Annotated in this window: 43 protein-coding genes, 1 tRNA gene and 5 pseudogenes (2 of these 49 running past the window's edge); 24 read left to right on the forward strand and 25 right to left on the reverse strand. The window is 42.6% G+C overall.

Going from position 1 to position 57671, the window contains the following annotated elements; translation table 11 throughout:
- The 3 genes from GN277_RS02205 to GN277_RS02215 form a co-directional block, all read left to right on the forward strand.
- Nucleotides 1-79: the 3' portion of a hydratase gene (locus tag GN277_RS02205; protein ID WP_159749439.1), read on the forward strand. Its footprint begins 2207 nt before the window's first position; the window shows 79 of its 2286 coding nt (coding positions 2208-2286); the start codon falls outside the window, past its left edge; its stop codon occupies nt 77-79.
- Between the two features lie 103 nt (nt 80-182).
- On the forward strand, nt 183-662 hold the full coding sequence (locus tag GN277_RS02210) for an RNA polymerase sigma factor (protein WP_159749441.1): 480 nt from the start codon (nt 183-185) through the stop codon (nt 660-662).
- A gap of 18 nt (nt 663-680) precedes the next feature.
- Complete coding sequence (locus GN277_RS02215) at nt 681-2672, forward strand: beta-propeller domain-containing protein (RefSeq protein ID WP_159749443.1); 1992 nt, start codon at nt 681-683, stop codon at nt 2670-2672.
- A gap of 435 nt (nt 2673-3107) precedes the next feature.
- Here the strand turns inward: GN277_RS02215 and GN277_RS02220 are convergent.
- From GN277_RS02220 to GN277_RS02295, 17 genes and pseudogenes are all read right to left on the reverse strand, one after another.
- Nucleotides 3108-4321: pseudogene (locus GN277_RS02220) on the reverse strand (IS256 family transposase).
- Nucleotides 4322-4405: 84 nt separating this feature from the next.
- Nucleotides 4406-6083: pseudogene (locus GN277_RS02225) on the reverse strand (AAA family ATPase).
- Between the two features lie 85 nt (nt 6084-6168).
- Nucleotides 6169-6830 (reverse strand): annotated as a pseudogene (locus tag GN277_RS32315) (ribulose-phosphate 3-epimerase).
- Nucleotides 6820-8169 carry a hypothetical protein gene (locus GN277_RS02235; RefSeq protein WP_159749445.1) on the reverse strand — a complete coding sequence of 450 codons (1350 nt, stop codon included), beginning with the start codon at nt 8167-8169 and terminating at the stop codon, nt 6820-6822. Before GN277_RS02235 ends, GN277_RS32315 begins: the two are co-directional and overlap by 11 nt.
- A 125-nt stretch (nt 8170-8294) precedes the next feature.
- Complete coding sequence (locus GN277_RS02240) at nt 8295-8660, reverse strand: hypothetical protein (RefSeq protein WP_159749447.1); 366 nt, start codon at nt 8658-8660, stop codon at nt 8295-8297.
- A gap of 7 nt (nt 8661-8667) precedes the next feature.
- Nucleotides 8668-9117, reverse strand: a complete 450-nt coding sequence (locus tag GN277_RS02245) for a hypothetical protein (RefSeq protein WP_159749449.1) — start codon at nt 9115-9117, stop codon at nt 8668-8670.
- Between the two features lie 858 nt (nt 9118-9975).
- Nucleotides 9976-11022, reverse strand: a complete 1047-nt coding sequence (locus tag GN277_RS02250; RefSeq protein WP_159749451.1) for an FkbM family methyltransferase — start codon at nt 11020-11022, stop codon at nt 9976-9978.
- 12 nt (nt 11023-11034) lie between these two features.
- Nucleotides 11035-11838, reverse strand: coding sequence for an aldo/keto reductase (locus tag GN277_RS02255; protein WP_159749453.1), 804 nt, complete (start codon nt 11836-11838; stop codon nt 11035-11037).
- A gap of 17 nt (nt 11839-11855) precedes the next feature.
- Entirely contained in the window at nt 11856-13055 is a 1200-nt protein-coding gene (locus tag GN277_RS02260; protein ID WP_159749455.1) for a radical SAM protein, read from the reverse strand.
- A gap of 82 nt (nt 13056-13137) precedes the next feature.
- Nucleotides 13138-13240: pseudogene (locus tag GN277_RS32320) on the reverse strand (DapH/DapD/GlmU-related protein); the annotation flags it as partial.
- Nucleotides 13241-13309: 69 nt separating this feature from the next.
- Nucleotides 13310-13606: pseudogene (locus GN277_RS32325) on the reverse strand (maltose acetyltransferase domain-containing protein); the annotation flags it as partial.
- A gap of 63 nt (nt 13607-13669) precedes the next feature.
- Nucleotides 13670-14980 carry a hypothetical protein gene (locus tag GN277_RS02270; protein WP_159749457.1) on the reverse strand — a complete coding sequence of 437 codons (1311 nt, stop codon included), beginning with the start codon at nt 14978-14980 and terminating at the stop codon, nt 13670-13672.
- Nucleotides 14970-15452 (reverse strand): hypothetical protein, encoded by a 483-nt coding sequence (locus tag GN277_RS02275; RefSeq protein WP_159749459.1) that lies wholly within the window; start codon nt 15450-15452, stop codon nt 14970-14972. Before GN277_RS02275 ends, GN277_RS02270 begins: the two co-directional genes overlap by 11 nt.
- Nucleotides 15445-16029, reverse strand: coding sequence for an SIS domain-containing protein (locus GN277_RS02280; protein ID WP_159749461.1), 585 nt, complete (start codon nt 16027-16029; stop codon nt 15445-15447). Before GN277_RS02280 ends, GN277_RS02275 begins: the two co-directional genes overlap by 8 nt.
- Nucleotides 16030-16073: 44 nt before the next feature.
- Entirely contained in the window at nt 16074-17591 is a 1518-nt protein-coding gene (locus GN277_RS02285; protein WP_159749463.1) for a sugar phosphate nucleotidyltransferase, read from the reverse strand.
- A 359-nt stretch (nt 17592-17950) separates the two neighbouring features.
- Complete coding sequence (locus tag GN277_RS02290) at nt 17951-19285, reverse strand: zinc ribbon domain-containing protein (RefSeq protein ID WP_159749465.1); 1335 nt, start codon at nt 19283-19285, stop codon at nt 17951-17953.
- Nucleotides 19286-19625: 340 nt separating this feature from the next.
- Entirely contained in the window at nt 19626-20219 is a 594-nt protein-coding gene (locus GN277_RS02295) for a biotin transporter BioY (protein ID WP_159749467.1), read from the reverse strand.
- Nucleotides 20220-21195: 976 nt separating this feature from the next.
- Between GN277_RS02295 and GN277_RS29725 the strand changes: the two genes are divergently transcribed.
- Nucleotides 21196-25308: a P-loop NTPase family protein gene (locus GN277_RS29725; RefSeq protein WP_159749469.1), complete on the forward strand. Its 4113-nt coding sequence runs from the start codon at nt 21196-21198 to the stop codon at nt 25306-25308.
- Between the two features lie 110 nt (nt 25309-25418).
- Nucleotides 25419-27329, forward strand: coding sequence for a 1,4-alpha-glucan branching protein GlgB (gene glgB / locus GN277_RS02305; protein WP_159749471.1), 1911 nt, complete (start codon nt 25419-25421; stop codon nt 27327-27329).
- An 85-nt stretch (nt 27330-27414) separates the two neighbouring features.
- Here glgB and GN277_RS02310 read toward each other — a convergent pair whose 3' ends face one another.
- The gene (locus GN277_RS02310; protein WP_159749473.1) at nt 27415-28737 is read right to left on the reverse strand and encodes a DUF1002 domain-containing protein; all 1323 of its coding nucleotides are present in this window, start codon (nt 28735-28737) and stop codon (nt 27415-27417) included.
- A gap of 103 nt (nt 28738-28840) precedes the next feature.
- Entirely contained in the window at nt 28841-29164 is a 324-nt protein-coding gene (locus GN277_RS02315) for a thioredoxin family protein (protein WP_159749475.1), read from the reverse strand.
- Between the two features lie 403 nt (nt 29165-29567).
- Here GN277_RS02315 and GN277_RS02320 point away from each other — a divergent pair, with 403 nt between their 5' ends.
- On the forward strand, nt 29568-32654 hold the full coding sequence (locus GN277_RS02320; RefSeq protein WP_159749477.1) for a flagellin N-terminal helical domain-containing protein: 3087 nt from the start codon (nt 29568-29570) through the stop codon (nt 32652-32654).
- A 70-nt stretch (nt 32655-32724) separates the two neighbouring features.
- On the opposite strand, the gene trmB is transcribed toward GN277_RS02320, so the two are convergent.
- The gene (trmB, locus tag GN277_RS02325) at nt 32725-33387 is read right to left on the reverse strand and encodes a tRNA (guanosine(46)-N7)-methyltransferase TrmB (protein WP_159749479.1); all 663 of its coding nucleotides are present in this window, start codon (nt 33385-33387) and stop codon (nt 32725-32727) included.
- A gap of 314 nt (nt 33388-33701) precedes the next feature.
- Between trmB and GN277_RS02330 the strand changes: the two genes are divergently transcribed.
- The 10 genes from GN277_RS02330 to GN277_RS02375 all read left to right on the forward strand — a co-directional run bounded on the left by GN277_RS02330 (nt 33702) and on the right by GN277_RS02375 (nt 42818).
- Nucleotides 33702-34013, forward strand: a complete 312-nt coding sequence (locus GN277_RS02330) for a hypothetical protein (RefSeq protein ID WP_159749481.1) — start codon at nt 33702-33704, stop codon at nt 34011-34013.
- A gap of 3 nt (nt 34014-34016) precedes the next feature.
- Nucleotides 34017-35063, forward strand: coding sequence for a V0D/AC39 family V-type ATPase subunit (locus tag GN277_RS02335; protein ID WP_159749483.1), 1047 nt, complete (start codon nt 34017-34019; stop codon nt 35061-35063).
- Nucleotides 35060-36994 carry a V-type ATP synthase subunit I gene (locus GN277_RS02340; protein WP_244324561.1) on the forward strand — a complete coding sequence of 645 codons (1935 nt, stop codon included), beginning with the start codon at nt 35060-35062 and terminating at the stop codon, nt 36992-36994. The genes GN277_RS02335 and GN277_RS02340 overlap by 4 nt, the downstream gene beginning before the upstream one ends.
- A gap of 20 nt (nt 36995-37014) precedes the next feature.
- A complete protein-coding gene (locus tag GN277_RS02345; protein ID WP_159749486.1) occupies nt 37015-37446 on the forward strand; it encodes an ATP synthase subunit C in 432 nt (143 codons plus the stop codon).
- A gap of 1 nt (nt 37447) precedes the next feature.
- Nucleotides 37448-37756, forward strand: a complete 309-nt coding sequence (locus GN277_RS02350; RefSeq protein WP_159749488.1) for a V-type ATP synthase subunit F — start codon at nt 37448-37450, stop codon at nt 37754-37756.
- Nucleotides 37757-37786: 30 nt separating this feature from the next.
- Nucleotides 37787-38374 carry a V-type ATP synthase subunit E gene (locus GN277_RS02355; protein WP_159749490.1) on the forward strand — a complete coding sequence of 196 codons (588 nt, stop codon included), beginning with the start codon at nt 37787-37789 and terminating at the stop codon, nt 38372-38374.
- Nucleotides 38328-40139 carry a V-type ATP synthase subunit A gene (locus GN277_RS02360; RefSeq protein ID WP_204162690.1) on the forward strand — a complete coding sequence of 604 codons (1812 nt, stop codon included), beginning with the start codon at nt 38328-38330 and terminating at the stop codon, nt 40137-40139. The genes GN277_RS02355 and GN277_RS02360 overlap by 47 nt, the downstream gene beginning before the upstream one ends.
- 15 nt (nt 40140-40154) lie before the next feature.
- Nucleotides 40155-41558: a V-type ATP synthase subunit B gene (locus GN277_RS02365; protein ID WP_159749494.1), complete on the forward strand. Its 1404-nt coding sequence runs from the start codon at nt 40155-40157 to the stop codon at nt 41556-41558.
- A gap of 62 nt (nt 41559-41620) precedes the next feature.
- Nucleotides 41621-42238, forward strand: a complete 618-nt coding sequence (locus GN277_RS02370; protein WP_159749496.1) for a V-type ATP synthase subunit D — start codon at nt 41621-41623, stop codon at nt 42236-42238.
- Between the two features lie 7 nt (nt 42239-42245).
- Nucleotides 42246-42818, forward strand: a complete 573-nt coding sequence (locus tag GN277_RS02375) for a hypothetical protein (protein ID WP_159749498.1) — start codon at nt 42246-42248, stop codon at nt 42816-42818.
- 46 nt (nt 42819-42864) lie between these two features.
- Here the strand turns inward: GN277_RS02375 and rbr are convergent, their stop codons facing one another.
- Complete coding sequence (gene rbr / locus GN277_RS02380) at nt 42865-43404, reverse strand: rubrerythrin (RefSeq protein ID WP_159749500.1); 540 nt, start codon at nt 43402-43404, stop codon at nt 42865-42867.
- A 173-nt stretch (nt 43405-43577) separates the two neighbouring features.
- On the opposite strand from rbr, the gene GN277_RS02385 reads away from it, so the two are divergent.
- Nucleotides 43578-45299 carry a glycoside hydrolase family 32 protein gene (locus GN277_RS02385; RefSeq protein WP_159749502.1) on the forward strand — a complete coding sequence of 574 codons (1722 nt, stop codon included), beginning with the start codon at nt 43578-43580 and terminating at the stop codon, nt 45297-45299.
- A gap of 32 nt (nt 45300-45331) precedes the next feature.
- Here the strand turns inward: GN277_RS02385 and GN277_RS31975 are convergent, their stop codons facing one another.
- Nucleotides 45332-45907 (reverse strand): DUF6512 family protein, encoded by a 576-nt coding sequence (locus GN277_RS31975; RefSeq protein ID WP_244324562.1) that lies wholly within the window; start codon nt 45905-45907, stop codon nt 45332-45334.
- Nucleotides 45908-46239: 332 nt separating this feature from the next.
- Between GN277_RS31975 and GN277_RS02390 the strand changes: the two genes are divergently transcribed.
- The 3 genes from GN277_RS02390 (at nt 46240) to GN277_RS02400 (ending at nt 49590) form a co-directional block, all read left to right on the forward strand.
- Entirely contained in the window at nt 46240-47967 is a 1728-nt protein-coding gene (locus tag GN277_RS02390) for a hypothetical protein (RefSeq protein WP_159749504.1), read from the forward strand.
- Between the two features lie 203 nt (nt 47968-48170).
- Nucleotides 48171-48243 (forward strand) — tRNA-Lys (locus GN277_RS02395).
- Nucleotides 48244-48348: 105 nt separating this feature from the next.
- Nucleotides 48349-49590, forward strand: a complete 1242-nt coding sequence (locus tag GN277_RS02400; RefSeq protein WP_159749506.1) for an aminopeptidase P N-terminal domain-containing protein — start codon at nt 48349-48351, stop codon at nt 49588-49590.
- Nucleotides 49591-49677: 87 nt separating this feature from the next.
- On the opposite strand, the gene GN277_RS02405 is transcribed toward GN277_RS02400, so the two are convergent.
- Nucleotides 49678-50925, reverse strand: coding sequence for an MFS transporter (locus tag GN277_RS02405; RefSeq protein ID WP_159749508.1), 1248 nt, complete (start codon nt 50923-50925; stop codon nt 49678-49680).
- A gap of 83 nt (nt 50926-51008) precedes the next feature.
- Nucleotides 51009-51686, reverse strand: a complete 678-nt coding sequence (locus tag GN277_RS02410; RefSeq protein ID WP_159749510.1) for a TetR/AcrR family transcriptional regulator — start codon at nt 51684-51686, stop codon at nt 51009-51011.
- A 308-nt stretch (nt 51687-51994) separates the two neighbouring features.
- On the opposite strand from GN277_RS02410, the gene GN277_RS02415 reads away from it, so the two are divergent.
- Nucleotides 51995-53869, forward strand: a complete 1875-nt coding sequence (locus GN277_RS02415) for a flagellinolysin (protein WP_159749512.1) — start codon at nt 51995-51997, stop codon at nt 53867-53869.
- 48 nt (nt 53870-53917) lie between these two features.
- Nucleotides 53918-54295 (forward strand): hypothetical protein, encoded by a 378-nt coding sequence (locus GN277_RS02420; protein ID WP_159749514.1) that lies wholly within the window; start codon nt 53918-53920, stop codon nt 54293-54295.
- Between the two features lie 82 nt (nt 54296-54377).
- Here the strand turns inward: GN277_RS02420 and GN277_RS02425 are convergent, their stop codons facing one another.
- The gene (locus tag GN277_RS02425) at nt 54378-56201 is read right to left on the reverse strand and encodes a LysM peptidoglycan-binding domain-containing protein (RefSeq protein WP_159749516.1); all 1824 of its coding nucleotides are present in this window, start codon (nt 56199-56201) and stop codon (nt 54378-54380) included.
- 191 nt (nt 56202-56392) lie between these two features.
- On the opposite strand from GN277_RS02425, the gene GN277_RS02430 reads away from it, so the two are divergent.
- Together GN277_RS02430 and GN277_RS02435 are read left to right on the forward strand one after the other, a co-directional pair.
- Entirely contained in the window at nt 56393-56950 is a 558-nt protein-coding gene (locus GN277_RS02430) for a helix-turn-helix domain-containing protein (RefSeq protein WP_159749518.1), read from the forward strand.
- 50 nt (nt 56951-57000) lie between these two features.
- Nucleotides 57001-57671 carry the 5' portion of an ABC transporter ATP-binding protein gene (locus tag GN277_RS02435; protein ID WP_159749520.1) on the forward strand. 769 nt of this gene lie beyond the right edge of the window, so only the first 671 of its 1440 coding nucleotides appear in the window; it begins with the start codon at nt 57001-57003; the stop codon falls past the right edge of the window.

A 57671-nucleotide genomic window follows, 5' to 3' on the forward strand; every position in this document is an offset into this window, starting at 1 on the left:
GCTGAAGCTTGGGGATATGACGGATGCTGAGCGTGAGATTATTGAAAAGGGCTGTTTGATTAATTATTATAAAGGATAATCAAATGAAAATTTTTGCGGGGAGGCTGCAACAGCAGCCCCCTTTTTTGACTCTTATATTATGAAAGGAATCATCGGGCGGTTTTAAACAGGGAGGAGAAGATATGAGATGCGACACAAAGACATTTGCGCAAATGTATGAGACGGTCTACAAAGACCTGTACCGGTTTGCCCTGTGTATGATGAGGAATCCGCAGGATGCGGAGGATGCAGTAAGTGAGGCGGTGGTGGCAGCATACGAGAATATTGGAAAGCTTAAGAAGGAGGATGCATTCAGGAGCTGGATATTCACAATTCTGTCCAACATCTGTAAAAAGAAATGGCGCAATGCGTCAAAAGAAAGCAGCCATGCCGCTGAGGGAGTATTGGATGAGGCTTCCGGTGAAGAAACGGATATAGGGCTTGCGTTGGACGTGCGGAAAGCATTTTTTCTTCTGGAAGAAGAAGAACAGACGATTGTAGGTATGTCTGTTTTTGGAGGATATAACAGCCAGGAGATTGGTGAGGCGCTGAAGCTGAACCCCAATACCGTACGGTCAAAAAGAAGCCGTGCGCTGCAGAAGATGGAATGTGTATTGAGATGAGTCAAAGGAGGCGGCTGTATGGATAAGAGAGAACAGGATGTATTAGAGCAGGTCAGGCAAAAGACGGAGGATATTAAAGTGCCAGAGAACCTTGAGCCGGAGAACATCCGGCAGATGCTAGAGGAGAAGGAATCCGCGGCGTCTTTGGGAAAGAGGCATAGAAGGTGGGGAGTTCGTCAGACAAGTGCGCTTGCGGCGGCTTGTTTGGCGGTGGTGGTCGGGTTTGCCGCGTGGAATGTGTCGAGGCCCGAAAAAGGGAGTAATGATAATGGGTCGAAAGAACGGCTGGAAATTAGCAGCAGTAAGACCATTGCACAGGCAGAAAGCTATGAGCAGGTATTTGAGTATTATGAAACTTACCAAAAGAAGCTGGAAGAAGAACAGGAGTCATACAAGATGGACGCCGGCGACATGGCAAGAAGCATGATTGCCGAGAGCGCCGAGGGAAGTGCGATGAACGGAAGCTCTGGCGGTGCGAAATCTTCGGGAGAGGAAATGGCAATCATAGAGGATGCGGCGGATACAGCAGACGCCACAACGGAGCATTCACAGACGAATGTAAGGCAGGAGGGTGTGGATGAGGCAGATATTGCGAAGACAGATGGAAGATATCTTTATGTCCTTGAGGACAATGAGCATGAGATTGCCGTTGTTGATACAATGGGACAGAGTATAAAGAAAGTGGCTTCCGTTGAGGTAGGTGACGATCGGTATATTCGGGAATTCTATATCATTCCGGATATGAAGAAGATGGTAGTCATCTGCGGGCTGCAAAGCGGCGGCGCTATATTGGATGACCCCTTCTATACCCAGGGCGCTATGGGGGACAATGGTGTGACAATGGCGGTTACCTATGATATTCAGGAGCCAGAGAAGCCTAAGGAGGAAGGAAATGTAACCCAGAGCGGAAATTACAGTTCGTCAAGGATGGTGAACGGTTATCTCTATCTGTTCAGCGAGGTTCATATCTGGGGCGAGGTGGTGCAAAACGAGCCCAGGACGTATGTGCCATTGATTAATGGCGAGCCTGTTTTGGAGAGAGATATTTACCTTCCGCCGGTCAAGCAGGCGAACATGTATGAGGTGATTACGTCTGTGGATATTAAGAAGCCGGATCAGACGAAGGACAGCAAGGCTATTTTCTCTAAGGGCGGTCAGGTCTATGTAAGTAATAAGAATATCTATTTCTATGAGACGGAATGGGGAAACTGGAGTGGATGTATTACGACGATTCGGAAGGTAGCGTACAAGGATGGAAAATTGGAAGCCAAAGCTCAGGGGAGTTTTGACGGTTATCTGAATGATTCATTTTCCATTGACGAGTATGAGGGGAATCTCAGAGTGGTTACCACAGACGACGATACCAATTCTGTGTATGTTTTGGATGAAGAATTGGAGGAAATTGGTGCGATTGAGAATCTAGCAAAGGATGAGAGGATATACTCAGCGCGGTTCATGGGAGATACGGGATATTTTGTAACGTTTCGGGAGACTGATCCCTTATTCAGCGTGGATTTTTCTGACCCGAAGAAGCCAAAGATTATCGGTGAGCTTAAGATACCAGGCTTCTCAGAGTACCTTCATTTCTATGGGGAGGACCGGCTCCTTGGGATTGGTATGAATGTGGATGAGGAGACTATGACTACGGATGGCGCTAAGATTACTATGTTTGATATCTCGGATAAGACGGATGTGAAGGAGAAGAATACGTATGTATTGAAGAATGTGTACAGTACGGATGTGGCTTATGATTATAAGGCGGCGTTGGTTGACTGGAAGAAAAATATTATCGGCTTCTCCGGTTATACGGAGGGCGGTCAGAGGTATTTTCTCTTTGAGTATGATGAGGATAAAGGGTTTATCTGCAATATGGAGGAGGATATTAACGGAAACGGGATGCGCATTCCAAGAGGTATCTATATAGGAGATACGCTGTATGTGATTCAGGGGAATATTATAGAGGCTTATAGCCTTAAAGATTATCAGAAGGTGGATGATTTGATTTTGTAGAGGATGGGAATGCGTTAAAGGAGGTTAAGAGAACGGCGGTCTGGATGAAAATTCAAAACCGCCGTTAATTTCGTTGGACTTAGCTGCCAATCAGTACAGTCTTTTTGCAAAAAGCGAGACTGTAAATAATCTTGTGTCTTTGGAGAAATAATCTTTACTGGTAGGAATCAGATATGTAGAAATCTGCTGTCGAATATCATTACTTTTATGTTGTCGAATTCTTTTTATGATAATAGTATTACCAGATAGTCAGGTTTTATACATATTTATTGATTTTTTGGCACACCAATCAGACATTAGCAGCAGAAACTCTTTCCGTGGGCTCTGCCCACACCCGGCCTCCGGAATAAGACCGGGAATTTCTGGCAATACTGCTAATGCCGATGAAATAAGGCCGGAACGTTTTGATGCGATATGTCGTTCCGGCTTTTCATTTTACAGGTACCGGGTAAGCCTCTCCCCGTACAGGACGATCAGCTGGTTCAGCACCTGGTCCCAGTTTCTGTAACGCTGTGTCCATTTTTGATCACATTTCCACTGGCAAGATAAAGCATCTTTTCCAACGCGCTGTCGCTGGGGAATACACTCTTTGTCTTTGTCACTTTCCGATACTGGCGGTTCAGTCCTTCTATGATATTTGTAGTATACATGATACGCCGGATATCATCTGAAAACTGAAAGAAGGAACTGATGTCTTCCCAGTTATTCTCCCAGTTACTTATCGCATAGGGGTATTTCCTTCCCCACTTTTCTTTGATCTTTTCCAGTTCTGAAAGAGCAGATGTTTCATTGGGGGCATTATATACTGCCTTGAAATCTGAGGAAAATTTCTTCAGGTCACTGTAATTGACATATTTGAAAGAATTGCGTAGCATATGGATGACACACCTCTGGATCTGGGCATCCGGATAGACTGCCCCTATCGCTTCCTTAAAACCGGGAAGCCCGTCCACGCAGAAGAACAGTACATCCTGTACACCGCGGTTTTTCAGATCATTTAACATGCCCAGCCAGAACTTGCTCGTTTCATTAGCTCCTACTGTGATGCTCAGGATATCTTTGTAACCATCTGCTGTGATGCCCAGCACGATATAAGCCGCCCGGCTTAAGATGCGCCCATCCTCCCTGACCTTGTAATGGATGCAGTCCATGAACACAAAAGGATAGATCGGATTCAACGGACGTGACTGCCATTCCTTTATTTCCGGCAGGACCCTGTCTGTGATCTTGCTGACCATTTCTGCTGACAGTTCCATCCCGTAAAGATCTTGTATCTGGTCATGGATGTCTCTTGTGCTCATGCCCCTTGCGTAGAGGGATATCACTTTTTCCTCTATCCCGGAAATATCCCGCTGGTATTTTGGGATCAGTTTTGGCTCAAATTCCCCTTCCCTGTCCCTTGGGACATCGATCTGGAACTCACCATACTGACTCTTCAATGTTTTAGGGGTATGTCCATTTCTCTTATTGGATGTAGGAGCCTCTCTTTTCTGATTCTTTTCATAACCGAGAGACGCATCCAATTCTGCCTCCATGAGTTCCTGAAGGATATCCTTGAAGCTGTCTCTGAGCAGGCTGTAGACATCAGCTACGCTGTTTAGGTTGTTATCTGCAATAATCTGTCGAATCTGTTCTTTTGTTGCTGGCATAAAAAATCCTCCTTTTCGATAAGAATTGTCATATCTTGATTCTTACCAAAAAAGAGGTATTTTTTTCCAAAGACACAAATTATTCTACACTACCCAAAAAGCAAAACCATATTTTCGTATCTTGTCCGGTAATATACCTTTTGAAACAAGGATTGAGGCATAATCTTTTTTGTCTATCTGCTCTAGGGCAGCTTTTACTGTATCGAAAAGCTCTGCCTCGTTTTCCGTATCCTGAACTTTAAATTCTAAAATCATAGCATCGTCTGTCGGTTTCTTAGGCTCTAGCATCACGTCATATCTTCCAAATCCACTTTCTCTGTTGGATGTAATTATATAGCGGTCTGCCAGTTCCACTATAAGGCCAAGAACAAATCCATGGTAGAAACGTTCTGGTTCCTGTATCGACGGTTTCTTCCCTGTATCGAAGTAGCTGAAAATTTCTGAGCTTACGCGGTTCATATAGACATTCATCGCTTTCAGATCATTCAGCAATAATGCCTTGATAAAATCATTATAGTCTGCCCTGCTCTCGGCAAACCATCCTTTTATTAGCTGGCCAAACATCCGCCGCACTTCAAGATTCGTCAAATCCAGTTCGTATTTTGCATCATCGAAATCATTTTCTATTTCCTCATAGCTTTCAAAGCTCACAACTTTTAAATAACCGCTGGCAAGCAGAAGACCCCAGATGGCCCATTCATTCGTGTCTAATTGGTCATATACAATTTGTTCATCTATTGGCGTAATCAGATGATGACCGTTAAGAAGACCTTCAAAGGCTTTTTTTACCTCTCTGTTTCCTTCTTGGAGAAGCTTTCCGATTAAACGGTTTGAACTGGTATTTGCCCAATATAAACCAGCCTTTTTCTTGCTCAAATAATTTATAATTGACCACGGGTTATAAATGTCTGTCAGCCTGCCAAAGGTAAATCCGTCATACCATAGCTTTACTTCCTGTGCTTTGTCGGTTAGTCCAAATTCGTCTAATGCTGCAAATACTTCTGCCTCTGTAAATCCAAATGCGTCCGCATATTCTTCTGATGTGGTGGTTATAACCTCAAGATTATTCAAATCAGAAAAAATTGATTCCTTACTGATTCTTGTAATACCAGTCATGATTGCACGTTCCAGATAAGGATTCTCCTTAAATGCAGAGTTAAATAAGTTTCTGATAAAACCGGCCAAATCATTCCAATATCCGTTTACGTAAGCCTCCTGCATTGGAGTATCATACTCGTCGAGAAGAATAATAACTTTTTTTCCATAATATTTTGACAAGTACAGCGATAACTGATAAATAGACAGCGTTGCAGTCACATCATCCATGTCAACAGTTACATCTTCAAAATATTTTTTCTCTTTTTATCTAAAATATTTTTTTCAAGCAGAAAATTATTTTTGAGTATATGTTTGATAAAATTTGACATATCTTTCTGCGCGCTGTTATATAGTTATCTTCTTTAATATTGGCGAAGGAAAGGCTGATAACCGGATAAGTTCCCTGTAACTGCCTGTAATTAGTATCTTTCCATATGACAAGGTCACTAAATAAGTCTCCCCTGTCAGCATAATTTGCAGAGAAGAATTGTTCAAGCATACTTATATTCAGAGTTTTACCAAATCTTCTTGGACGGGTAATCAGGCTTACTCTGTCTCCCCGTTCCCACCATTCTTTAATAAATCTGGTTTTATCTATATAAAAATATCTTCCCTTACGGATTGTTTCAAAATCCTGATGTCCAATTCCAACTGTTCTGGCCATAAAATCCCAACCTTCCTGGAACACACGATATCGTTTTTATATATCAATTATAACCGATTCATTAACCTCTGTATACTTCTTTGCATTAAAATTTCAATTCATGAATATCTTGTATCGTTTCCCCATATGGCTTGTCCTTTCCGAACAAAAGTGTTGTTCCGAGAACAAAACCCTGTACGCCTTTTGGTGCGAACTCAAGAATTTTATCTGAACTACAGGCACCGTCCCAATAAATCTCAAAATCCATATCTTCTTTCATCGAAAGTAGTTTTGTAATTTTCTTTCCTACATATGGAAGATACATTTGTCCTGCATTTCCTGGATTTACAGACACCACGAGAACTTTTTTCACAATGCGCAGCATCTCCATGACTGTCTCAACAGAGGTTCCAGGATTGATGGCAATCCCTGGTATCATTCCGGAATTAATGATAACCTGCAAAGTGGTAGACGGATGATACTCTGCTTCCGGATGAATATAGACCGTATCGCCTTTCCGAAGATTTCCAAGAAATAGATTGACATTGTTGATGGGATTTCAATCATTAGATGCACATCCAGCGGTTTAGTCGTTGCGCCGGCTATGTAGCGCAGATCATTTAATGACATTGCAAAGTTTGGAACATAACGTCCATCCATTATGTCTATATGGAAGGAGTCAATCCCTCCCTCATCCAGGTTTTTTACTTCTCTCTCCAGATTCTCATAGTCAGCGCACATCATAGATGCTGTCAGTTCAAAATACATCTTTTACAAATTCTCCTATCACTATATTTTTCCATCCTTTTAAGGCGTACATGTCTATTGCTTTCCATCTGGTATCACTATAATTATAGTCTGGGTAAAAGACTGTTTTTTTACATTGTGCATATTTTATTACATCACACAATCCACTACGGATACCAACAAATGTACCGGCGTATTCTACAATAGACTGCAGTTCTGCTATCTTAGGACTAATTCCGATGGTTCCCTTAAGCGGCGGTTCGTCTCCGGCTATATTTGTGAAACATTCATATCCTTTATTTCGGTATTGCAACACAACCCTTTCCCAAAAACTTTTTGGCAATGTAGTAATTGATTTCGCATATGGAGAAAAAATGATTGATTTTCCCTTCTTTATATGGCGTAGGTCAGGGGATATTTGAAGTCTCTCCTTCCTTGGTTTTACCGGTTCGGTATCTGCCGGAAGGCCGAAGACTCCACAACAGTAAATCTGTTCCAGCGGAATGCATTTTACATATAAAGCTTTATGCAAATTGATTACATATGGCCTGTCCTGATGGGAAATAAAAGAAGCGGTATCCTGTGTATAAAGACAGGCTTGTATCAATTCATCCATGTCCTGTTGTGAAAAAATTTCTATACTTAATCGTGGTTGATGATGTATTGTGGTTTTCTTTATTACGCAATGTCCCGAAGCTTGGTTGTATGATGAGGGAGAATCAGTCGAGTGTGGAACGGCTAAATTTTCTGAAACAGGGCGGAACAGTTCTGCAGTCTGCGCACATGCGATCCCAATCACTCCTACGATACAGTTTCCAATATTCTTTTTTTCCAGAAAATACGGCAGATAAGACATTGTCAAAAAAACATCTCCCAATGCCGAAAACGGACACAAAATTTTGAAATAACCGGGATATTTCTGTTCCAGACGCTGCTTTATTAGCATACCGCGCCGGACACGCACCTGCATACGTTTGATGGTGTTTTCTGACAGAGAATATTCTGCATAACTGTTATAATCCACAAGCTTTTTAATTTCATCTTGATATCCCAGATCTCTTAACTGTTTATTCATTGCCTCGTAAGCGCGTGCCGCTATATAGACGGCTGAATGTCCTGGCAGCTCATGCAGAATAGTTTGTGGCGGCACAACTGGAATGCTTCGATATGTACTGTTATGCTTTGCCATATTATTATCCAGAATAGCTTTGACAGAAATTCCGAGTTCTAAAAACAGATCTGCCAGTTTCTCTGTAGCATTGCAGTGTCCAAACAAGTAAATGGCTTTATCTTGAGTTAGATCTGCGACTAATAATTTATGAAAATTTGATACCATTTCTTTATAATGTGTTTGATCCATATAAACCGCCTTTTCATAAAAAAATAAAATTAACTTGTACAGATTGACATTATGTACAAGTTAATTTTTCCCCACAGAACATTGTTGAATAGAAAACAATACAAGCTTTGTTCGGCAAGGTAAGATTATTTGAGAAATGCATTTAAAGCTTCCTCTTTTGTCAGCAAACCATTAGTGACATAATTGACTAGACTGCCATATTGAATATTATCAGTGAGAACATGTATACATTCAGAAAACTCATACATATAATACAGATTTTTTATAAAGCAATATTCTTCACTTGATATTAGCTGAATATCAATTTTATATTTTTTCAGGCGAAATACGTCTGTTTTGTCCAGTCTCTGTCCCAACACAAGTGTCAAAATCTTTCTCTCCGTTTGTAGGGAAATAAGTCGGAAAAAAGATTCGCTTGTACAATCAATGTTTTCAAGTACAAATATTCTGTCATATTGACTTATGTAACCCTCTATCGTTTTTGCTTCCACGTCAATTTTAATTTTCCTTTACAGAAATATATCTTATGTATGATCCTATTGGAAATATCTCACTTTCTCCAAACAGCGCTTCCTTATTATGCAAAATTTGTTTTTCCATTTGTTTAAAAAAATTATTTGCAAAAGTTAAATGAAAAAATTCAACAGTATTTCCATTTTCATCATATACTTCAATACATTTAGAAAGATTATTCATGCAATACAATTTTCTATTTTTTGTCCAGGCACAAGATATTGCAATCTCCTCATTATTACCGCGTTCCTCATCATAATTCTTAACGGTTTGTATTTCTGTATTACTAGGTATAATTCTAAGCAACATATTTGCCCATAACGGAATAGCGAAAATACTATTTCCTATTTGTACTAAACTGGAAAATCCAATCACTTTCTTTATGGCAAACTGCTCTGGCATTCTGCCATAATCGATCATTTTATTTTTAGACACATCCCATAGTTTTAATTTTCCGCTTTTGCGTTCGGTCAGCAGTACATTTTTTTCAATCAGTGATATTCCAGAATAGGATTGTGGTATATTTCCGCTATATAAGACTTTATATCTTTTTGTTTCTACGTTAAAAGAAAAATTATATTGGCAATTGATGAGGCCAAAATCAATTCCTTATTTCTAATAATACAGTCCGACCAGAAAAACGAGTCGTTTTCCAGTATTTTATTTTTTATATCAAATAACCATTGAACATGATATACCTGTTCATATGTACATAAATTCATTTCGATAATAGCCGGATAACTTCTCGGAATCAAATATAACTTATCGTCTACTATTATAGAAGATATAAATTTAAGCCAGTCTACATAGAGGTTTGCGTTATATTGGACAGGCAGGGATAACGCTATTTCTTCAAATTTATTTTTTTAATATTAAAGACAGAAATGCATTTAGCTGCTCGCGGTGTTAAAAATAATTTCCCTTGGAAATATTTAATACTTGTATAAAGATATTTGGTAAATATATCCTCACTTGGTATAGAACTTATATAATATACCTTATGACTATTTATATCCATATTGCACAAAGCATTAAATTCATTGGCAAAAAACCATAATTTACCTTCAGCCTCACAACAGCTTTCAAAAGTTAAATTATTTGTTCCAAAGTGGAAGAAGTGTTGCATAAAATCACCTCAAATCACAGTCTAAAGCAGCATACAAAATTTTATCCCAAAAATATGCACTATGATGCCTTACAAATAGCTTATACTCAGGTACAAAACTTTTAATCATTAATGGTATTTCCCATAAATCTTCAATGTTATGATAAATACTTAAAGCTAATTTCGGCTTATTTTTTTAATAGTTTTTTCCGCCCCCATATAGCTGGTATATCGGCGCCTTCTAAATCGAATTTGATAAAAGACACTTTTTTATTTGATAAGAGATCATCCAGGCAGACAGTAGATACGCTTCCTGCTGATTCTATTTGTTCTGTAAGTCTGGATATTTGGCTGCCACAGGTACGAAATCCGATTCCGGCATTTCTGTCATATAGTCCAGCCTGATAAATTGTAAAATTGTTACTTTCTGCTATCTGTTTTCCATAGTCAATATTTATATCAGAATTATAATATTTTTGTAAATTATTACATGATCTTCTAAAATTTTCACAATCTGGCTCAAAACAATACGCTTTTTTTTTTAATAGTTTTCCTTCTTGCTTAAGTAATTCAGCAAATCTTATTGTGTCAGCACCATCAAAAGTACCTCCATCTACAAGAATTTCTTCATCTGAATATTTAAATATTCCATCTACAAAATAGTGTTCATAAACATCGTCTGAAATATCAGCATAATTATTTACATTGTATTTTAGCTTTTCTATATAGTTATCGAAAAGTTCAATCGATTTTTTGTCGCTTAGCATTTCGCGTACCTTTAAAATTTTATCCATATTGTCTTGAATGACTTTATATGTATTGAACTCGTGGTATTGCCGTTCACCTATTGAAACATATTTATTGAGACTTCCTAAATCAATGTATCTGGTCACCATGTTTGCAAATTGTAAAATAGCTGAGGGATAGCAATGTGTTACGTTCATTGTATTTAACTGTTGAAGAATACTTTTAATAGCAAAGTTATCCTTTGCCGTAATCAGGACTACATATTTATCAGGATTCTCGTAAAGTTTTTCTGGTGAACACACAGGGATACCAAAAATCTTTTTACCCACTTTTTCTTTATTATTATCACATATAAATGCGATATCCTCATTTGGATAATAATGAAAAATTATCTCTTGAGCTCCTTTTCCTGCTCCAAAAAGAACGAGTTCTCGTCCTTGATAGCTTGCTACATATTCCTTATAACTTTTATAAAATATACCATTCATTATACTATTCTCCTAAAAATTAAAATTATCTGGATCAGGCCCTATTCTATTGCCTGTATCCATCTGATTGATTTTTTCCATATCTTCGGTTTCGAGTTCAAAATCAAAAAGATTTATATTATCTTTTTGTCTTTCTTTGTTTGCAGACCTTGGTATAATCCATATATCCCTTTGTAGATGCCATTTAAGGATAATCTGTGCAGAAGTTTTTCTATATTTCCTTGAAATTGCCTTAAAGGAATCATCATCAACCAATTTACTATAAGATCCTCCCAAAGGACACCATGCCTGTGGCATAATTCCCCTGTCTTTACAATACTTTATCAGATTTGCATTTTGATAATATGGATGCGACTCAATCTGATTCAGTATTGGTATTATTCCTGAAACTTTTGCAAGTTTATCAAAATGAAGAGGAGTAAAATTGCAGACACCTATTTCCTTAATCTTTCCTTTTTCCTTTAGTATTGCCATTGTTTCCCATGCTCTTTCAAAACCAACAGCAGGCCAATGAATTAAATAAATATCTACATAATCGGTCTGAAGATTTCGTAAGCTTTCGTCAAATTCTTTTTGAATCTGATTTTGTCGGATATCTTCGGTCCACAATTTAGTTGATATAATAATATCCTCTCTACTTTTTCCACTTTTCTTTATTGCTTTTCCTACTTCTTTTTCATTCCCATACTGCCATGCTGTGTCTATAAGGGTATAGCCGCTTTGTATTGCATTACATATAGCGTCTGCTTTTAAATCAAAACTTCCTAGTCCAATCTGAGGTATTTTTAAACCTGTAGTTGTTTTAAAAAACTTCATTCTACCACACCCTCTTTTTAAATATATTCATCTATTTGCTTTGTACTTGCTTTCCATTCAGAATGAGGACCCCAGTGTTTCAAATCACAATAGCTGCAGAAAGGAACATATTTTGAACTGAATTCTGCAATTTCTTTCCAACTATCTATCTGATAAATATCAATAGAATCTCCTTCTAAAAGCTCTAAATTCTTCCCAAATTTGTCATTAAATATCTTACTGTGCGCTGCGACGGGACACATATATATACGTCCATCCTTTAGCACATTAAACTTATTATAATACAGACAGCTAACGCAATAAAATTTATCAATTGATTTATTTAAATCCAGGGTATGTTTATCAGATATTTTTGTACGTTTTGTTTCTCGTTCGGCATGGATATTAGATGACATTGTCAGCGATACTCCATATTCCTCCGCCTTTTTCTCTATAGCTTCATAATCAAAGTTTATTGGATAAACTGTTATCCATATTCCGATATCATATTTTTTGCAGGCATCCCACAAGTTTCCCTCAGGCATGCTTTCCCACTCCATCAATAATAGACCATTTGTCAATATATATAGATTAGTATTAGGAAAGGCTTCACGAGTCACTTTTAAAATCTTAATAATATCATGATTGAGCAAAGGCTCTCCACCAAGTAGAGTAATATAGAACAAATCATGGTCATATAGTTCACCCAATCTCTTGATATCCTTTTGATACTGTTCAAAGTTTAAAAAGCAAGGTTCTGAAAGTTGAGAATAATGATCGCACATCTGGCAAGACATGTTACAGTGGTCTGCCAGATTAACCTCAAATGCCATTTCCTCATGTTCTCTGGGCCTTACTTGGTTGGCAATTGCACGTTTATTAAACTCAGACATAATAAAATAGTCATGAAACTGGTTTTCTCTGAATCTTGGAATGATATCTTTATAATACCTGTCAGATAACGCCACAATGATACCTATTCCATCTTCTTTAATAACATCCTCCATCAATCTTATCGGCATCTCCCGATAAGAAAAACAAATTTCTGCAGGGTACCATGTTACAACATATCCCGTAATTTTTACATCGCACATATCAAAATATTTCAACAGCATTTCCTGATTGAATGAAGCTCCATAAATATATATTTTGGAGTATTTTTTGCAGAAGCCAATCATTTCTTCTAGCTCGTATATATGAGGCAGTTCATTAATTGTATGTAATTTTTTTGTACTCATTTAGATATCCTCCTTTTATCGTTTTCTGTGATAGCTCTAAGTATTTCGCAAGGACTTCCTACTGCAATCACATTTGCCGGAATACTTTTTGTCACAAGACTTTTCGCACCAATCACACTGTTATCACCTATCGCTACACCCGGTAAGATTGTGACGTCTGCACCAATCCAAACATTATCACCGATACTGATTGGGGCAGTTATTTCATAACCCTTATTACGTTCTTCGGCAGCAAGGGGATGGTTTACGGTATACATTCCACAATTAGGTCCAATAAAACAGTTTTTACCAATGGTAATGTTTGTACCGTCCATCAGATAGGCATTATGATTTATAAAAGTATTATCACCTATGATACAGTTATAGCCATAATCTGTATAGAAGGGCGATAAAATCACGATGTTCTCTCCCATGTTTGGTAAGAGTTCTTTTAATAGCTTTTCTTTTTCCATTACATTTGTCGGATTTATATTGTTAAAAATAAAATATAGTTCATCGGCTTTCGCACGTTTGGCAAGTAAATTATCATCAAAACCAGGTCCATACCGTATACTTTTTCAAAATTCTCTTGTTTTATCATCTTAATTTCCTTCCTAAATTAAGCGTTTTATGATTCACTCATAACAAATTAAATTAATTATTTCCAATGCAGTTATCGCCGGTTCCCCGTGTTTATAGATTATTTCCACGACATCGTTTGATAAGCCCATACGTTTCAAACTAAAATACTCAAATGAACTGCTATTAAAAAAACGTTCTTCTGCATCATACAAAATAATCTTTTTTGCTGTTGCCGCGCTAATCACATCGCAAAGACCGCTGCGTACGCCGATAAAATAGCCTGATTTACTGATAAATTGGGGAACAATGTTTAATGGCACAAATATAGCTGTTGTACCAAATATTGCCGGTTCATTTTCTCCGCTGCTGTTTGTACAGACAGAAAAACCTTTATTTTTAAGACCGTCTGCTAAAGCTTCCCAAAATACATCTGGCAAATCAGCAAGTGTATTTGAATACGGTGATAATACTACTGTTTTATCAGGTACTAATTGAACCTTTTCAAACAATAACGACAGCTTATCATCTACATTCGCGAAAACAGGGTGTTCTGGTTTGATATTTTCAGGGAGAGCAAATACATATCTGCGAAACATTTCTGTAAAATGTAATCCTTTGTATCCACGGAACCACTCAATCGGATTTGAATGTATAAGAGGCCAACTGTCATTTAAAACTACTATATTTACTTTATCAGGACAAAGCAGATAATAATGCAATAAAAAGGTACAATGACGTTTCTTTTTTGTCAATTCTATATTCTTTATTCCAAACATCATTGCTACTTTTTTGCATGCCTCATTAATAACCACAAAAATATAGTTCTCGATTCGGTTCTGTTCTATATACTGTCTCCAAAAAGTGCCAATTAGATAAATGTCTCCGGTTCCTGTATAAGGGCATATGAAAATAGGGATATCTCCATATTTTTTTATTAACTTTCTATAGTGATATTTTCCTTTTTCAGCGTCAATAAGATGATTCAATAATGCTTTTTTGGGAGCGCAGAAAAGATGTATACTGCTCCTTTTAACATTTCTTCTTTCAAGCTGCGCAGTCATCTCCCTCCAATATGAAGAACCTACAATATAAACATTCTTGCTATCCAATATATTTTCAATTTGATCTACGGAAATCACTTTTATTCGCGCGCAATGGCTGTTTTGCTTATTCTTATCATTGTCCAGAACATTCTTCGGCTCTAATCCATATTTTCTCAGTACTTGAATAATTTTTCGAGTACGTATGCTTACTCCAAAAAGATAGATGTTTTTTTGGGGGATTTTATTTAGCCAAATCAATCTTTTTACACGTTTGTCGATCCATTCTAATTCTTCATCCTGCTTTGATTTCTTAGTTAGCATAAATTTTCTCCGTATTTGTTTCATCTGGCGCTAATACTTCCCTTAAATGATAGAGAGCCAGACATACGGTATCCTGCTCATTCACGGATGTTTCATCAAGCACTCTGCCTAACAGGTTATATTTCGGAAATGACGTATAAGTAAAGACAATATTATCAAAAAACTTTTCAAAAGAATAATAATCATATAATTTTTTGATTTTTTCTAATGGATAGTAGACTGTCGTTACTTTAAATGAAAAATTAAACATTTCAAACATTTTCTTAGATTCCGCATCATGAAATAGAATAATAGCCTCATCTGCGTATTTTCGTTTTACAAAATATTTTAAGTAAGAAATAGCATAATAATCCAACGTTTTATTTTCATTAATTAATACTAAAACCACTTTTTTATAATTAATTTTATATTTTATAGAAAGCCTGAGCCATTGGAAGTATTCTTTTAGTATTATGAAACATCTTTTAAACATTTTTTAACATTTCTCCAATATGTCCGCCAGGATGATTTTTTTTAAACTGTGCTAAATCGAGCTTCATCCGTTCTGCTATCATCATAACTAATCCTTGTAGAATGATTAGGTTAATCGTCGTAGAATTATTTGGCATCACATTCCAAAGATCTCCTTCATGGGTCAGATCCAACACAATGGCATTGTCAATCTCTTTTGTAAGTATGCTGTTTTTCTCAAATGTAAGTAGCCACATGCCGATATTTCTTTTTTTTAGCAGCCTTGCAAGGTACACGGATTCGTCTGTTTCGCCACTCTTAGTCAGAAGAATTAACATATCCCCATCCCTGATAATCCCCATATCTCCATGTACCGCAGAGTTTGTATGTAAAAAGGATGCTTCCAGCCCCATTGAGACCATAGACCCTACGAATTTCTCGCAGATTGGGACGTTCTTTCCCAAACCGGATACAATGATTTTATGACCGTTTTTTAATGTTTCTATTGCGTCATTCACCCATCTTGAAAATTCTTTTTCATCTAAAGAATGGATAGAATGATCAAATTCAGCTAATTGTTTTTCAAAATAATGAATCATATGTCTCCCTCAATTATAATTATATTTTTTGCTGCTTCGGACAGTTACAGAACTTCTTCTAAATAGTACAATCCGTTATAAAAAGCCCCGCAAATGGAATCATAATCCTGCCATGCATAAGTCGTTAGTGAAAGCCAGATTACTGCGTGCAACAGTTTGATTTCCTCTGGGTCTGAGCCAGTCATTTCAAAGAAGTCCTTTTCCATGTCCTCCCATTGATTTGACTGAATATCAAGGCGGACATCTTTGTCTCTTATCTGTAGTTCAAATTTTTTCAGATTAAAGCTGTCATAATTTCCTGCAATAGAATAATAGAGTTTTGCCCAGTCATAACGTGGATCGCCATATAGTTCTGTATAGCCGAAATACCCTCTGGGGTCAATCATAACTGGGCTGCCATCTTCACGCAGCATCAGGTTAGAAAACGTACAATCTCCATGAATCAGGCTAAAGTATTCACAATCAAGCTGACGCAGCCGTTTTTCAAGGTTTCTTTTATTAAAAAATATGTTTTTACATTTTTTCCCGTTTACAGTTATGTATTTCTCATTTGCAAACGGAACCATATCCCGAATGCTCCGTATGCGGGCAAATGTTTTATTGAGATATGCTTCTTTCATGCTGAATGTATCTGACGGAACTTTTTCTACTTTGTGGAGCATCTGTAAGGATTCTGTGAGCTTCATTAGAATTTCTCTTTTTTCTGAATAGGGAAAATGGCATTCATAAATATTTTTTCCATTAATTCGTTCCATTTCCAGAGGAGATGTTCCATAAATCTTTGGCAGGGATGGGATACCAAGTTCTTTTGCTTTGTTATACCATGCACATTCTCTGTGGGCCAGTTTCCGGCCTTGAGTATCGATTCCCTCCTTAATAACTCTGTCAGATTTTATTGTAATTTTATTAAAAGGACGGCATTTTTCCTGTTCAAGTTTATTATATTCACTAAGCAGGCCGAATTCTTTTGTGCCTGCAAGCCCGAATTCACTATATTGCATATGATTCTGCTGCATCCAGCGAACTAACTCCCCGCTTTTTGGTACTGTTTCTATCTTCTTTTTCTCTGAAAATAAAAAAAATCCAGCCACGCCATGTTCGTAAGAACTATCTTCTACAAATGTTCCATCTTTGTAAGACCACCTGCAAGAAAATGTCTGTGATATTCCAATGTAATCGTCTATTGGTTTTACTTTAGTTGCAGAACTATTATATCCTTCGGGCAGTTCTAGTTCTACGGGAAGAATCAGATCCGACCATATAAGCATAAAAGGTTCTTTTTCAGGTATCAGTTCTATGGCCTGCTTTACACCTGCGCAGGTACCCGTACCATCTGCGTCTACAATTTGGTATTTCACATCCGCAAAAGCTTCCAAATATTCATGCATAACCTCTTTTTTATAGTCTGTAATAATCACAAATCTTTTATCTGGATATTTTCGGAATAGGTGGAATAGCATCGGAAGGTTTGCCACAGGTACAAGCGCTTTGGGTTTATTTTTTGTAAGATGTTTTAAACGTGTTCCTTTTCCTCCTGCTTGTACAATGATATAATTCATCATGACTGTATTTCCACCTCCATATTTTGTGTCATAATCGGTTTCTCCATATTTAATAAATGGTATATAGCTGTAGGATATTTAAAATAAGGCACATTGGACATTTTTATAAAAAATGTTGCAGAATGATTCTGCTTCGCTCCCAGATACCTCACATATCCATACCCATCGGGTATAAAAATGGATAATACTTTGTGTTCTCTGGGTCCTGGCATACCCAATACGCAGCTTATTGCTGCCTTCTAATGCCGTTATTTGATTTTTATATCAGGAACATGCGCTTCAATCCTAAAATGAAATACTCACAGTATTTCTTCGGTGAAATCTTGACTCATCGTCAAAATTTATCTGAATCGCTGTTCTTATGACCTAATGATTTTCCCGTCTATTCCGCGCTTCAATACGTTTTTTGATGTGTTCATCTTATCTTCTGCGGCATAGCCGCAGTTTGGGCATCGGAACATTCCATCTTTTTTGATTCCGTTAGCTCCGCATCGGCTACATTCACTGCTGATACCTTTCCCAAGAACTTCTGTAAATTCTACAGACTGTTCCCGACATTTTAATTGAATCCGTTTTCGAATATATCCCCGCTGCCATAGTGTAATACAGTTGTTGATTTTCTTGTTTACGCCGCCTGCGGATGGACGAGGTAGCTTTACCATATAGACCGTCTTAGGTTTTTCTGTCTGCAGGAAACGGTTTAGTTCATGATTGATATAGCTGTGAAGCTGCTCTACATATCGCTTCCTTTTTGCGTTGTATTTTTTTCTTCCGGGGTTATCTGCGCGATGTCGGTTGTAATTGTTTGTCTGTTCCCGAATCCACTCAGCATACTCTAGCTGGTATTTTCCCAAATGTTCTCCATAGACATGGCCTTTATCCGTAGTCAGCATAGTATATATACCTAAAGACACACCAACCTGATTTATATAATCTGGATGACAGTGTACCTGTACATTGACTGGCGCTTTGAGTTCTATATCTCCGGTTTCAGGATACAGCCTGACATAAAGTTGGTTTTTGTATTGATTATTGTCGGTTAATGGCACAAAAACACGTTTACGGTTTTGCTTTGTAGTAATGTATATTCCATGGTCTGCATAACGGTATGCACGCTCTGTCGTAAAGAAACCCGAAATAACATCCGTATGATATTGTCTCGACTGATACTTTCTTATCTGTCTGCGCAGATAATTGTGCATTTTCTTTATATCTACTTGTGCGGCAAGTTCATTGTGTTTTATTTCCATCTCCTTTATCAAGCAAACCGGCCTGTGATTTAATACAGCTTCAAATGCATTGGGTGATTTTAATAAAAAACGTAGATAATGTTTTTCTTCAGATGAAAGAGTTTCATTTTTATTCAGCAGTTCGGAAACTTTTGATTTCGTACGTGTCCATTGGCATTTAATATCTCCTAAAGCATCAAAAACAGCAAGATAGAAATAAACAGAAGGCATTCCTATTTTTTCCCGCAGACCGCTTTTCGTCATCTCATTCTGGATTGTATATCCAGGATAGAGCTTTGCAAGACTTCCTTTCCCGCTGTAACGTGTATATATATAATTTTTTACCTTACAGTAGTCTTCTGCAATTTCTTGAAGTTTTTTCATGTCATCTGAAGAAATAGTCTCTTTATTGTATTGGCAGACAGTCTTGCATATTTTATCCGTCTGCTTTCCTAGTTCTTTCATTCTGTTTCCGGTTATTGTGGGTTGTGTTTGAGCCCCCAATCCCTCCTTTACATGAATAATATGAAACCCTTAGGGATGGATTATCGAAAAGTATACTTTTTCGTAATGATTTTCCTGGAAAATTTTTTAGATATATATTACAAAAAATCAGTGTTAAGTCTATTGACGAATTGTCGATAATATATTAGAATGAGTAAGAAATCAATGGGAAATTGCCATTACGAAAAAGTATACTTTTTCGTAATGGCAATTTGTATTTTAATTGATATTACTGTGTTCGGCTAGCACCACATTGCAGAATTCACCGTTAATTAAACAATGTGGTACTAGAAAACAGACGTTATTTTTTTGCTGGATTAAATGCTTGGAGATGGAGCCGAGCCCGAAGAATAGGTCCTGTGATGACAGCCAGAATAATCTTGGCTGTATCTCCTGGAAGATATGGAATCACACCGATGGACAATGCCGCTGTGAAGGGGATTTCCATCTGAAATGCCAGCCATGCAGTTCCGAAAATGTAGGTTACGGCGGTTGAGAGCACCATGCCGATTATAATTAGAAAACGTTTGTCCAAAAAGCGTTCAACGAATATTCCAGCAATGATGGTCATGAAAATGAAGCCCACAAGATATCCTCCGGTTGGTCCGGCAATTTTGCCAAGCCCGCCTGAGAAACCGGAAAATACCGGAAGTCCGGCGGCACCCAACAACAGATAGATGAGAAAACTTATGGTAGCGTCCTTAAAGCCGAGCACGTAGACACTGATTAATAGAACCAGGTTGGTGAGAGAAATTGGAACAGGACTGACCGGTATAGGAATGGAAAATGGTGCGAGTATACAAGTAACGGCCGTTACCATGGCAATGAGGACAAGGCGGCGGGTGGTAAAACGTCTGGACGAGTTGTTTGGGTTTGTGGTTGTAATATTTTTCATAGTTTTTCGCTGCCATAGGGCGGCAGCATGTCTCCTTTCATATGTAAAGTTACAGAAGATTTTCTGTATAAAAAGTATATGGGAAAAAAGATATTTGTCAACTATATAAAATAAAAGGTTTACAATTTAGATTTTGAAAGATGAATTAATTGTAGAAAAAATATATAAAAATCAGATAATTATATATGAATAACAAAATAATAAATTTATATATAAAAAAGGTAAAAATAGTATTGACAAATATGGGCGCGAGTGATATTATATGAGTAATCCAAAGGAAGTATCGAGAAAGAGATAATAGTTTTGGAAATCATTAGTAAAGGAGGCTTAATCCATTGGACAACGTAAAAGAAACAATAACTCAATATGTCAGTGGTATGGCAGATGAAGGTTCCCAGAGAATAAGCCTTGACTATAGAGGAAAGAAATAAGAGATAAGCCGGTATTTGAATGAGATAAAAAGTCGGAGAGAAAAGGGCCGGATATAGAAGATGATTCACATTTGCAGGCATATTGAAAAAATACCACGTTATAGTTCGGGAAGATTTATAATATGTCAGAATATGTCAGGAAGGGACATTAGCTGACGAATAAGATTTATACCAGAGGGGTACTTCCATTAATATCCTGTGGGATGTATATGGAATAAAAAGGGTATAAGGAGAGTGAAAGGGAACCGGTAATCGAGAGGAATCCTCCGCTTTATATTTATATATGTATAGAATAAAATTTCATAGAGATTAAGGCTGTCGTAGGGATACGGCAGCCTTATTTACGTGAAATGAATTGTCTCATTGGACTATGTAAAGCATATCTTAATAGTAGGCCGGCAGGTTTTTAAGAGGATACGAAAAAAACGGGTGTTTTTTGACAATTTTATTCGTATATTTTTGACATTGTACATGGCGTATGTTAGAATGATAAACGTAAAAGTGTAGAATATTGCAGTTTTAACAAATTTTTTGAGGTGAGAAGTTTGGATAAATATGAATATAGGGTGAAAACAGAGCAGATGCAGGAGCATATGGAGAAGAAGCAGTATAAGAAGGCGATGGAGATTGCTGATACGATTGACTGGCGCAGGGTCAAGAATGTTTCTACTCTGAATACAGTAAGTGAAATCTATGAATATAACGGCGAATACCAGAAGAGTCGGGATATTCTATTTGTTGCGTTCGATCGGTCTCCGGGGAGCAGGAAGATTGCGTATCGACTTGGGCTTCTGGCTCTGCGGATTGGTGATATTGAAGAAGCTGCGGATTGTTATGAGGAGTTTGTGAAACTGGCTCCGAAGGATCCTAATCAGTATATATTAAAGTACAAGATATTGAGGGCCCAAGGGGCGCCGATTGGCGATCAGATTAGTGCGTTGGAGGATTTTAAAAAGGCAGAATATATCGAAAAATGGGCGTATGAGCTGGCGCGCCTGTACCATGAGGCGGGGATGACGGCAGAGTGCCTGGAAGAATGTGACGACCTGATCCTGTGGTTCAGTGAGGGCAGGTATGTGTATCAGGCTATGGAGCTTAAGATGCAGTATAAGCCATTGACTCCACTTCAGCAGGAGAAGTTTGATTCACGCCCCGGAGCCGCAAGGAAGGCACGTCCAGTGAAGAAAAATACTTCTGCAAAGCCGCCGGTTCCGTTAGAGGAGGTAATCCGCGGGGAGGCTCCGGTTAGGAAAGAAGTACTTCGGAGAGTTACGGAGACTGCTCTTAGGGCTGACCAGGAGGCGTTGGAGGATGAGGAAGCCCAGAAGGAGAGTATTGCAGAAGAAGATGCAGGTACAGGTCAGAATACATCTAATTTTGGGAAAACTCAGTCTATTTCTAAGGTTGTAAAGGGAGCGACGCTTCAGGAGGCCCTTGCCAATGGAATGGCGCTTGCCAATGGAATCCGTAGCGTTGAGAAGACGGTTGCAAAGGTGAAAGAGGGAATCCGCCAGGTGACCGGCCAGATACATATGGATGCGCTCGTGGAGAAACGGGGAGCTGATGCGAAAAAGGTGGAACCGGCGCCAAAGAAGGAACCGGAGAAGGTGGAAGTAAAAGAGGAAAAGAAGGAGCCTAAGGCTGCGCCTGCGGGCGCTGTCAGAGCTTCAAGAAAGCCTGCGCCAAGACCGTTGGATAAGAAGACGGACGCACTTCGCGTAACTGGTCAGATGAGAATTGAGGAGATTCTTCAGGAATGGGAAGCAAAGCAGAAGGCCAATGCAGAAGCTATTGAGCGTCAGAGAGAGGAAGACGATGAGAGGCTTCGCAGAGAACGGGATGAGATTGGTCTTCGCAAGGAATTGGAACGCCGTGAGGCAGAGAAAAAGGCCGCAGAAGAAAGGAAAGCGTTGGAGGCAGGCGCAACTCAGAGGATAACGCCAGAAGGTTTACAGAAGCTTGCAGAGAGGGAAGCGTTGAGAAAGGCTGCGGAGAGGAAGGCTGCAGAAGAAGCGGCTGCGAGAAAGGCCGCAAAGGAAGAAGCAGCAAGGAAAGCGGCAGAGGAAGAAGCAGCGAGAAAGGCCGCAAAGGAAGAAGCAGCAAGGAAAGCGGCAGAGGAAGAAGCAGCAAGGAAAGCGGCAGAGGAAGAAGCAGCGAGAAAGGCCGCAGAGGAAGAAGCAGCAAGAAAAGCTGCGGAGGAAGAAGCAGCGAGAAAGGCCGCAGAGGAAGAAGCGGTAAGAAAAGCGGCAGAGGAAGAAGCAGCAAGAAGAATCAAGGAAGAAGCCGCAGAAAAAGAAGCTATGGAGAAAGCCGCGGAAGAAGAAGCGGCAAGGAAAGCGGCAGAGGAAGAAGCAGCAAGAAAAGCTGCAAAGGAAAGGGCCGCGCGTGAATTTGCCAGAAGGGCGGCAGAAGTAAAGGCCGCAGAGGAAGTGGTTAGAAAAGCGGCAGAGGCGGAAGCAGCGAGAAAGGCCGCAGAGAAAGAAGCCGCTTTAAAAGTGGAAGATGAAGAAGCCGTGCGAAAGGCCGCGGAGAAGGAAGAATTAAGAAAAGCAATACAGGAAGAAGCCGCAAGGATTGCAGCAGAGGAAGAAGCAGCGAGAAAGGCCGCAAAGGAGGAAGCAGCACGGAAAGCGGAAGAAGATACAGCGAAGAAAGCTGCATTGAAAAACAAAGCTGTTAAGAAAAAAGTTAAGCAGACGACGAAGGAAAACATTGCGGCGGAGTTGCCGGAGGATAAGCCTGTGATTGAGGTAGGCGGTAAGACGCAGAGGATTCCAGACGATATCGTTAGGCTTATGGAAGAATTAGGCGGTAATTCGGCGGAATTTGGAGATATAGATATATTTGGAGAACCAGCCGCAGATGAAAAACTTATCAGTGAAATCGTTGAGAATAGATACCAGGGACAGGATGCAGAAGGAGACTTTGATGAGGGAGATTTCGATGAGGATGATCTTGATGTAGAGGACTATGGCGAGTACGAGCTGGAGGATGAATTAGGCGATACAGAAGATGAGTTTGAGGAGGCTTCAAAGGAGAGCGACGGAACAGACGACTTCATGGAAGATGAATTCCAGGAGAAGGGCGCGTCAGAGGATGGCTTTGAGGAAGATGGGACGATAGGAGATTTTGCCGATATTGAGGATGACTTCGGGGAGGAAGCTTCAAAGGAGAGCGACGATACAGACGAATTTGAGGAAGAAGATTTCGACACAGAGGAGGATTTCCAGGAAGACGAATTTGAGGAAGAGGATTTTGGGGAGGAAGCTACTTTCGACGCAGAGGATGAGTTTGAGGAAGAAGACTTTGAAGAAGCGGAAGAAGATGATTTTGAGGAGGAAGACTTTGAAGATAAGGTAGAAGACTTCGAGGAGGAAGAATACGAGGAAGAGGATTTTGAGGAGGAAGATGATTTCGCGGAAGAAGACGATTTCGAGGAGGAAGATGATTTCGAGGAAGAGGATGACTTTGAGGAAGAAGATTCTGAGGAAGAGGATTTTGAAGAAGAAGGTTTTGAGGAAGAAGACTTTGAGGAAGAAGAATACGAGGAAGAGGATTTTGACGATGTAGGAGATTATATTGAGGATTCCGACGCCGATTATGGTGAAGATGATTTTGGCGAGGAGGAATTTGACGAAGACGAGTTTGAGGAGGACTCTGAGGACGATTTTGAAGAAGAAGACTTTGAGGAAGAAGATCTTGAGGAGGATGACTTCGAGGAAGACGACTTTGATAGCGGAGAATTTAATGAAGGCGACCTTGAGATTGAAGAACCGTCGGAGGAAGAAATTCAGGCCAGAATTAAGAAGTCCAAGGGCAAAGGAGTTCCCTTTGATACAGGCTTCGTCGTTACAGGCAGATATGATTTGAGCGCGACAAGTGAAATCGGACTGAAAGCCGGCCTTACAGAGGAACAGAAAAAGTTGTTCTCGTACTTTGTTCCGGTCAGGGGGATGAGTGAGCAGCTTGTAGAGGTACTTGACAATGACAGACGGGCAAGAAAAGAGGGAACCTCCAAGACGGGCAATCTGCTGGTAATCGGAAGAAAGGGTTCAGGAAAGACGGTGCTTGCGGTAGATATCGTAAAGGCAATTCAGAAGCAGAGGAATCTGAAGCAAGGAAAGGTTGCCATTGTAACCGGAGAATCCCTGAATAAGAAGGAGCTGACGAATATTATCCAGAAGCTTCGAGGCGGTGCAATTATTATTGAGAAGGCGGGCAAACTGAATTCCAGGACTATTAAAGAGTTGAATCACTTGATGGAGAAGAAGACAGGAGAACTGCTTTTTGTGCTGGAGGATCAGAGAAAACCTTTAGAGCGTATTCTGACGGCGAATCCGGAGTTTAAGAAGAAGTTTACCTCAAGGCTGGAGCTTCCGGTATTCATTAATGATGAGCTGGTAACATTTGGGCAGACTTATGCCAAGGAGAATGGATATAAGCTGGATGAGATGGGAATTCTTGCATTGTACAGCAGGATTGATGTGATGCAGAGAGAGGATCATGCAGTCTCAGTTGCAGAGGTTAAGGATATTATGGATGAGGCGATTGAGCATTCCCAGAAGGCGAATGTTAAGCATCTGGCAAGGAGAGTATTTGGCAAAAGTACGGATGAGTCAGACAGAATCATTCTGAAAGAGGAAGATTTTAGGATATAGTGTAAGAAAAAAAGGGTTTTGACCGTTAAGATTGGTCAAAACCCTTTATTTTTATGTCAGACTAAAGTATAATAATAGTAATATTGCAACAGAATGTGAGGGATGACTATATGGCAGTAAAAAAACCAAAACCATATGAAATCGGTGAACTGGATCAATATCTTTTTGGGCAGGGGAATCATTATGAGATTTATAAAAAACTCGGCGCCCATAAGGCAAAGAAGGGAAAGAAAGAGGGCGTATACTTTGCAGTATGGGCGCCTCATGCGCGTTCCGTATCCGTGGTTGGAGATTTTAATGAGTGGAATATGGAAGCAAATCCGATGGAGAGGGCAGAACCTCTTGGCATATACACTTGTTTTATTCCAGATGTGAAAGAGTATGACCTGTACAAGTTCTGTGTAGAGACTTATCAGGGAGAATTTGTTTTTAAGGCAGATCCATTTGGCAATTATGCGGAGTTGAGGCCAGGGACGGCTTCCAGAGTTGCAGATCTTACAAAGATTACATGGACGGACAATGTTTGGTTGGAGAACCGCAAGACATGGAAGCATACAGAACAGCCGATGTCTATCTATGAAGCACATATTGGTTCTTGGAAACGTCATCCGGGAAGGGAAGACGACGGATTCTACAATTATCGAGAGTTTGCGAAGGAGTGTGTCAATTATCTCAAAGACATGGGATATACTCATGTGGAGTTGATTGGTATTGCGGAGCATCCATTTGACGGCTCCTGGGGATATCAGGTAATTGGATATTTTGCACCGACTTCAAGATATGGTACGCCAGAGGATTTTGCTTGGATGGTTAATTATTTCCATCGGAATAAGATTGGAGTAATTCTGGATTGGGTACCAGCGCATTTCCCAAGAGATATCCATGGACTGGCGGATTTTGACGGTACACCTACTTACGAATATGCAGACCCCAAGAAGGGAGAGCATCCTGACTGGGGTACGAAGATATTTGATTACGGGAAAAATGAGGTGCGCAATTTCCTGATTTCTAATGCGCTGTTCTGGGTAGAGCAGTTCCATGTGGATGGACTGAGAGTAGACGCTGTGGCATCTATGCTTTATCTGGATTATGGGAAGCAGGACGGACAGTGGGTTGCAAATAAATATGGCGGCAATAAGAATCTGGAAGCGATTGACTTTTTTAAGCACCTGAATTCTGTTGTGCTTGGAAGGAATCCGGGAGCGCTTATGATTGCCGAGGAGTCCACAGCCTGGCCGAAAGTGACCGGAAGTGTGGAAGATGACGGACTTGGATTCAGTTTAAAATGGAACATGGGCTGGATGCATGATTTTACCGAATATATGAAGCTTGACCCTTATTTCAGAAAAGATCATCATTATCAGATGACGTTTGCAATGAGCTATGCCCACAGTGAGAATTATATTCTGGTATTGTCTCACGATGAGGTGGTTCATCTGAAATGTTCTATGTTGAACAAGATGCCGGGCCTTGGTTTCGATAAATATGCGAATCTAAAGGTTGGATATGCGTTTATGATGGGACATGCAGGCAAGAAGCTTCTGTTCATGGGTCAGGAGTTTGCCCAGCTTCGGGAGTGGAGTGAAGAAAGAGAGCTTGACTGGTTCTTACTTGCGGAGGATGAGCATCGCCAGGTTCAGAACTGGGTAAGGGACCTTCTGCATCTGTATAAGCGTAACAAGGCAATGTATGAGATGGATGACAGTTGGGATGGCTTCGAGTGGATTAATGCAGATGATGCCAGCAGGAGTATCTTTAGTTTCGTGAGACATTCGAGAGGAAAGAAAAAGAACCTGCTGTTTGTTTGCAACTTTACTCCTATGGCGCGGGACGATTATCGCGTTGGTGTGCCACGTAAGAAGCAGTATAAGCTGATTATGAACAGTGATGATGAGCAATATGGTGGAAAAGGTGAAGAAAGACCGGAGATTTATAAGGCTGTGAAGAAGGAATGCGACGGAAGGCCCTTCTCCTTCGCCTATAAACTGCCGCCCTATGGAGTTGCAATTTTTGAATTTTAGATAAAAAATACCTCTTAAGCAGACAAGGTAAATACCCAAATCTACTTAAGAGGTATTTTTTTACTATGCTTCCGGCTGCTGCTCTTTATTGAGCGCTTCCTGTATTGGCATCTGTATCAGAGCCGGCAATATCTGTACCTGAGCCGGTAGTATTGGTCGTACCTTTGTTCATTTCCGTTGAATCAGACCCAGTATTGGAGTCTACGGTTGTGCCATCATCTCCGAGCGTGGTTTCTGTCTCTGTTCCCTCAGGAGTCATACCATCATTCGTTGAATTTTCATCAAGCGCTGTATTGTCAGTTCCAGAGGTATCCTCAGAATTGTCAGCATCCTCTTGGTTTTCAACATTATCTTCGGTACCGGAATCTTCCTTGGAATCCTCAGCTTCTTTGTCGCTGCCGCCGAAGATGTTCTTGAAGAAGCCTGTCACCTTATCCCAGAAGCCGCCCTCATCCTCGCGATCATCCTCGGAAGCACTATCTTTGCCGAGAACCTCCAATGTACTGTCAATCACAGCATTATCTCCAAGAATTTCATCCTTGGTGTCATTGATGATGCCGCCGTCACCGCCCTCTGAGCCGCCAGTAAAGAAGTTCTTCACTGAAGTCCAAAGATTGGAGAAGAAGCCGCTGTCTTCAACTTTGCCTTCCAGGTTCTCCAGTGTCTTTTTTAGGGACTTTACGTCATAATCATACTGGGAAATGTTCTTCATCAGTGAGTTGATTTGCGACATCTGTTCTTCGGTCAAAGTAATATTGGAATTGTTCGCTGCGTCTGTAATAGCGTCCTGAATCTTATCTGTATCAGTCAGATCCTTCTCAATAACCTCTTTTTTTACCTCGTTCATCAGCTTCTCGGCATCTTCCTTGCCGATTGCGTCTGCAAGTGCGCCTGTGGTCACAAGCTCCTCTGTGGCGGCGGACTTCTGTTCTTCGCTGAGAGTCTCTCCGCTGGCTTTCTCGTAGGCCATCATGATTCCGGTCAGCGCACCGGTTCCGGATACCTCGAAGGGGGCGGCTGCAACTACGTTGCAGTTCTCGACTCCTGAGGTCAACAGAGTGGACGCAATCATAGAGCTTGTTACAAAAGTAAGATTCCCTACTTTGACCTGGATTCCGCCGCTGGTGGTGGGCTCCACGTAAGAGCAGCTATATGTCTGTGTTCCAATCTGTGCCTCAGAGGCAATTCCTTCCATATATTTTCTCTCGTCAGTGTTTGTTACCTCTATGGTATTCACCGCCTCTGGTGTGGTTCCAAAGTAGTCGTACATGGATTTTCTCTGTTCATCTGTCAGGTTAGCGCCGATTGTGACAACCTTCGCTCCATCTGCATGTACTGCCATGGGAAGGCTTGTGCAGGTGAGTGCGGCTGCCATCATAATTGGTATGATTTTTTTTATATTCTTCATATTCTTCGGTGTTTAATCACCTATACCCCCTTTTGTCTAAGTAATCTTCTTTGAATCTCCCCTAATATAACATATTCTTCTTTATTTGCAAATAAAATAAGCCTTAACTATTTCTAAAGATTTTTTGTAGACGTCGTTCAAACACGTCTTCGTCTATGATGCCCTGCATACTGCCAAGGAATTGTCCATTTCGGAAAAAGACGAAGGTTGGAACGGTATCTGCGTCGTAATCTGCCGTAAGCAGAGGGGATTCGTCAATTTCTACTTCACAGAATTTGATTCGTCCGCGGTATTTTTTTTCTATATCTTCTACAATGGGCTTCATCATAGCGCATTTCCCGCACCATACGGCGTAGAACATAACAACGACCGGAAGTGGTCCGCGGGTTGTTTCTGTAGAGAAATTTTGGGATGTTAAATGTTGCATAGATTATACCTTCCTTATTGTCAGATTATACCAAGCTCAGAGTTTAGCAGTCGGGATTAAGGGTATGGTATACTTCAGCCATGGATTTTCTTAGGCAGAGCAGTTTCTTGTGGAGTCCTTTTCTGTGGTAGGTAAATTCACAAATTTTCTGCTGAATATTTTTCTTTCTTTTTTTTCGTCCCATACGCATGCTTCCAGACATAAATTCTTCTATATTATATATGCGGTAAGAGGATAATTTGTGTATAAAAAAGAAAAAAAGATATACGGTAAAAAGATATAGGGTAGAAATCACTTTAAAATTGAATTTTTTTGTAGTATAATAATTTTTAAATAGTTCCATTAGCAGTATTTTCGTGCGGTTTCTTACAAGGATAAGGCAGGAAGGAAGGTTTAGAGCAATATGATAATCCAAACCAACATACCGGCTTTGCATGCGCTGCGTGAGAAGAAGAATACTGACAATTCAATTTCAAAGAATCTGCAGAAGCTATCCTCAGGCTTCCGGATTCGACATGCGGCTGATGATGCGGCAGGGCTTGCCGTATCGGAAAAGATGCGCGCTCAGATTACTGAGCTGGAACGCTGTGAACTCAATGTTTCCGAAGGAATCGACATTGCGCAGACCGCAGACGGCGCACTGGAGGAGGTAAGCGGGATGCTGCGCCGTGCCAGAGAACTCTGCCTGCAGGCAAGCAACGGCACCTACAGCGACCAGGAGCGTCTCTACATGAGTGAGGAGATCAATCAGCTCTTTGGCGAGATTGAGCACATCACGTCAACCAGCAAGTACAATACCATTCCGCTTTTTCGGGGTATTCCCACTGACTCCGACGACCCTATTTATTACTACATAGAAGATTTTGACAAGGTCGCGGATAAGCAATTATGGGGAGAGATGGACTTTGTGAAAAGCGAAGATTTCTCTCCGCCTGTGGAGGCAAATCCTGCCACCGCCACGTTTCAACTTGAGGACAGTCTGGTAATGAACTATGCGGAATTATTGGACAAGAAATCAATAGTAATTGGCGGCAGAACTTATACTTTTCGGAAAGATGCCAGCCAACACGATTACAATTCAAATCCGCGCATTGTTTCTCTCAAAAATATCCAAACAGTCAAGGAGGCCATGGAACAGCTTGCCAAGTTTCCCGATATCGACAAGGTGGAGGTAGATGAAACGACTAAAACAGTAAAGCTGACGGGAAGTTTAGACTCCTATTCGTGTCCTGTTGAGGTGAATGGAACCACTTCCTATTACCCGGTGCCAGACGGAACCGGAGAAGGTAAAAATGGCTGGAAGGTGGAAAATCCGGCGGGGAAGGAAACGATTGGTGAAGTGGACGGCAGTGGCATTACAAACAATACGCCGGTGTATGGAACAGATTTGACCCTTTCCTACAATATGTCCAATATTAAAGAGCCGATTGACGTTGCAAATTTGAGAAGGAATTCATTAAATATCTACATAAACGGATTGAGTCCGGTTAGTGTTAATATTCCTTACAAGAATATTTTTAGTCAGCCCCCGAATACGATTACCAGAGACGATTTCGTCAATGCTGTTGTAAACAAGCTTAAGAGCACAGCTCCTCTTGCTGGCAGCATGACGAATATCAAGTATACGGCTCCCAATTTGGAGATTAGCGTCAGTCTTCCTGCTTCCGCATCCTCTGGTACGCAACATGCAGCCTATATATCGGAATCAACCGAGGGTAAGCAAGAAGATACTACCAAGCCGAGCTGGACGACTGCCCGGCTTAACTTCAGTACGAGTACCACCCCGCCTTCTGCGGAGGTAGGCGGCACATATACGGTACAGATTCCTGATGCCAGCTCCTTCAATTTGCCGTTCTCCTTCAAGTTGGGCTCTGAATATCATATTTTTTATGACAGCCAGAACCCAAATACGCCCATAAGAACGGACGGAACTACCACGTACAGTACATCAGAATATTACACGAATACTCATGACGTACACGGCAAGAGTCCCGATCAGATTCGCGCCCAGGTGGTGGATATGATTAAGAAGGCCGGCAGCGGCACCGTAAAGGAGCAGGGGAATGCATTAATTTTCACGGCAAACCCGAATACATCTGCTTATCGTTTTACGATAGAAGGAGCATCCATTCAGGTCAAAGCCGCGATACCGGCCAGTACATCCGTATTGTCAAATACACTTTATTTTAGCCAGGACGTGTCCGTTCCCTTTACCGTAGAGAAGCCCTTTGACGCCTCCAAACTTATCGGTACAGGCTTCGGTATCAGCAACGGAAACGGCAACAGTATCGTCAAATGGGAATTCACCGATGGAACCGGTCTCCGTTCAGACTACAGAGATATCGATATTTCCGCCTGCAAAAGCTTTGCAGATCTAGCCGTCGCCATGGAAGCGGCCATCAAGGCCACAGGCTCGTTCAATGACTGTAAAGTGATAGTAGATGAAGCTAAGACTCCTGCATCCCTGTCTATTCAGTGGAAGCGCTATTGCAACTTCTATGATGTCAATGTTTCCGATGGTGCAGAGGGTGTGTCTGGCATTATAAAGGGCGGTCCCGTGCAGTTTTCCGGAGGCACCGCCATCGGCCATGAGCAGAAGACCCTGGACTTTTCCTCAATCAATACGAACAACCTGGATAGTCTGCTGGGCAAGGGATTTCGGGTTAATTGTGCGACCTGCGAGGGGGAATACATCAACGTGTATTTTTGCTGGGAAAACGACGGCAGCGCGCCTCCGTCCTTTACCCATGATGTTACCATCAACGGCCAGACTGTGACGCGTACCATCCACAATATACCGGTAGAGCTGTCTAAGGTCACCAGCGGAGACCAGATTGTAAAGAGCATCGTCGATCAGGTAAAGCCAAGCCTTAAGCATTATACGGACATGAAAGTAGGCGATCCGAGTACCTCCCTGGTCATCCAGGACAAAAGACCGGGAATCGTAAAAGATCCTCACACACACGAGCAATTCTTCGGCTCTGTGGAGAGCGGCGTGTATACGAATTTTATCTACACGGTAACAAAGAAGGAATACGCCCCGTCGGAGCCGCCGGAAGGCCAGTTATTGGATTTCCGGCAATGCGAGGTCATGATCTATGCGGGACATAATCCGGAGCCTGAGCTGATTCCGATTCATCTGCCCTTTCTGTCTCTGACGCAGCTACGGCTGAACCCGCCGGAGAAGGTGGATCTTACAGAGAAGAATCAGGAGCCTTTAGGCCTGCTTAAGAAGATTGACTGTGCCAACGACAGTGTAGCCGACAGCAGGGCAGTCATGGGGGCAGACTACAACCGTCTGGAGCACGCATACCAGGCGCTTAATCACGCTACCATTAACTTAAAAGATGCGGAAAGCCGCATCAGGGATGCGGATATGGCAGGTCTTATGATGGAAAAGATTAAAAACGATATCTTAAGCCAGCCCCAGCAAAGCATCATTGCTCAAGCCAGCAAACGTCCTGAACTTGTGCTTCAACTTCTCCGTTAAGAAGTCAGTGATCAGGGAACCGAAAGGATATGCTCTGTCGGTTCCCTGATTGGAATAAAGCTGGCTCGCATTAATGCAGATCCTTTGGGCTGGCTATTAATTTATAAATCGGATTCCCAAGAGCTGAAAATTTTTCCTCATACTCTGTCATTATATTTCCTTGATTCATCTCTATATCATGATGTAAATCATAAGTGCTTCCCACTAGATCAAATTCCGAAGAAGCATTTACTTCCGCAACCGAGAAGTCAAAAAGGAGCCGGTTATCTGTCTTGAACTCTATGACTCCATCAGATGCCAGAAGCTTATGGTAGCGCGAAAGAAACTCCCTGGAGGTAAGCCTTCTTGGGGCGTGCCTTGCCTTGGGCCAAGGGTCGGAGAAGTTCAGATAGATGCAGTTGATTTCTCCAAAAGCAAATACATCTGCAACGCTGCGGGCGTCCATGCAGATAAAGCGGATGTTAGAGAGTGGAATCTCGCTGTCGTTTTGCAGTTTTTCTACTGCCCGCAAAAGGACGCTGGAGTACCGTTCTATTCCAATATAATTAATCTTTGGATTCTGTTTGGCGAGGGTCAGAAGAAACTGGCCTTTCCCCATTCCAATTTCTATGTGGACAGGATTGGAGTTCCCAAACACCTCCCGCCATCTGCCGCGGTATTCGGCCCCATTTTTAACAACTTCTTTACACTCATTCAACACGCTGTCTGCGCGCGGTATATTTCTCAGACGCATATGCGATTTCCCCCTGTTTTCAAGCATTTTCGTATGTTTCTTAGTTTATAATGAGAGGTGAAAAAAGTCAATTAAATGTAAGCGTGTGAAAAAGATAACAAATAGCAGTTTTTTTGTTGATTTTTACTATGGAAATTTGATAAAAACGGAGTATATTATAATTGTGTGCAAAATGGCGGGAAATGTCGGCAGAAAACCATGTTATATTTGTCAGACTGTATCAACCTACAACTGATTGGTGTATGGTATGTTGCACATATGATTTTAAATCCTGAGTAACAGTAAGGAAATCTTAAAGGAATGGAGGCGGCTCAATGAACACGGTTGTAAAAAAACTGGCAGACATCGAGGCGACGGCGGAAGCGATTGTGGAGCATGCGCATGCCCAGAAGAGTGAGATCGAGAAGAAGATTCAGGCCGATAGGGATCGTTTTGATGAGACGATTGAGGACGAGACTCAGAAGCAGTTAGCGCAGATCAGGCAGGAGGCGGATGAGAAGATGGAGCGAATTCTCAAGGAGCAGCGGGAGAAGAACCACTCCACGATTGACAACCTGAAGAAAGAATTTGAGGAAAACCATACCGCATATGCCAGAGAGATTCTGGCGCATATTGTAGAGGTGTAGGGCATGGGTAATGTGATGTCGTACAGCGGACTAACCACGAAGATACGTGCAATGCAGGCAAAGCTCTTAACTTGGCGGGATTTTGAGAATATTTCTAACTTAAAGAGCGTGCCGGAGGCAATCGAGTATCTGAAGGGGAAGCCTGCATATACAAGATATGTGGGACAGATGGATATATCGCTGTATCACAGGGGAAATATAGAGAAGATACTGTATCAGTCTTTGTTCGATGACTATACGCGAATCTTCCGGTTTGCGGGAATGGAGCAGAAGAAGTTTTTGAAGCTGTACTGGAAAAGGTATGAGATTGACCTGATTAACTACTGTCTCCGTATCGTATTTAACCATTATGATATGCCCTTTGATATAGCATATAAGAAGGAATTTTTTGATAAATATTCCCAGATATCCATAGACAGGCTAATCACCTCCCGAAATGTGGAGGAGTTGATTGATAACCTTAGGGATACGGAATATTATGCACCGCTTAAGGCTCTCAGGGAGACGGAAGGGGCGACGCTGTTTGATTATGACCTGACTCTTGACCTTTATTATTTTTCTGAAATGTGGAGGAAAAACCGGCGGCTTTTACATGGTAAGGAACGGGAAATGTATGTGCGGGATATTGGCATGAAGATTGATCTTTTGAATATCCAGTGGATTTATCGGGCCAAGAAGTATTATAATAAACTTCCGCCTGACATCTATTCCATGACGATTCCGGTTCAGTATAGGCTCAGTGTGGAGGAATTCAAGAGCCTGGTGGAAACGCCGACTGTGGAGGAATATGAGAAGCGTCTGGAGGAGACCTATTATGCCAGGAAATACGCAGACATCAGCGGCATGACACTTGAGGCCACGTACAAGGAGTGTCTGCAGCGTCAGTACATCAGTGACAGAAGACGGAATCCTTATTCCATAGCAACGGTGAATACCTATCTGTTTTTGAAGGAAGAAGAAATATATAGACTAACTACAGCCCTTGAATGTATCCGTTACGGTTTATCTTCAAGAGAAACGTTAGGATACTTAGGAGGTGTGATGCAATGATTGTTAAGATGAAGTTTTTGAGCATCAGCGGTCCGAGAATGGATATCGACCGTGTGTGCGACAAATATCTGTCCAAATATGAGATGCAGCTTGAAAATGCAGTCACTGAGCTTAAGACGACAGATAATCTTCTGCCATTTGTGGAGGTGAACCCCTATAAAGATGCGCTGGCAAAGGCAGAGCAGTTCGCGGCTCTTTTGTCGGAAAGCGTGGAGCATATTGACCAGTCTATGTCCAAGGACGAGATGCTTGCCTTTATCAGAGAGATTAACCATGATTATCTGGATTTGCAGGAGAAAAAGGAGCTGCTGAACAAGAAGGAGAATGAAGTAAGAGAGAGGCTGAATGTTCTGGAGCCCTTCTCCCCTCTCGACCTGGAGCTGCATAAGACCATGCATTACAAGTATATGAAGGTGCGTTTCGGGAGAATCGGCGTAGATTATTACAAAAGGCTCGAAAAATATCTGTTTGGCGATTTGCAGGCTGTATTTCTGGAGGGAACCAGGAATGAAAATTATGTCTATGGATGCTACTTTGTATCAAACATAGATACCAGCAAGGTTGATTCGGCCTTTAATTCCCTGCACTTTGAGCGAATTGCGATTCCATCAGAATTTATCGGGACCCCGAAGGATGCCTGTATCAGCTTGCAGAAGCAGATTGAGGATGTCAAAAAAGAGATCGAGGAGATTGACCGGAAAATCGAGGAGTTGGTGAGCAGCCATGCCGCCAAGATTTTAGGCGTCAGGAAAAGGCTTGAAGAATTGTCCAATAATTTTGATGTCCGCAAGATGGCGGCAAGGACGGATGTGGGGGATACCAAGGAGGATTATTATATTTTATGCGGCTGGATGGGAGAAGGAGACGTGCAGGCTCTGATGGAGGAAGCGAAGGAGGATGACAGGGTGTTCATCGTCGTGGAGGAGGACAGGGAGAAATTCTTTGGAGACCCTCCAACCAAGCTTAAGAATCCCAGATTTTTTAAACCCTTTGAGCTGTTCATTAAGATGTATGGGCTTCCGGCCCATGACGAGATGGACCCGACCATGTTCGTGGCGCTTACTTATACATTCATCTTTGGCGCGATGTTTGGCGATGTGGGTCAGGGCTTCTGCCTGTTTCTAATCGGCGGGCTGATTTATATTAAGAAGAAAATGAGCCTGGCAGGGATTGTGTCTATTGCGGGTATATTCTCGATGATTTTTGGCGTAATGTTCGGCAGTATCTTCGGGTTTGAGGATGTAATCCCCGCATTATGGATGCGGCCTGTGGACGCAATGACGGACCTGCCGTTTATTGGGCAGTTGAATACTGTGTTTATTATTGCAATTGCGTTTGGTATGGCGCTGAATATTCTGGTAATGCTGTTCCAGATTGTCAACGCGGCTAAGGCCCATGATACAGAGAATCTATGGTTTTCCACAAACGGCGTTGCAGGACTTGTATTCTATGGCTTCCTTGTGCTGACGATTGTGCTGTATATGACAGGGCATAGGGTTCCGGGAAATATAATGATGGCTGTGTTTCTTGGAATTCCGATTCTGATTTTTGTGTTCAAGGAGCCGCTTACGAATCTGGTGGAGCATAATCATAAGAAGATGGAAGAAAGCAAGGTAATGTTTTTGGTACAAGGCTTCTTTGAACTGTTTGAGACGCTTCTGAGTTATTTCTCAAACACCCTTTCTTATGTGCGTATCGGGGCGTTTGCTGTGAGCCATGCGGCGATTATGGAAGTGGTGCTGATGCTCTCTGGAGCGGAGGATGGAGCGCCAAATCTGTTCGGAATTATTTTAGGAAATATAGTCGTATGTGCGTTGGAGGGCTTGATTGTTGGAATTCAGGTGCTTCGTCTGGAATATTATGAGATGTTCAGCCGCTTTTATAAAGGAAGCGGACGAGAATTTAAACCATTTAACAAGCAGAGTAAATAGATGTAAGGAGGATTTAGGTCATGAATTTAACTGTAAAATTATTACTTATTACGGCGCTGGTGCTTAGTATCATTATTCCATTTGGATACTTTTTGATTGGAGAAAAGACGAAGAAGAGTTATAAGAGAGCAATCGGGGTAAATGCATTCTTCTATTTTGGGGCGTTTGCTATTGCAGGAATTATGATGTTCGGCGGTGCGCCTGCCCAGGCGGCCGACGTTGCCGAGACTGCTTCTAATGCTGTTGGTTTTGGTTATCTTGCCGCTGCGCTGTCAACCGGTCTTTCCTGTGTCGGCGGTGGTATTGCCGTTGCAAGCGCCGCAAGCGCTGCTCTTGGAGCAATCAGTGAGGATTCCAGCGCTTTGGGTAAGTCTCTCATTTTCGTTGGTCTTGCGGAAGGTGTCTGTCTGTATGGACTGATCATCTCCTTCATGATTCTGGGTAAATTGTAAGATGAAGATGTATCTGATTAGTGATAATGTCGATACGCTGACAGGAATGAGACTTGCGGGAGTAGACGGCATCGTTGTCCACGAGAGAGAGGAGCTGCGGGCTGCGATTGAAACTGCAATGAACGATAAAACGGTGGGTATCATCCTGCTGACTGAGAAGTTCGGAAGGGAATTTCCAGACTTGCTTGATGAGATTAAGCTTGGACGTACCATGCCGCTTTTGATTGAGATTCCTGACAGGCACGGAACCGGACGTAAGAAAGACTTTATCACTTCTTATGTGAATGAGGCGATTGGACTGAAACTGTAAATGGTGTAGATAGAATGTGGGGTGGCATACTTGACGATTGATGAGAAGATATCACATCTGCAGGCGGCGGCCATGGAGGAAGCAAGGGCAGAGGGCAATGCGATCATAAAGCAGCACGAGGATGCGCTGCTTGGCGTGTTTGAGCAGCATAGGGCTGAGCTGCTCCGCCAGTCGGAGACGCGGGTGAAGGCGGAGCGTGTCGGCGCTCAGCAGCAGCTTAATATGGCGATGTCCAAGGCGCAGCTTGAGTTGAAAAGAGAATTGAGTAAGACGCAGAAGGAATTGAAGACGGAGTTGTTCGAGGAAGTCCGTGAAGTAGTTCAGGAATATATGAAGACAGAGGAGTATACACGGCTTTTGATTACCTATATCGAGAAGGCGACGGGATTTGCCAATGGAGCGCCGATGACCATCTATATTAATCCGTCAGATGCGGATAAAAAGCAGTATCTTGAGGAGCATACGGGTATGGCTCTGACTGTGAGCAAAGAGGACTTTATCGGCGGCGTGCGGGCTGTGATTCAGGAGAAGAATATTCTGATTGACCATGCTTTTAAGGGTGCGATTGAGAATGAATACAGGAAGTTCATGTTCAAGGGAGGTGTGCAGGTTGGATAGTGTTACGACTGGGAAAATCTACGGAATCAACGGGCCTGTCATCTACCTGAAGGATAAGACGGAATTCAGAATGTCAGAGATGGTGTATGTCGGGGAGGAGAAGCTGGTGGGCGAGGTGATCTCTCTTGACAAGGATTTGACCACCATCCAGGTATATGAGGAGACGTCAGGTCTCTGTCCCGGAGAGACGGTGGAGGCTACGGGGGCGGCGGTTTCTGTTACGCTTGCGCCTGGAATACTGAATAATATTTTTGATGGGATTGAGCGCCCTCTGGAGAGGATTGCCGATAACGGCGGCGCGTTTATTACCAGAGGTGTCAGCGTGGATTCTCTGGATATGAACAGATTGTGGGACACCCATATTACCGTGGCTGTAGGCGAGCCGGTTCACGCAGGGACCGTAATCGCAGAGGTGCAGGAAACCCAGGCGATCCTGCATAAGTGTATGGTGCCGCCGGACGTGGAGGGTATTGTGGTATCGGTGGTACCGGACGGCGACTATACCATTCATGATATTCTGGTGGTGGTTGAGATGCCGGATGGCAGCAGGAAGGAGCTTCCCATGATGCAGAGGTGGCCGATTCGAGTGCCGCGTCCGGTGAGCCATCGTTTTCCGGCTACAGTGCCCCTTGTGACTGGGCAGCGAATTCTGGATACCATGTTCCCCATAGCCAAGGGGGGAACGGCGGCGATTCCGGGAGGGTTCGGAACAGGAAAGACTATGACGCAGCATCAGATTGCCAAGTGGGCGGATGCGGATATTATTATATATATTGGATGCGGTGAGCGTGGAAATGAAATGACCCAGGTATTGGAAGAATTTTCTGAGCTGGTGGATCCTAAGACGGGCAATCCATTGATGGATCGAACCACATTGATTGCGAATACTTCCAATATGCCGGTGGCTGCCCGTGAGGCTTCCATATATACAGGGCTTACTTTGGCGGAGTATTATCGAGATATGGGATATGACGTGGCGATTATGGCAGATTCCACTTCCCGTTGGGCGGAGGCTCTGCGTGAGCTCTCCGGACGTTTGGAGGAAATGCCTGCGGAGGAAGGTTTCCCGGCATATCTGGCGTCCAGGCTGTCAGCGTTCTATGAGAGGGCCGGTATGATGCAGACATTGAACGGAGAGACTGGTTCTGTGTCGATTATCGGTGCGGTTTCTCCCCAGGGAGGAGATTTTTCTGAGCCTGTGACACAGAATACAAAGCGGTTTGTTCGTTGCTTCTGGGGGCTTGATAAGTCTCTGGCGTATTCCAGGCATTTTCCGGCCATTCATTGGCTGAGCAGTTACAGCGAGTATCTGAACGACTTAAGCGGATGGTATGCGGATCATGTGTCGCCTAAGTTTGTGGACTACAGGAACCGAATGATGGCGATCTTGAATCAGGAAAGCAGTCTGATGGAGATTGTAAAACTAATCGGCGGGGATGTGCTGCCGGATGATCAGAAGTTGATTCTTGAGATTGCTAAGGTAATCCGGCTGGGCTTTCTGCAGCAGAATGCCTTTCACAAGGATGATACCTGTGTATCTATGGAGAAACAGTTTAAGATGATGGATGTAATCCTGTATCTTTATAAGACTGCGCGGCATCTGGTGGCCATGGGGCAGCCTATGTCTGTTCTGAAGGCAGAGGGCATTTTTGAAAAGGTCATTGCGATTAAGTATGATGTGCCCAATGATAACCTACAGCTTTTGGATTTGTATAAAAGAGATATTGATGACTTCTATAATCGCGTAATCGCGAAGAACGCATAAGGAGGGAAACCGTACATGTCAATAGAATATCTGGGACTTAGTAATATTAACGGCCCTCTTGTTGTGCTGGAAGGGCTGCAGGGTGCGTTTTTTGATGAGATTGTGGAGTTTGTGATAGACGGCAATACAAAGAAGATGGGGCGAATTGTGGAGTTGTATGAGGATAAGGCGATGATCCAGGTGTTTGAAGGGACGGAGAATATGTCGCTTCGCAATACCCATACAAGGCTTACAGGCCATCCCATGGAGGTCGCTGTTTCGCCGGAGGTGTTAGGGCGCACATTTAACGGTGTGGGAGTGCCGATTGACGGGCTTGGATCTATCGGGGCGTCGGAAAAGAGGGATGTAAACGGCCTGCCTCTGAACCCTGTGCGCAGGGAGTACCCCAGGAACTATATCCGTACGGGAATCTCTGCGATTGACGGGTTGACCACGCTGATTCGGGGGCAGAAGCTTCCCATCTTTTCGGGAAATGGACTTCCCCATGATCAGTTGGCGGCTCAGATTGTAAAACAGGCGTCATTGGGGGATGGAACCAATGAGAATTTTGCCGTGGTGTTTGGCGCGATGGGCGTGAAGCATGACGTTGCAGAGTTTTTCCGTAAAACCTTTGAGGAGAGCGGAGTTTCTGACCATGTGTGCATGTTCCTGAATCTGGCCAACGACCCTGTGGTAGAGCGTCTGATTACACCGAAGGTTGCGCTTACTGTGGCGGAGTATCTTGCATTTGAGTGTAATATGCATATTCTGGTTATTCTGACGGATATGACCTCCTTTGCAGAGGCAATGCGTGAGGTATCTTCTTCAAGAGGGGAGATTCCGTCCAGAAAGGGATATCCGGGCTATCTTTATAGTGAGCTGGCAACCCTTTATGAGCGTGCGGGGATTGTACAGGGCGCTAACGGTTCTGTGACGCAGCTTCCGATTCTGACCATGCCTAATGATGATATTACCCATCCAATTCCGGATTTGACTGGATACATTACGGAGGGGCAGGTGGTGCTTGACAGGAATCTTCACGGCCAGTCGGTTTATCCGCCCATTAGTATTCTGCCCTCTTTGTCTCGTCTGATGAAGGACGGGATTGGCGAAGGGTATACGCGGGAAGACCACCAGGGGCTTGCCAATCAGTTGTTTTCTGCTTATGCAAAGGTGGGAGAGGCAAGAAATCTGGCTTCGGTTATCGGAGAGGATGAACTGTCTCCCCTTGATAAGAAGTATCTGAAATTCGGAGAAGAATTCGAGAAGCGTTATATTGGCCAGGGGCCCACAGAGAACCGGTCGATTCAGGATACTCTGAACCTTGGATGGGAGTTGTTGGGAGTCCTGCCCAAAGAAGAACTTGACAGGATTGACACAAAGTTGGTTGAAAAGTATTATCCCCAGAAGGCAGATTCAGATGATGACGACAGTAAGTGATATGTTCGTGCGGTTTGGTAAGATGTTCTGCTTTGAAGGTTGTTAGATAAGGAGGGCGGTATATGGACCCAAGAGAATTTCCCACCAAAGGTAATCTGATGCTGGCCAAGAATTCCCTTGCGCTTGCCCATCAGGGGTATGACCTTATGGATAAGAAGCGGAATATTCTTCTAAAGGAATTGATGGAGCTGATTGACGAGGCAAAGAATATACAGGAAGAAATTGATATTACGTTTACCAGGGCATATACGTGTCTGCAGCGTGCGAATATTGAGCAGGGAATCAGCAAGGTGCAGGAGCTTGCCTTTACTGTTCCCATTGAAGAATCGATTCGTATTCAGGCCAGAAGTATCATGGGGACGGAGATTCCGCATATTAAGTATGATGATAAGCAGAATGACCTGACTTATGCGTTTGGTACGACGAAGGAGTCGATTGATATTGCCAGGGAGGCGTTTAGGGCGGTTAAGAACCTGACGATTAAGCTGGCGGAGGTCGAGAATGCGGCTTACAGACTTGCGGCAAATATTAAGAAGACCCAGAAGCGGGCCAATGCGCTGAAGAATATTACGATTCCCATGTACAGTAACCTGGTGTATACGATTAATAATGCGCTGGAGGAGAAGGAACGGGAAGAATTTACCAGACTTAAGGTGATTAAGAAGATGCAGGGAAAATAGACTGGTTATGAATAAATGGAAAAAGATTTTGATTGTGTCTATTGCTGTCATTTCAATGATTGTGAATATAGGATTTAGCGTGTTTTATGTCTTCCAGTATAGCTCCAGGGTTGTCAGGAGAGTCATGTCAGATATGGGAGGTTATGATCATGATTTTGACGAGCCAAACATAATTGACGATGGTTATGAGGAGGAGACAGCCGAGGAAGACTTTTTGCGTATCGACAGGGAGATGCAGGCGGTTGCAGATTATCTTTATACGGATGGTATGCTTGCAGACATTGAGGCTTCTGATAGCATTGATACGACGTTTACTCCCATGATGGACGCGAAGGGATGGCCTTATGCCGTAGTATATCGGGAAAAAGCCGAATTTGACGGCGGCGTAAAGGGATATAAGGTGCAGAAGATTACCTATGATTATATGAAGAATTATGAGGGACAGGACGAGTTTGTCTATGAGGAGGAGTATTGCGACGAGAATGGAAATAAGGTTATGGATACGCAGATATTAGGCTTCTTTCTTGTAGACCATGTTACATTAGATGTAACTGATGAGCATACGACACAGTGGCATTAGAGCATTTTATTGGGGACTTCCATTGATTGGAAGTCCCCTGTATTTTTTAGTAATTCTCTGCCTTAATCTGGAAATAAGACTGTGGATGGGCACACACCGGACATTTTTCAGGAGCCTTTTTGCCCACGGCAATGTGACCGCAGTTTGAGCACTGCCAGATGCAGTCTCCTTCCTTTGAAAAGACAAGCCCCTCTTCGATATTGGACAGGAGTTTGCGATATCTTTCTTCGTGCTCCTTTTCAATCTTACCAACTTCTTCAAACAGATAGGCAATATCGTCAAAGCCTTCTTCTCTGGCGTCTTTGGCAAATGCTGCGTACATATCCGTCCACTCAAAGTTCTCGCCGTCGGCAGCGTCTTTTAGGTTCTCCATGGTTGACGGAACGGCTCCCCCATGAAGCAGCTTAAACCAAATCTTGGCATGCTCCTTCTCATTCGCCGCAGTCTCTTCAAAAATATTGGCAATCTGAACATAGCCATCCTTCTTTGCCTTGGATGCATAGTAGCTGTATTTATTCCTTGCCTGAGATTCGCCTGCAAATGCCGCCTGCAGGTTAGCCTCTGTCTTGCTTCCTTTTAATTCCATGCTTTATATCCTCCTTAGTTGAAATAAAATAATAACGATTATTGTTATTATAACATTTTTAAAATAAATTGCAAGCATTTTATGAAATATTTTTGCAATCTCTGGCGATACACATTATAATATTCTCAGCGCTGAAGGAAGGTCAAAGCTTGGCGCGAAGGGAGAGACAAGCAATGGGAAGAATACATACAGGAAATTACAAATGTCTGGAAATATTTTTGAAATCATTGGAGGGAAAACAGGGATGCCTGCGGATGAAAGGGGACGAAGGGCCATGGATGGAATATTCGGCGGGCGCCTGCCGTTATACGTTACATAGGATTCCTGTGAAGCTTGACACAGAGTATGAAGTAGAGCTTTTAGACTGTCAGGTAAGTATTGCCTATCTGTCGGAATCTGACGACATGATGGATGAGGGCGTCTGTTTCCTCGAATATGTAACAGACGAAGCTAAGAAGGCTTCAGAGGATGGGGAGGTTAAGTTTTCGGGTGCAGGAGGGTGGCTGGCAACCAATGACCTGGGCGCGTGGTACGACACGCTAAACAGAGAGCAGTATCATTTTAATGCATATAAGAATTGGATTAACGATCCTAACGGCTTGTGTTATTATAAGGGATATTATCATCTGTATTATCAGGCGAATCCTCATAGCCAGGAGTGGGACGTGATGTACTGGGGCCATGCGGCAAGCAAGGATTTGGTGCATTGGATTCATTTGCCCTACGTTTTGCAGCCCCAGGAGGAGATTCTTGCACAGAAAGAATTAAGAGGCGGCGCTTTTTCTGGAAGCGCTGTGCCCCTTGAGGAGGAGATTGTTTTCTATCTGACGCGTCATATAGGGCCGCCCCAGGAAACCAAGGAGAATACCCGTCAGTATCAGACGATGGTAAGGTCAAGGGACAGTATTCACTTTGGCGAAGAGGTTACGGTGGTAGAACGGCCAGACGATACCTTTGCGTTTGAGCATTTCCGCGACCCCAAGGTATACTGGCAGGACGGACGCTGGCAGATGGTAATCGGGACGAAGATAAAGGGAATTCCGTCGCTTGCCCGTTTTGGTTCAGAGGATATGGAAAAATGGAGCTATGAAGGTGTGCTGGTTGAAGAACGGACAGAAGGAGTTCAGACATTTGAATGTCCAGATTTCTTTGAATTAGACGGGCAGTTTGTAGCAGCGGGGTCGTGGATGCTGTATTGGGATGAGCAGCAGAGATATCAGCCCACATATTGGTATATGGGGGATTATAAAGACGGCAGGTTTTATCCGAAGAACAAAGGGACCTACGATTTCGGAAGTAATTTTTATGCGGTGCAGTCATTTGAGCATGAAGGGCGGCGGATTGCCATTGGATGGACGGCGGATTTTTATGAGGAGCATGTGCCGGAGGTAAATGGCTCATGCGGCGCCATGACGATTCCAAGACAGCTTTCCGTTCAAAATGGGCGTCTCTGTCAGAAACCAGTAGAAGAAATCTATCAGTTGTGTCGGGAAAAGGTCTGTGATACAGCCGGACATAGTCTGTCTTTGGAGAATTTGAAGGGGAATTGTTACTATGCCAGGATTGATTTTGAGGATAGCGTAGATTTTCGGATATTGTTAGGAAGCTCTGAGGCGGGAGAGATTTGGTTGGTGCGGGAAGGCATGGAGGTACGAATCAAGACGAAGGGCGTCAAATCGGAGAAGGTTCAGTTTGTAACAGAGGTGGAGCGGCTTAGGAGGGCTGAGATTTTCGTGGACAGAAGGCTTGTGGAGGTCTATTTAAACGACGGGGAGGCTGTGGGCACGAAGCTGTTCTATCAGGATTGCCGCGACGGAGTTTTTCGGGCTGAATTTCAGGAAGAGGAGAAAGTAGGCAGGATTCAAGTCTTTTTGATGGATGGAATATGGAAATAATGATTTAGAGGGAGGACGCCAATGTCCTCCCTCTAGCTCGCAGAAAAAAAGAGGGGTATGTCCGGCGGAAAGCATGTGAATACAAAATAGAACAGGGATGTGATAATCCACAATGAAAATGTTGTTGTCTGGGATGTCCTGCCCATGCTTTTGTGATAAAAGTGTGCATCCATATAAAATCCGAAAAGGATGCTGATTAGAAAGATTGAAATATCTATGACAAGAAAATTCTCTCCTGTAATACCGGTATAAGTGTAGAAAAGTGTAATGGTGGCGCCTATGGCACATAGGACGGCCAGGAAGCGGCAGTAGAAGAAACGGACCGGCTCCGGACGGTATCTTAAATATTCCCCTACGGATACAAAAAGGATTGGAAAGAATATAAGCTTTAAATGTTCCCACACAGACTCGTTTACCGGACAAATAAGTGCGATAAATGCCGAGCCTTTTGATAGCTGGTAGAGAAAATGGTTCAAAAAGCCCAGAAGAATTGCGGCCAGCGCATAGGGCCTGTCCTTTTGAGCAATATATTTTTTTATATCAAATAATTTTCTAAAAAGATATAAAGCCGTTCGTTTTATGTTTGATTTCAATTTTACAGTTTTCATAGAAAGACACCTCTATTTTTCATTATATGCTGATTAGGGAGATAATATGAGCCTTCTGACGTGAGAACACCAATCAAAATATATGCAAAATTTGTCGAACGGTTTTTCTTGTACCTTTGGAAAAGCTGTGCTAGAATTAACCACATCAAATGAAATGTTTATATGATGTTCATGTATTCTGAGATTTTCATTTTTTATCTTTGGCGGTTCGCCAGATTATTTCAATGTCAAAAGTTGCAGTACTTGTTGGGGAGGGATGCCTATGGTGCAGTAGAGTCGCAGGTTCAGAGAAGTTGATTGACTGGTTTTGATGTATTTTCAGGAGGATTTAGATGGACAAGAATATGATAATATTTAATGGACTTCGGTGCAAGGTGAATACAAAGGCTGCATTTGTAGATATGTGTATGGAAACGCCCGCCCTGGCGTCGAAAATGCTTGCAAGTCCGGTGGTAAGATCGGAGTGTGAAAGGAAGGTATGCTCTCTGGAAGACAATGAGAAAAGCGGGGTGTATGCGCTGAGGGTGGAATTGAATGAGGAAAAGCGGGAGCAGATATATGAGGAAATATTTGGCGATAAATTGGAGGAGGAGAGGTTTCAGGAGTTATCGGAGATTCATCGCAGGCTGCTTGAGCCTATACGAGTCATGCACCAGAAGGAAACAAAGATTGATGTGATACCGTTTATTGTCTATGGAGTTGTGAGAAACAGCCGCTGCAAAAGTATGCTGCTTGAGTCCTTAAAGGGCTGTGAAAAGGAGTGTCTGAAGCTGTTTCAGGGGTCAGAATACCAGTCAGCAGGCTTCCTGCGCAAATTTCTTCTGGATGAGAGGAAGGCGGCGAAGCTAATGACTGGATTACTGCTATTGCTAAGGCAGGAGGAGTCTGAGGAACAATACCGGATGGTTATGAATATTATTTATGCGGGTTACAAGTCATTAAAGAACGTGGTTAAGAAGCTTGACTATTTAACAGGTAAGCAGTTTGAGGAGCTCATGAGAAAAGATGCCATGGTAGAGATTAGCTTATGTCAGATGGTCATCGAGATGGTGATCGCAGAGGATCTGGATATTCCAAGGCTTATGGATTATCAATTCTGCCAGGTGGTTTGTATGCTGAAAATCTATGAGGAAAGGCGGCTTAACCCTCAGGAGATGGAAGCCGATATGGCAGAGGGTAAGCGAATCTATAGGAAATTTTTAAGAGAACACAGGGAGCCTGGAGCCTACTATGTTAGTGAATTTTTGGAGACGGAAAACCAGGAAATGTGTGAGAGATGGGAGAGGATGGAGAAGCTGCTGAATATATTTGGTATGGAGACGCGGGCTTTGTATGGAATATATCTGGAAAAGTGGGAGGCAGAAATGCTGTGTACAATTTTTGAAGAAAAGGATTGGGAGCGATATAAGTATGTTCTCCTACTTGGGACTTTGTGCAAATATATTCAGCAGATTGAGGCCATGTATGAAAGTGAGATACCGGAAGAGATACAGTACCAGAGGTCCTGTGAGGAAAGTGCGGTAAAGAGTATGGAATATGAGAGAAAGCGGATGGAGGAGAGGCTGCACAAGCTTGAGCGGCAGAAGACGGATAAGGAGCATGAGCTGGCTGAAGCAGAGCGGCTGATAGAGAGACTGAGACGGGAAAGCATGAAGAAGGATGAACAGCATGAGAGGGAGAAAACAGAGCTTAATAAACTAAGAGAGTTTGTATTCTGTAAGAAAGGGGAAGGTAAGGCGGAGAGTACTTCAGACGGCATAGGAAGTCAGATGCTTGATGTCGGGAGATTAGAGCGAAGTATCGTGATTGGCGGTCATCGAAATTGGCAGAAGAAGCTGCGCAGATGTCTGCCGACCAGTCAATTTCTCTCATCGGACTATATGAATTTCGACCCGTCTGTGCTGCATAATAAAAAGTATATCATTGTGAATACTGATATTTTGAAGCATGGCTTGTACTATAAGATTATGAATGAGCGTAAGAAGGAGCAGAAGGTTGTGTACGTTCACGGAAATAATGTGGACCGTACGCTGAGGGAGATTGCCAGGCAGTTAGGATAAAGGAATGATTGGACGGTGGGAGAGTGGGAGGCAGTCTCACCGTCAATTCCATAAAATGCCTTAAAAATCAGGAAAAAAAGCAGGAATTTGAAAAAAAACTTAAAAAAAATAAAAAAAATTGAAAAAACCTCTTGCATTTCAGTAAAACATGTTATATAATACCATTTGTGTTAAGGAAATAATAAAGAAAACTTAAGAAACATGCGCGATTAGCTCAGTTGGTAGAGCACCTGACTCTTAATCAGGGTGTCCAGGGTTCGAGCCCCTGATCGCGCATTTGAAAATCACTGTTTTTGGAGGCTTTTGAGAACTCCGGGGGCGGTGGTTTTTTATGTCCAGATTTGGGGAGATAAAATATATTTACAAAGGAGACATGAGATTATGAAAACATCATTTTATGTAGAAAACAGAAGAACCTTCGGGAATCATATGGAGTCGGGTGAGCTGGCGGTTTTCTTAAGCGGCGAAGTATTGCGGAAATCAGCAGACGACGACTATCCCTTTTATGCAAATCGAAATTTTGTCTATCTGACAGGAATTGAGCAGAGAGACAGCGTTCTGATGCTGTATAAGGAGGGCGAGCGTCTGGTGGAGAAGCTGTTTATCCTTGCGCCGGATGCATTTGAGGAGAGATGGAACGGGGCGCGAATCAAGCCTGATGTGGCGGCAGAAAAATCTGGAATGAAGGATATTGCATATTTCGACGAATGGCAGCCTTATCTTGCGGAAATGGTCCGAAAGAATCGTATTCGTACCATTTATCTTGACATTGACCATAAAGAAGGGCGCAGAAACTTTAACGGGGCAGACTGGATGCAGAAGTACATAGAGACAGGATATCCCTGGATGAAGTTGAAAAATGCCCTTCCAATTTTGAAGAAAATGCGCTTGATTAAGAAGCCTTGTGAGATAGAGGCCCTTGAGCAGGCTGAGCGGATTACAAAAGCGGGCATTGTTGCCATGATGGAACATTCAAGACCGGAAATGTACGAATATCAGTATAAGGCAGAGTATGACTATGCGTTGGCTCAGTACGGTGTTCTTGAGCCAGGATTTTCGTCAATTATCAGCGCCGGAAAGAATAATTTTTGTATTCATTACGACAGCTACAGAGGTCAGGCAAAGGATGGGGACTTGGTGTTAAATGATGTGGGTGTGCGATGGGATTATTTGGTGACGGATGTTTCAAGGGCATGGCCTTGCAATGGAAAATATACGGAACGGCAGAAATTGTTGTATGAGTGTGCGTATCAAACTTCACAGTATATGTTTGGCGTCCTGAAGCCAGGACTTCCCATGATGGATGTAGATCAGATGATAAAAGAATATAATTTTAGGCAGCTTCGGGAAGCAGGGGTGTGTAAAGCATTTGATGAGATTGGAACCTATATGTGGCATGGCGGCGCTCATCATATAGGTTTTGACGTGCATGATATGGTGTCGGCGCGCGATGCAATGACAGCAGCAGGGATGGTATTCTGTGTGGATGTTGGCATTTACCATGAAGAATGGGGAATTGGATTCCGTCTGGAGGATAACTGTCTGATTACGGAGGATGGCTGCAGGAATCTTTCTGAGGATATTCCAAGGACAGTTGAGGAGATTGAGGAGATTATGAGATAGGAGTAAAGCTTAAAATCAAAACAACGGATTACCAAAAACATCCTATAAAATGGAAGGGTAATCCGTTTTTTTGTTCAAATAATCTTTTTATTCTGTCGTAAATATCTTAAAAATATTTCTTGCTTTTACAGCAATGACGAGTGACACAACAGCAGAAAATAAAACTGCAGCATATTCAAAGCCCTTACAAAACTCAAACAGAACTCCATATAATGCATTGCCCAGAGGCTGCGCGCACATAGAGATGGTAAGTGCAACGGCAATCACCTTTCCGATTAAATTTTGAGGCGTTTCCTTTTGCATAAAAGACAACATCTGTACCGTAAAAATGGTTGAAAATATCATAATGATAAAGCAACATACAGTAATAACAATGTAGTTTATGATACCGGACGAAAATAATATTAGTGCAAAAGCCACAGGAAATAAGCATACAGCAGAGGCTATAATCAGATTTCCAGCTTTTTGAATAGATAGTTTATCTGCAAATATGCCTGCACAGATTCCACCTGTAAGTCCTCCGGCCGCCAGGGCGCCCTCAGCAAAGCCATAAAGTCTGTTTGCCTGGGCTGCGCCCAAATCAAATACCTCTGTAACCAGATAGGGCAATGCGACTATGATCATTGCAGACATAAACAAATTGATTCCGCATACGATAAGAAGTGTTTTCCCGATTACGGGCTTATCTTTGCGGATAAATCGAATACTTTCTGAAAAATCAGACTTTACTGTCCGCCAAATACTGCCGTTGGAGAGTGGTTTTTGAAAAGGTATGTGAATAAAAATCTCCATGACTGCCGATAAGACAAAGCATACCGTACAAGTCCATAATACTGGCTTCAAACCATATGCGCTATATAAGACGCCCCCAAGCACCGGACCGATTAAAGCTGCAAAACTGCTTATGGTATTGATGATTGAATTGGCTGCCATGATATGCTCTTGTTTCACCAGAGCAGGGATGCTTGCCTGAACAGAAGGCTGGTAGGCGCCTGCAATGCCATACAGAATCATAAGTGTAACCGTTAAAAGAGCAACAATGCCGACCTTATCCATCAGCAGGAAAAATGTCAGAATAACCGCTGCCGTAAAGAAATCCAAGATTACCATTATGTTTCTCTTATTCACCCTGTCTGCAACGATGCCGCCTACAGGCGACAGCAGAATAGACGGAATAAAGGCACATGCCATCACTGTCCCGTATAGAGCCGAAGAACCTGTCAGATTCAGTAAGTATAGGGGTAACGCAAACCGCAGGGTTGCATTGCCAAACAGTGAGATAATCTGACCAATGACAACCAGGGTAAAATCCTTTGAAAATAATTTTTGATTCATGTTCCAAACCTCCATATTCATAATATATATCAGAACAATACCGAACGACGGTATGTATCTGCTTTAAAAAATTTCTGCCCATTTTACAGAGCAGAATGGTAACGGACTTTATTGTTTTTTTGATAGATAGACGCTAACTCCTCCACTCTTTCTGCCATTTCTTCATCCACAATATCCAGACCCAAGCCCTTAAGCATCTGACCAAACACCATAAATTTACGATAAGACTCTTGGGCAGAGCAGTTAAATATCATGGGATTTGTCCATATATTTGCAACAAGGATAATAAGCTCAGCCAGCTCCTTTGGATAATCCGTTTCGATAGAGCCATCGGAGATGCCCTGCCTTATAATGGGCAAAATATAGTTGGGGGCAGCGTTTTCTACGGTTTCCTGCAAAAAACTGGAAAGAAGCTTGGGGTTATTGCGAAAATCCAAAGCCATCGTAAAGAGCTGGTTCTGTACGGGTCTCTTAAGAGCTTCTTTAAAAATAGCTTTCAGCTTCTCTTTGCCGTTAAGGTCAGTGCGGTTGCGGATCGCTGCCAGCAGGCGATTAGATTCAGCGGTTATCCTTTCTGTAACAGCGACTAAAATATCGTCTTTTGATTTAAAATGATGATAGATTGCACCTTTGCTAAGTCCTCCCAGATTATTAATGATTTCCTGGATTGAAGTATGTTCATACCCTTTCTCCATAAAAAGGTGGGAAGCAACATCCAGTATTAAATTAACAGTTTCCTGTGGATGCTTATTTCTGGCCATGTCTCTTTGCCTCCTTAACATACCGATAGTATGTAATGATATTAACATACTATCTATTGGTTGGTTTGTCAAGAATAATTTTAATAGATTACTCCATAGTTTCTGCTGTGTTATTAATATTAAGATAAAAGATGGATATGCCGAAATATAATATATATTATATTTTTAAAGAATTATAGAATGTTGTTGCTGATTAAGAAGACATAAAGAGAAACGAGAACCTAAAGCTAAAAAGTTACTTTGGAAAATAATAATATATTCAATTTTTAAAATTATGTTTTAAGATTATATTAGAGAAGGGGTATAATATGAGGATTCAGCATAATATTACATCTTTAAATGTATATAGAAATTTGTGCGGCAATAATTCTTCCATTGCGAAGAATTTAGAAAAATTAAGTTCAGGGTATAAGATTAACCGCGCCGGAGATGATGCGGCAGGATTGGCTGTGTCTGAAAAGATGAGGGCACAGATTACGAGTTTGAATCAAGCCGTTCAGAATGCCGAGGACGGTATATCGCTGGTGCAGACAGTGGAAGGCGCTATGACAGAGGTGCATACCATGCTTAACCGTATGATGGAGCTTTCAGTGCAGTCTGCCAGCGGAACGTATACAGACGAAGAACGCTCCATGATGGACGCAGAGGTACAGCAGATCAAAACCGAGATATCCCGAATCGGAAAAACAACGACATTTAATAGTATTCGGCTTTTCCCTGGAGAGGGAGACGGTTCAAAGGAGGGGATAGCTACATATGGTATTACTCTGGATTTGCAGAACCGAACTTGTGAAGTTGACTATATAAATATGCCTAACAATGCTTCAGGTGTTGGGGGAAGCAGGGCTGCCAGCGGTCATGAAGCGCTGGCCGAGAAGATTGCAACAGAATTTTTCCCCAATGCGATTTCTCAGATTTTTGATGCGTTTCCGGCCTTAAAAAATGAAGTGGGAAGCGAAAAGATTGGAATGGAGCTTCATGTAAGGAATATTGACGGCAAAAATGGCATGCTGGCTTATGCACAATTTTCTTTTTATAAAGACGGCAGGCCCTTTGGAATGCAAATCAGAGTAGACGCCGCAGATTTTTCTGATGCCTCCATAGAAGCGGGAAGTCCGGATGCGGAAAAGTTGGAGTCTACAATCGCCCACGAATTAATGCATTCTGTAATGCAGTATACCATGACGGACGGTATGAGCGGACGAAACGGTGCGCAAAAATTTCCTGAATGGTTTACAGAAGGAACTGCACAGCTTGCAGGAGGCGGGTTCCCCACAAATTGGAACTCCGAATTGGAGCAGATTGCGAAGCAGATTACCAGCAGCACCGATGGGTCACAGGATGGGGCAGTAGGGAATTATCTAAAAAAGTATTCTGTGGCAGGAAGACCTTACGGTCACGGCTATCTTGCCAGCGCCTATATCGGTTATCTTGCAAATGGAGGCGGAGCGGTTACCGGACCGGGTATTGCGGCAGGTATGGATAAAATATTTGATGAAATTATCAATAACAAGGCTAGTCTGTATGATGCAATATCCAAGCATACAGGTGGGAAAATCAAGAGTATGGCTGATGTGGAGCAGTTATTCCGCCAGGCGGATCCAGGTTTGACCACATTTGTAAGACAACTGGCCTTTGAGTCTAAAGGCGGAGCGGGCTCTGTTATAACAGCCGGACTGAATGTTGGGGGGAATTCCATCATTGGGGACAGTGTAAAGACAGACCAGGCTTTCCATGTGGTAGATAAAGCGACTATTCCGCCAGGGGAGATGGTAAGTGTCACAGGAATACAGTTAATGGTTGGGTCAGACAGTAACAAAGATAATTTGATTAATGTTGAGCTTTTTGCAATGAATCCGGATGCGCTGGGAATTGCGGTTACAAACGTATTGGGGCAGGAGGATGCCCGTGCTGCTATTCAGGAAATAAATGATGGAATTGATAAGGTTAGTTCTCTGCGCGGTTACTACGGGGCTTTGCAGAATCGTTTGGAGCATACGGTTTCCAATCTCGGAAATGTGGTGGAAAATCTGTCGGCGTCAGAGTCCAGAATTCGTGACACAGATATGGCAATGGCAATGATGGAATATGTCCGTAACCAGATTCTGGTTCAGAGCAGTCAGGCGATGCTTTCCCAGGCTAATCAACAGCCCAATTCAGTTCTGCAATTATTGAGCGCATAACAACTTTGTGAAAAATAGAAAGGCGTTTGTTAGAAAGAGAGGGATAATATGGGAAGGAGTAGCGAATTTGCATGTCCATCCTGCAGCGCGTCGTGGCAGCTTTTCCTTGGACATGGTATGGGACACGCCACATTAGAAAATGTATTGGATGAATTTCCCGCAGATATTCAACAGAAAATTTTAGCAGACACGAAGGATGAGAAGATACCTTCTTTTGAGTTTAATTTTTGTCCGGCAGTCTGTCGGCAATGTAAGAAGGTAATAGCTGTTCCGGTCATTTATTTACATCATAGTGAGCAGACTTACTTCGCCCCTTGTCCTGATTGTGGGAGCACAGTGGATATTTTTAAGGAGGATGAAGATACCCGATGCCCGTTCTGCGGGGAGGGCCTTTTATCATTGAATGATATTGGAAGTTGGGATTAGATCAATAAGATCAATATAAGCCAGCCGGCAATATGAGAAGGAGGTATATAAGCTTCTCATATTGTTGGCTGGCTTTTTGTGTCTAATTCCCATAAGGAAGCTTAAGCACCTGACCTACATTAATCAAATCGCCCGTCAGCCCGTTTAGCCTCATAATCTCCTCAACCGTAGTTCCAAACCTGCGGGAAATAAGCCACAGGCTATCCCCTGGCTGGACGGTATACTCCCGATAGCCGCCGGTCTGAGAAGATGGAATTTTAAGCACCTGACCGATATAGAGAATATCCCCTGTCAATCCATTCAGCCGTTTGATTGCATCAACCGTAGTGCCATATCTTCTGGAGATAAGCCAGAGTGTATCTCCTGGCTGAACAGTATACTGAAAAGTATCCGTCTCATCTGGTTTCTGTGAAGGAACATTCTGAGTAATTCCCTGATAAGTATTATACAGCGCTTTCCATGTAAGGGGGCCTACAATGCCATCGGCGTTTAGCTTCATAGCCCGCTGGAAGGCAACAACCGACTGCCGCGTACCGCTGCCGAAGATGCCATCCTGTGAAAGCCCTGGAACTTCTGGATAATACTCAGAAATGATATCCAGAAGGTACTGCAAGGTAATAACGTCCGGACCAGAGGAGCCTTGTCTAAGAATGCTATTTGGAGGTACGGTTCCGATTCCAAGAGCCCCGCCTTCGCTGTCCAGCTCTGCAAGTCTGGTGACTGCCGTATATAGGCTGGAAATCTTATACCAGGTGGATTTTCCGACGATTCCGTCTGGTGTAAGGTTGAAGACATTCTGGAATTTTGTTACTGCTGCCCTGGTGCTGTCTTGAAATACTCCTGCCTCATCTGTAATGGCAGGTATTGCAGGGTAATTTCTTCGGATGCGGTTCAGATAAGTCTGGATTGTCTGGACGTCAAGTCCTGTGCTGCCGACCCTGAGAGCTGTTCCAGGGTAGGAGGACAAGATTCCTGTGACGATTTCTGTCTCTGCAATTTCTATATCACTTGGATAGTAAGAACGAAGAATCTGTATGGGAGTCAGCCCTTGGTTTGCCAGAGTCACGGTTCCCCACTGGGATAAGCCCTGGCAGGTGGCTGTGGTTCCATTGCAGAAGGAGGTGAAATAAGGAGCGTTATGTCCCCTCCTGCGTACATATTCGTTGAAAATTTTATCTACGATTCTGCTGATGGAGTCATAGATTGGGCGTCCCTGCACAAAATACTGGTCGTAGGCAGTACTGTTGGTAATGTCGAAGTTCAGTCCCCGACTTCTGTACCATTCCGTGTAGACTCTGTTTAAAGCGAACGTAATAATAGCGTAAATATTTGCGGTCAGGGATGCTTCGGGCCAAGTGGGATATATTTCGCTGCTTGCAACATTTTTCACATATTCGGGAAAGGATACCCGAACATTCTGTGCATTAGAGCTGGGCGTACCAAGATGGACTGTAATTGGATTCGGGATTACGACTTGCCGCAGGATGCGGGGTTCAACATACGTCCCCTCCTGTTCGCTGGTATCCCTCATGGCGACTGCAGGTTTTCCGACAAAGATTTCTCTTGTGACAGGCTCCCTCTGTGTCTGCTGCATTGGAGTGAGGGCGGCAGGCAGGACGGCAGTTTCTCCGTCAAAGATGGGAATGTCTGTGACGAACAGGGAATCAAAGCCGGTTTTTTGTGCAAATACCGAGTAGCTTGTAAAGGGCAGTCCATTAAAGTAAGGAGTCTGTGAAAAACTTTTATCGGCAGTTTCCAGAGAAATGACGGGAGTTTCCCCGTTTTCATCGGTTGTCAGTACGTAGAGCGTGTTGGAATCCATATCCGTGATTCGGACCTGTACGCCGCTTAAAGGTACGGCGTCGTGGGCTGTTCGGGCCTGTATAAGTAAGTAACCGATCGCCATAGGCTTCATATTCTCCTTTTTATATGTTCTTATATCCTATAGATATGAAAGAGAGCTGGAATTGTTGAGAAACTCTATGAAAATAATTGACAAAATGTTTAATAAGAGTATAATTAACTCAGCATGTAAGTTTAGTAAAAAAGTATTTTAAGTTTAGCTACATTGTCAGGAGAAGAACAGAGGTATATTTTATGGAGTTGGAATATGTGAATGAACACATTGGGAATAAGATTAAGGATTTGAGGAATCGGAATGGATTGACGCAGCAGGAGCTTGCAGACAGGACAGAACTGACCAAGGGATTTATTTCCCAACTGGAGAGGGGGCAGGTATCTCCTTCCATTGTAACACTTCTTGATCTGATCGAGTGTCTGGGAACCACTGCCTCTGAGTTTTTTAAGGAGACGGAAGAGGAACACGTGGTATTTTCGGAAGAAGGCTTCTTTGAGAAGGTGGATGAGGCAGGGAACAGTATTCAGTGGATTGTTCCTACTGCACAGAAATATCAGATGGAGCCTTTGCTGGTAGTGGTTCAGCCTCATCAAAGCTTGGAGGAGGATAAACCCCATGACGGCGAGGAGTTTGGTTATCTCATATCGGGAAGGCTTAAGTTGTATCTGGGGGAAGAAGTCTACTCGGTGAAGGCAGGGGAGAGCTTCTACTATCCGGCGAAGCGTAAACATCACATCGAAAATCCGGACATCATACCGGCAAAATTTATTTGGGTCAGCACACCGCCTACATTTTGACGTGGGTGCAAAAAGAGAAGTTATTATATTATGAAAGTTGGGGGATGAAGATGGAACAGACAAAAAACATTATTGAATTAAAGCATATTACCAAAACCTACGAGGACGGCTATACTGCTGTGTCTGATTTTAATCTTGAGGTGAAGCAGGGAGAGTTCATCACATTTCTGGGGCCCTCAGGATGCGGGAAGACTACGACTCTGCGGATGATTGCGGGGTTTGATATTCCCACAGAGGGAGAGATTCTGTTAAACGGAGCTCCGATTACAAGTCTGCCGCCGAATAAAAGGCCGATTAATACTGTGTTCCAGCGGTATGCTCTGTTTCCGCATATGAATATCTATGAAAATATCGCTTTTGGGCTGCGCCAGAAGAAGACGCCGGAGAAGGTAATTGCCAAGAAGGTGAAGAAAGTTTTAGAGCTGGTAGATTTGGAGGGCTTCGAGAACCGAAAGGTTGATACGCTGTCCGGCGGGCAGCAGCAGAGAGTTGCCATTGCGCGGGCGGTGGTCAATGAACCGCAGATTCTCCTCCTGGATGAGCCTCTTGGGGCGCTGGATTTGAAGATGCGAAAGGAGATGCAGTTAGAGCTTAAGGAAATGCACCGAGAGCTTGGAATTACATTTATCTACGTAACCCATGACCAGGAGGAGGCTCTTACCATGTCGGATAAGATTGTGGTTATGTCAGAGGGAAAGATGCAGCAGATTGGCACGCCGGA

The sequence above is a fragment of the Sporofaciens musculi genome (genome assembly GCF_009830285.1).
GTDB lineage: Bacteria > Bacillota > Clostridia > Lachnospirales > Lachnospiraceae > Sporofaciens > Sporofaciens musculi.

Excerpts from the sequence above, each read along its gene's own strand:
- GN277_RS02410 (WP_159749510.1), bottom strand. The coding sequence starts at position 51,686 with ATGGCCAGAAATAAGCATCCACAGGAAACTGTTAATTTAATACTGGAT.
- GN277_RS02260 (WP_159749455.1), bottom strand. The coding sequence starts at position 13,055 with ATGAGTACAAAAAAATTACATACAATTAATGAACTGCCTCATATATAC.
- GN277_RS02310 (WP_159749473.1), bottom strand. The coding sequence starts at position 28,737 with ATGAAGAATATAAAAAAAATCATACCAATTATGATGGCAGCCGCACTC.
- GN277_RS02415 (WP_159749512.1), top strand. The coding sequence starts at position 51,995 with ATGAGGATTCAGCATAATATTACATCTTTAAATGTATATAGAAATTTG.
- GN277_RS02320 (WP_159749477.1), top strand. The coding sequence starts at position 29,568 with ATGATAATCCAAACCAACATACCGGCTTTGCATGCGCTGCGTGAGAAG.
- GN277_RS02405 (WP_159749508.1), bottom strand. The coding sequence starts at position 50,925 with ATGAATCAAAAATTATTTTCAAAGGATTTTACCCTGGTTGTCATTGGT.
- GN277_RS02350 (WP_159749488.1), top strand. The coding sequence starts at position 37,448 with ATGAAGATGTATCTGATTAGTGATAATGTCGATACGCTGACAGGAATG.
- GN277_RS02430 (WP_159749518.1), top strand. The coding sequence starts at position 56,393 with ATGGAGTTGGAATATGTGAATGAACACATTGGGAATAAGATTAAGGAT.
- GN277_RS02275 (WP_159749459.1), bottom strand. The coding sequence starts at position 15,452 with ATGTTTAAAAGATGTTTCATAATACTAAAAGAATACTTCCAATGGCTC.
- GN277_RS02280 (WP_159749461.1), bottom strand. The coding sequence starts at position 16,029 with ATGATTCATTATTTTGAAAAACAATTAGCTGAATTTGATCATTCTATC.
- GN277_RS02255 (WP_159749453.1), bottom strand. The coding sequence starts at position 11,838 with ATGAAGTTTTTTAAAACAACTACAGGTTTAAAAATACCTCAGATTGGA.
- GN277_RS02210 (WP_159749441.1), top strand. The coding sequence starts at position 183 with ATGAGATGCGACACAAAGACATTTGCGCAAATGTATGAGACGGTCTAC.
- GN277_RS02420 (WP_159749514.1), top strand. The coding sequence starts at position 53,918 with ATGGGAAGGAGTAGCGAATTTGCATGTCCATCCTGCAGCGCGTCGTGG.
- GN277_RS02360 (WP_204162690.1), top strand. The coding sequence starts at position 38,328 with ATGAATACAGGAAGTTCATGTTCAAGGGAGGTGTGCAGGTTGGATAGT.
- GN277_RS02215 (WP_159749443.1), top strand. The coding sequence starts at position 681 with ATGGATAAGAGAGAACAGGATGTATTAGAGCAGGTCAGGCAAAAGACG.
- GN277_RS02345 (WP_159749486.1), top strand. The coding sequence starts at position 37,015 with ATGAATTTAACTGTAAAATTATTACTTATTACGGCGCTGGTGCTTAGT.
- GN277_RS02425 (WP_159749516.1), bottom strand. The coding sequence starts at position 56,201 with ATGGCGATCGGTTACTTACTTATACAGGCCCGAACAGCCCACGACGCC.
- GN277_RS31975 (WP_244324562.1), bottom strand. The coding sequence starts at position 45,907 with ATGAAAACTGTAAAATTGAAATCAAACATAAAACGAACGGCTTTATAT.
- GN277_RS02270 (WP_159749457.1), bottom strand. The coding sequence starts at position 14,980 with ATGCTAACTAAGAAATCAAAGCAGGATGAAGAATTAGAATGGATCGAC.
- GN277_RS02330 (WP_159749481.1), top strand. The coding sequence starts at position 33,702 with ATGAACACGGTTGTAAAAAAACTGGCAGACATCGAGGCGACGGCGGAA.
- GN277_RS02340 (WP_244324561.1), top strand. The coding sequence starts at position 35,060 with ATGATTGTTAAGATGAAGTTTTTGAGCATCAGCGGTCCGAGAATGGAT.
- GN277_RS02285 (WP_159749463.1), bottom strand. The coding sequence starts at position 17,591 with ATGATGAATTATATCATTGTACAAGCAGGAGGAAAAGGAACACGTTTA.
- GN277_RS02290 (WP_159749465.1), bottom strand. The coding sequence starts at position 19,285 with ATGAAAGAACTAGGAAAGCAGACGGATAAAATATGCAAGACTGTCTGC.
- GN277_RS02375 (WP_159749498.1), top strand. The coding sequence starts at position 42,246 with ATGAATAAATGGAAAAAGATTTTGATTGTGTCTATTGCTGTCATTTCA.
- GN277_RS02335 (WP_159749483.1), top strand. The coding sequence starts at position 34,017 with ATGGGTAATGTGATGTCGTACAGCGGACTAACCACGAAGATACGTGCA.
- GN277_RS02370 (WP_159749496.1), top strand. The coding sequence starts at position 41,621 with ATGGACCCAAGAGAATTTCCCACCAAAGGTAATCTGATGCTGGCCAAG.
- GN277_RS02400 (WP_159749506.1), top strand. The coding sequence starts at position 48,349 with ATGAAAACATCATTTTATGTAGAAAACAGAAGAACCTTCGGGAATCAT.
- GN277_RS02250 (WP_159749451.1), bottom strand. The coding sequence starts at position 11,022 with ATGAATGGTATATTTTATAAAAGTTATAAGGAATATGTAGCAAGCTAT.
- GN277_RS02390 (WP_159749504.1), top strand. The coding sequence starts at position 46,240 with ATGGACAAGAATATGATAATATTTAATGGACTTCGGTGCAAGGTGAAT.
- trmB (WP_159749479.1), bottom strand. The coding sequence starts at position 33,387 with ATGCGTCTGAGAAATATACCGCGCGCAGACAGCGTGTTGAATGAGTGT.
- GN277_RS02295 (WP_159749467.1), bottom strand. The coding sequence starts at position 20,219 with ATGAAAAATATTACAACCACAAACCCAAACAACTCGTCCAGACGTTTT.
- GN277_RS02365 (WP_159749494.1), top strand. The coding sequence starts at position 40,155 with ATGTCAATAGAATATCTGGGACTTAGTAATATTAACGGCCCTCTTGTT.
- glgB (WP_159749471.1), top strand. The coding sequence starts at position 25,419 with ATGGCAGTAAAAAAACCAAAACCATATGAAATCGGTGAACTGGATCAA.
- rbr (WP_159749500.1), bottom strand. The coding sequence starts at position 43,404 with ATGGAATTAAAAGGAAGCAAGACAGAGGCTAACCTGCAGGCGGCATTT.
- GN277_RS02315 (WP_159749475.1), bottom strand. The coding sequence starts at position 29,164 with ATGCAACATTTAACATCCCAAAATTTCTCTACAGAAACAACCCGCGGA.
- GN277_RS02385 (WP_159749502.1), top strand. The coding sequence starts at position 43,578 with ATGGGAAGAATACATACAGGAAATTACAAATGTCTGGAAATATTTTTG.
- GN277_RS02235 (WP_159749445.1), bottom strand. The coding sequence starts at position 8,169 with ATGGATCAAACACATTATAAAGAAATGGTATCAAATTTTCATAAATTA.